Origin of the sequence: Curvibacter gracilis ATCC BAA-807, from assembly GCF_000518645.1 — a bacterium.
GTDB lineage: Bacteria > Pseudomonadota > Gammaproteobacteria > Burkholderiales > Burkholderiaceae_C > Curvibacter > Curvibacter gracilis.
In genome coordinates this window covers 1-55,401 of sequence record NZ_JADZ01000034.1, presented here as the reverse complement: position 1 = coordinate 55,401, position 55,401 = coordinate 1, and the positions used below count along the sequence as shown (strand labels likewise).

The 55,401-nt window shown below is 68.5% G+C and carries 53 protein-coding genes (1 of these 53 only partly in view); 17 read left to right on the top strand and 36 right to left on the bottom strand.

Translation table 11 applies throughout. The features are described 5' to 3' along the window. The 3 genes from L880_RS0121885 to L880_RS0121875 all read left to right on the top strand — a co-directional run. Positions 1 to 415 carry the final stretch of an NAD-dependent succinate-semialdehyde dehydrogenase gene (locus tag L880_RS0121885; protein ID WP_027477496.1) on the top strand. Its footprint begins 1,034 nt before the window's first position, so 415 of the gene's 1,449 nt are visible here — the last part of the coding sequence; its start codon lies beyond the left edge, outside the window; its stop codon occupies positions 413 to 415. 67 nt (positions 416 to 482) lie between these two features. Further along, positions 483 to 1,469: a Bug family tripartite tricarboxylate transporter substrate binding protein gene (locus L880_RS0121880; RefSeq protein ID WP_027477495.1), complete on the top strand. Its 987-nt coding sequence runs from the start codon at positions 483 to 485 to the stop codon at positions 1,467 to 1,469. Between the two features lie 64 nt (positions 1,470 to 1,533). Then, the gene (locus tag L880_RS0121875; RefSeq protein ID WP_027477494.1) at positions 1,534 to 1,881 is read left to right on the top strand and encodes a winged helix-turn-helix domain-containing protein; all 348 of its coding nucleotides are present in this window, start codon (positions 1,534 to 1,536) and stop codon (positions 1,879 to 1,881) included. A gap of 20 nt (positions 1,882 to 1,901) precedes the next feature. Here the strand turns inward: L880_RS0121875 and L880_RS0121870 are convergent, their stop codons facing one another. Further along, entirely contained in the window at positions 1,902 to 2,171 is a 270-nt protein-coding gene (locus tag L880_RS0121870; RefSeq protein WP_027477493.1) for a hypothetical protein, read from the bottom strand. A 262-nt stretch (positions 2,172 to 2,433) separates the two neighbouring features. On the opposite strand from L880_RS0121870, the gene L880_RS33120 reads away from it, so the two are divergent. Both L880_RS33120 and L880_RS0121860 read left to right on the top strand, forming a co-directional pair. Beyond that, the gene (locus L880_RS33120) at positions 2,434 to 3,804 is read left to right on the top strand and encodes a DUF2325 domain-containing protein (protein WP_157463021.1); all 1,371 of its coding nucleotides are present in this window, start codon (positions 2,434 to 2,436) and stop codon (positions 3,802 to 3,804) included. A gap of 94 nt (positions 3,805 to 3,898) precedes the next feature. Next, positions 3,899 to 4,681 carry a MipA/OmpV family protein gene (locus tag L880_RS0121860; RefSeq protein ID WP_169737793.1) on the top strand — a complete coding sequence of 261 codons (783 nt, stop codon included), beginning with the start codon at positions 3,899 to 3,901 and terminating at the stop codon, positions 4,679 to 4,681. 36 nt (positions 4,682 to 4,717) lie between these two features. Here the strand turns inward: L880_RS0121860 and L880_RS0121855 are convergent, their stop codons facing one another. From L880_RS0121855 to L880_RS0121815, 9 genes are all read right to left on the bottom strand, one after another. Next, entirely contained in the window at positions 4,718 to 6,199 is a 1,482-nt protein-coding gene (locus tag L880_RS0121855) for an NAD-dependent succinate-semialdehyde dehydrogenase (RefSeq protein WP_027477491.1), read from the bottom strand. Positions 6,200 to 6,243: 44 nt separating this feature from the next. Beyond that, on the bottom strand, positions 6,244 to 7,335 hold the full coding sequence (locus L880_RS0121850; protein ID WP_027477490.1) for a tartrate dehydrogenase: 1,092 nt from the start codon (positions 7,333 to 7,335) through the stop codon (positions 6,244 to 6,246). Further along, complete coding sequence (locus L880_RS0121845) at positions 7,332 to 8,975, bottom strand: ABC transporter ATP-binding protein (RefSeq protein WP_027477489.1); 1,644 nt, start codon at positions 8,973 to 8,975, stop codon at positions 7,332 to 7,334. The genes L880_RS0121850 and L880_RS0121845 overlap by 4 nt, the downstream gene beginning before the upstream one ends. Next, entirely contained in the window at positions 8,975 to 9,883 is a 909-nt protein-coding gene (locus tag L880_RS0121840) for an ABC transporter permease (RefSeq protein WP_027477488.1), read from the bottom strand. Before L880_RS0121840 ends, L880_RS0121845 begins: the two co-directional genes overlap by 1 nt. A gap of 12 nt (positions 9,884 to 9,895) precedes the next feature. Continuing rightward, on the bottom strand, positions 9,896 to 10,852 hold the full coding sequence (locus L880_RS0121835; RefSeq protein WP_027477487.1) for an ABC transporter permease: 957 nt from the start codon (positions 10,850 to 10,852) through the stop codon (positions 9,896 to 9,898). A 34-nt stretch (positions 10,853 to 10,886) separates the two neighbouring features. Then, complete coding sequence (locus L880_RS0121830) at positions 10,887 to 12,506, bottom strand: ABC transporter substrate-binding protein (protein ID WP_027477486.1); 1,620 nt, start codon at positions 12,504 to 12,506, stop codon at positions 10,887 to 10,889. Positions 12,507 to 12,588: 82 nt separating this feature from the next. Next, positions 12,589 to 13,878 (bottom strand): NAD(P)/FAD-dependent oxidoreductase, encoded by a 1,290-nt coding sequence (locus L880_RS0121825; protein WP_027477485.1) that lies wholly within the window; start codon positions 13,876 to 13,878, stop codon positions 12,589 to 12,591. A gap of 29 nt (positions 13,879 to 13,907) precedes the next feature. Continuing rightward, positions 13,908 to 14,573 (bottom strand): haloacid dehalogenase type II, encoded by a 666-nt coding sequence (locus L880_RS0121820; protein WP_027477484.1) that lies wholly within the window; start codon positions 14,571 to 14,573, stop codon positions 13,908 to 13,910. A gap of 208 nt (positions 14,574 to 14,781) precedes the next feature. Next, the gene (locus tag L880_RS0121815) at positions 14,782 to 16,263 is read right to left on the bottom strand and encodes an aldehyde dehydrogenase family protein (RefSeq protein ID WP_027477483.1); all 1,482 of its coding nucleotides are present in this window, start codon (positions 16,261 to 16,263) and stop codon (positions 14,782 to 14,784) included. Positions 16,264 to 16,506: 243 nt separating this feature from the next. On the opposite strand from L880_RS0121815, the gene L880_RS0121810 reads away from it, so the two are divergent. From L880_RS0121810 to L880_RS0121780, 7 genes are all read left to right on the top strand, one after another. Beyond that, positions 16,507 to 17,385, top strand: coding sequence for a GNAT family N-acetyltransferase (locus L880_RS0121810; RefSeq protein WP_027477482.1), 879 nt, complete (start codon positions 16,507 to 16,509; stop codon positions 17,383 to 17,385). Between the two features lie 16 nt (positions 17,386 to 17,401). Next, positions 17,402 to 18,340: a 2-hydroxyacid dehydrogenase gene (locus L880_RS0121805; protein WP_027477481.1), complete on the top strand. Its 939-nt coding sequence runs from the start codon at positions 17,402 to 17,404 to the stop codon at positions 18,338 to 18,340. A 179-nt stretch (positions 18,341 to 18,519) separates the two neighbouring features. Beyond that, positions 18,520 to 19,923, top strand: a complete 1,404-nt coding sequence (locus L880_RS0121800; RefSeq protein WP_027477480.1) for an aspartate aminotransferase family protein — start codon at positions 18,520 to 18,522, stop codon at positions 19,921 to 19,923. Between the two features lie 60 nt (positions 19,924 to 19,983). After that, positions 19,984 to 20,478 carry an Lrp/AsnC family transcriptional regulator gene (locus tag L880_RS0121795; protein WP_027477479.1) on the top strand — a complete coding sequence of 165 codons (495 nt, stop codon included), beginning with the start codon at positions 19,984 to 19,986 and terminating at the stop codon, positions 20,476 to 20,478. 42 nt (positions 20,479 to 20,520) lie between these two features. Beyond that, positions 20,521 to 20,898, top strand: a complete 378-nt coding sequence (locus tag L880_RS0121790) for a (2Fe-2S)-binding protein (protein ID WP_027477478.1) — start codon at positions 20,521 to 20,523, stop codon at positions 20,896 to 20,898. Further along, positions 20,895 to 22,283: an FAD/NAD(P)-dependent oxidoreductase gene (locus tag L880_RS0121785; protein ID WP_027477477.1), complete on the top strand. Its 1,389-nt coding sequence runs from the start codon at positions 20,895 to 20,897 to the stop codon at positions 22,281 to 22,283. The genes L880_RS0121790 and L880_RS0121785 overlap by 4 nt, the downstream gene beginning before the upstream one ends. After that, positions 22,280 to 23,437: an NAD(P)/FAD-dependent oxidoreductase gene (locus L880_RS0121780; RefSeq protein ID WP_027477476.1), complete on the top strand. Its 1,158-nt coding sequence runs from the start codon at positions 22,280 to 22,282 to the stop codon at positions 23,435 to 23,437. The genes L880_RS0121785 and L880_RS0121780 overlap by 4 nt, the downstream gene beginning before the upstream one ends. A 334-nt stretch (positions 23,438 to 23,771) precedes the next feature. Here the strand turns inward: L880_RS0121780 and L880_RS0121775 are convergent, their stop codons facing one another. The 8 genes from L880_RS0121775 to L880_RS36090 form a co-directional block, all read right to left on the bottom strand. After that, positions 23,772 to 24,032: a hypothetical protein gene (locus L880_RS0121775; RefSeq protein WP_342669190.1), complete on the bottom strand. Its 261-nt coding sequence runs from the start codon at positions 24,030 to 24,032 to the stop codon at positions 23,772 to 23,774. 2 nt (positions 24,033 to 24,034) lie between these two features. After that, positions 24,035 to 24,448, bottom strand: coding sequence for a hypothetical protein (locus L880_RS0121770; protein WP_027477474.1), 414 nt, complete (start codon positions 24,446 to 24,448; stop codon positions 24,035 to 24,037). 407 nt (positions 24,449 to 24,855) lie between these two features. Continuing rightward, positions 24,856 to 25,263: an SRPBCC family protein gene (locus L880_RS0121765; protein ID WP_027477473.1), complete on the bottom strand. Its 408-nt coding sequence runs from the start codon at positions 25,261 to 25,263 to the stop codon at positions 24,856 to 24,858. A gap of 115 nt (positions 25,264 to 25,378) precedes the next feature. Next, positions 25,379 to 25,861, bottom strand: coding sequence for a GreA/GreB family elongation factor (locus tag L880_RS0121760; RefSeq protein ID WP_027477472.1), 483 nt, complete (start codon positions 25,859 to 25,861; stop codon positions 25,379 to 25,381). Positions 25,862 to 26,219: 358 nt separating this feature from the next. Beyond that, on the bottom strand, positions 26,220 to 26,600 hold the full coding sequence (locus tag L880_RS0121750; protein ID WP_027477471.1) for a cupin domain-containing protein: 381 nt from the start codon (positions 26,598 to 26,600) through the stop codon (positions 26,220 to 26,222). Continuing rightward, complete coding sequence (locus L880_RS0121745) at positions 26,597 to 27,295, bottom strand: HAD-IA family hydrolase (protein WP_027477470.1); 699 nt, start codon at positions 27,293 to 27,295, stop codon at positions 26,597 to 26,599. The genes L880_RS0121750 and L880_RS0121745 overlap by 4 nt, the downstream gene beginning before the upstream one ends. A 262-nt stretch (positions 27,296 to 27,557) precedes the next feature. After that, a complete protein-coding gene (gene fliD / locus L880_RS0121740; RefSeq protein ID WP_027477469.1) occupies positions 27,558 to 28,274 on the bottom strand; it encodes a flagellar filament capping protein FliD in 717 nt (238 codons plus the stop codon). 104 nt (positions 28,275 to 28,378) lie between these two features. Further along, entirely contained in the window at positions 28,379 to 28,894 is a 516-nt protein-coding gene (locus L880_RS36090; RefSeq protein ID WP_051443505.1) for a DUF4405 domain-containing protein, read from the bottom strand. Positions 28,895 to 29,030: 136 nt separating this feature from the next. On the opposite strand from L880_RS36090, the gene L880_RS0121730 reads away from it, so the two are divergent. Then, positions 29,031 to 29,606: an Lcl C-terminal domain-containing protein gene (locus tag L880_RS0121730; protein WP_051443504.1), complete on the top strand. Its 576-nt coding sequence runs from the start codon at positions 29,031 to 29,033 to the stop codon at positions 29,604 to 29,606. Between the two features lie 41 nt (positions 29,607 to 29,647). On the opposite strand, the gene L880_RS36085 is transcribed toward L880_RS0121730, so the two are convergent. The 3 genes from L880_RS36085 to L880_RS0121715 form a co-directional block, all read right to left on the bottom strand. Beyond that, positions 29,648 to 30,034 (bottom strand): high-potential iron-sulfur protein, encoded by a 387-nt coding sequence (locus tag L880_RS36085; RefSeq protein WP_084461520.1) that lies wholly within the window; start codon positions 30,032 to 30,034, stop codon positions 29,648 to 29,650. Positions 30,035 to 30,109: 75 nt separating this feature from the next. Further along, positions 30,110 to 31,126, bottom strand: a complete 1,017-nt coding sequence (locus L880_RS0121720; protein ID WP_027477466.1) for a Bug family tripartite tricarboxylate transporter substrate binding protein — start codon at positions 31,124 to 31,126, stop codon at positions 30,110 to 30,112. A gap of 88 nt (positions 31,127 to 31,214) precedes the next feature. After that, entirely contained in the window at positions 31,215 to 32,291 is a 1,077-nt protein-coding gene (locus L880_RS0121715) for a tartrate dehydrogenase (RefSeq protein WP_027477465.1), read from the bottom strand. Positions 32,292 to 32,400: 109 nt separating this feature from the next. On the opposite strand from L880_RS0121715, the gene L880_RS0121710 reads away from it, so the two are divergent. Beyond that, positions 32,401 to 33,309 (top strand): LysR family transcriptional regulator, encoded by a 909-nt coding sequence (locus tag L880_RS0121710; RefSeq protein WP_027477464.1) that lies wholly within the window; start codon positions 32,401 to 32,403, stop codon positions 33,307 to 33,309. A 183-nt stretch (positions 33,310 to 33,492) separates the two neighbouring features. Further along, positions 33,493 to 37,257 carry an ATP-binding protein gene (locus L880_RS36685; RefSeq protein WP_027477463.1) on the top strand — a complete coding sequence of 1,255 codons (3,765 nt, stop codon included), beginning with the start codon at positions 33,493 to 33,495 and terminating at the stop codon, positions 37,255 to 37,257. A gap of 170 nt (positions 37,258 to 37,427) precedes the next feature. Here L880_RS36685 and L880_RS33110 read toward each other — a convergent pair whose 3' ends face one another. The 3 genes from L880_RS33110 to L880_RS0121690 all read right to left on the bottom strand — a co-directional run bounded on the left by L880_RS33110 (position 37,428) and on the right by L880_RS0121690 (position 40,394). Then, positions 37,428 to 38,264: a TorF family putative porin gene (locus tag L880_RS33110; RefSeq protein WP_043330214.1), complete on the bottom strand. Its 837-nt coding sequence runs from the start codon at positions 38,262 to 38,264 to the stop codon at positions 37,428 to 37,430. Between the two features lie 129 nt (positions 38,265 to 38,393). Further along, positions 38,394 to 38,780 carry a hypothetical protein gene (locus L880_RS0121695; RefSeq protein WP_027477462.1) on the bottom strand — a complete coding sequence of 129 codons (387 nt, stop codon included), beginning with the start codon at positions 38,778 to 38,780 and terminating at the stop codon, positions 38,394 to 38,396. Positions 38,781 to 38,918: 138 nt separating this feature from the next. Next, positions 38,919 to 40,394, bottom strand: a complete 1,476-nt coding sequence (locus L880_RS0121690) for an MFS transporter (protein WP_027477461.1) — start codon at positions 40,392 to 40,394, stop codon at positions 38,919 to 38,921. A gap of 118 nt (positions 40,395 to 40,512) precedes the next feature. Between L880_RS0121690 and L880_RS0121685 the strand changes: the two genes are divergently transcribed. Continuing rightward, the gene (locus L880_RS0121685) at positions 40,513 to 41,442 is read left to right on the top strand and encodes a LysR family transcriptional regulator (RefSeq protein ID WP_245615291.1); all 930 of its coding nucleotides are present in this window, start codon (positions 40,513 to 40,515) and stop codon (positions 41,440 to 41,442) included. A 4-nt stretch (positions 41,443 to 41,446) separates the two neighbouring features. On the opposite strand, the gene L880_RS0121680 is transcribed toward L880_RS0121685, so the two are convergent. From L880_RS0121680 to L880_RS0121620, 12 genes are all read right to left on the bottom strand, one after another. Next, positions 41,447 to 41,908 carry an Lrp/AsnC family transcriptional regulator gene (locus tag L880_RS0121680; protein WP_027477459.1) on the bottom strand — a complete coding sequence of 154 codons (462 nt, stop codon included), beginning with the start codon at positions 41,906 to 41,908 and terminating at the stop codon, positions 41,447 to 41,449. A gap of 6 nt (positions 41,909 to 41,914) precedes the next feature. After that, complete coding sequence (locus tag L880_RS0121675; protein WP_027477458.1) at positions 41,915 to 43,171, bottom strand: NAD(P)/FAD-dependent oxidoreductase; 1,257 nt, start codon at positions 43,169 to 43,171, stop codon at positions 41,915 to 41,917. A 111-nt stretch (positions 43,172 to 43,282) separates the two neighbouring features. Next, the gene (locus L880_RS33105; RefSeq protein ID WP_043330212.1) at positions 43,283 to 44,500 is read right to left on the bottom strand and encodes a saccharopine dehydrogenase family protein; all 1,218 of its coding nucleotides are present in this window, start codon (positions 44,498 to 44,500) and stop codon (positions 43,283 to 43,285) included. 215 nt (positions 44,501 to 44,715) lie between these two features. Then, positions 44,716 to 46,872, bottom strand: a complete 2,157-nt coding sequence (locus L880_RS0121660) for a xanthine dehydrogenase family protein molybdopterin-binding subunit (RefSeq protein ID WP_027477456.1) — start codon at positions 46,870 to 46,872, stop codon at positions 44,716 to 44,718. A gap of 16 nt (positions 46,873 to 46,888) precedes the next feature. Further along, complete coding sequence (locus L880_RS0121655) at positions 46,889 to 47,356, bottom strand: (2Fe-2S)-binding protein (protein ID WP_019578005.1); 468 nt, start codon at positions 47,354 to 47,356, stop codon at positions 46,889 to 46,891. Positions 47,357 to 47,526: 170 nt separating this feature from the next. Beyond that, on the bottom strand, positions 47,527 to 49,065 hold the full coding sequence (locus L880_RS0121650; protein ID WP_027477455.1) for a UxaA family hydrolase: 1,539 nt from the start codon (positions 49,063 to 49,065) through the stop codon (positions 47,527 to 47,529). 35 nt (positions 49,066 to 49,100) lie between these two features. Beyond that, a complete protein-coding gene (locus L880_RS0121645) occupies positions 49,101 to 50,252 on the bottom strand; it encodes a mannitol dehydrogenase family protein (RefSeq protein WP_027477454.1) in 1,152 nt (383 codons plus the stop codon). A 31-nt stretch (positions 50,253 to 50,283) separates the two neighbouring features. Further along, complete coding sequence (locus tag L880_RS0121640) at positions 50,284 to 51,294, bottom strand: zinc-binding alcohol dehydrogenase family protein (protein WP_027477453.1); 1,011 nt, start codon at positions 51,292 to 51,294, stop codon at positions 50,284 to 50,286. 81 nt (positions 51,295 to 51,375) lie between these two features. After that, complete coding sequence (locus L880_RS0121635; protein ID WP_027477452.1) at positions 51,376 to 52,149, bottom strand: transporter substrate-binding domain-containing protein; 774 nt, start codon at positions 52,147 to 52,149, stop codon at positions 51,376 to 51,378. A 36-nt stretch (positions 52,150 to 52,185) separates the two neighbouring features. Next, the gene (locus tag L880_RS0121630) at positions 52,186 to 52,914 is read right to left on the bottom strand and encodes an amino acid ABC transporter ATP-binding protein (protein WP_019578000.1); all 729 of its coding nucleotides are present in this window, start codon (positions 52,912 to 52,914) and stop codon (positions 52,186 to 52,188) included. Beyond that, positions 52,898 to 53,548, bottom strand: a complete 651-nt coding sequence (locus L880_RS0121625; RefSeq protein ID WP_027477451.1) for an amino acid ABC transporter permease — start codon at positions 53,546 to 53,548, stop codon at positions 52,898 to 52,900. The genes L880_RS0121630 and L880_RS0121625 overlap by 17 nt, the downstream gene beginning before the upstream one ends. Before the next feature lie 30 nt (positions 53,549 to 53,578). After that, a complete protein-coding gene (locus tag L880_RS0121620) occupies positions 53,579 to 54,262 on the bottom strand; it encodes an amino acid ABC transporter permease (RefSeq protein WP_027477450.1) in 684 nt (227 codons plus the stop codon). Between the two features lie 250 nt (positions 54,263 to 54,512). Here L880_RS0121620 and L880_RS0121615 point away from each other — a divergent pair, with 250 nt between their 5' ends. Next, the gene (locus tag L880_RS0121615) at positions 54,513 to 55,214 is read left to right on the top strand and encodes a FadR/GntR family transcriptional regulator (protein ID WP_027477449.1); all 702 of its coding nucleotides are present in this window, start codon (positions 54,513 to 54,515) and stop codon (positions 55,212 to 55,214) included. The last annotated feature ends 187 nt before the right edge of the window (positions 55,215 to 55,401 follow it).

Genomic DNA, 55,401 nt, shown 5'->3' with positions numbered 1-55,401 from the left:
GGCCGATGCCTTGGCAGGGGGCGCCCAGGTGCTGACCGGGGGCCGGCGCCATGCGCTGGGCCGCACCTTCTACGAGCCCACCATCCTGACCGGGGTGAGCCCGGCCATGCGCCTGGCGCAAGAGGAGATCTTTGGCCCGGTGGCCCCGCTGTTCCGCTTCCACACCGAGGCCGAAGCCCTGCAGATGGCCAACGACACCGAGTTCGGCCTGGCCGCCTATTTCTACACCCGCGACTCAGCCCGCACCTGGCGTGTGGGCGCCGCCCTGCAGTACGGCATGGTGGGCATCAACTCGGGCCTGATCTCCACCGCCGTGGCGCCCTTTGGCGGCGTCAAACAGTCGGGCTATGGCCGCGAAGGCGCGCGCCAGGGCCTGGAGGAGTACCTGCACACCAAGTACCAGTGCCTGGCCTGAGGCCGGCGGCTAGCGCCGCTTTCTGATTTTTCTGCTTCCAACCCCCCTTCAATACAAGAGAGACACCATGACAACAAGCCGGAGACTTTTCATCACCCTCGCGCTGGCCGGCGCCAGCCTGCTGGCCCTGGGCGCAGCCCAGGCCCAGCCCAGCAGCTACCCCAGCAAGCCGATCCGCTGGGTGGTGGGCTACCCCGCCGGCGGGGGCACCGATTTTCTGGCCCGCACCGTGGGCGCGCAGTTGTCGCGCCAGCTGGGCCAGCCCATCCTGGTGGACAACCGCCCCGGGGCCGGCGCCTCCATCGCGGCCGACAACGTGGCCCACTCGCCAGCGGACGGCTACACCATGCTGTCGGCCGACAACGGCGTGCTGGTATACAACCCCGTGCTCTACAAGAAGCTGCCCTATGTGGCCGACAAAGACTTCGGCACCGTGGGCATGATGGGCCGCTCGCCCCTGTTGATCGTGGCCTCGCCACAGGCTGGCCTGGCCGACGCCAAGGCCTTGCTGGCCGCGCTGCAGCGCAGCCCGGGCGAACTCAGCATCGCCACCGCCGGCCAGGGCAGCCCGCACCACTTGGCGCTGGAGCTGTTCCAGCGCGAGTTCGGCGTGAAGATGCTGCACGTGCCCTACAAAGGCGGCGCCCCGGCCCTGCAGGATGTCATGGGCAACCAGGTGCCGCTGATGATGCTGGACCTGCCCAGTGGCATCAGCGCCGTCAAGGCCGGCAAGGTGGTGCCCCTGCTGGCCCTGTCGGGCGAGCGCATCCCCCAGCTGCCGCAGTTGGTCACCGCGCGTGAGCTGGGCCACCCCGCGGTCGAGGCCTACACCTGGCAAGGCCTGGTGCTGCCCTCGGCCACCCCCAAAGAGATCAACGCGCGCCTGGGCACCGAGCTGCAAAAAGCCATGGCCGATGCCGGCGTGCGCCAGAAGCTGTTCGACGCCGGCTGGGAAGCCCGCCCGGCCGACGCCGCCGACATGAACCGCCTGATCGACAGCGAGCGCAAGAAGTGGCAGCCGCTGATCAAGGCGCTGGGCATCACGCTGGATTGAGCACGGCAGGCCTCTGGCCAGTGGGGGACACGGGCACGCCTGGCACATGGGTTAGGATATTTCCATGCCCCCCCAGATCCAGTTCAGACTCCGCATCCGCCGCAACGACGAGATTGCGGTGGGCCCAGGCAAGATCAGCCTGCTGGAGGCCATTGATCGCACCGGCTCAATCTCGGCGGCCGGGCGGGAGCTGGAGATGTCTTACCGCCGGGCCTGGATGCTGCTCGACGAGATCAACCGGTCTCTCAAAGAACCCGCCGTGAGCACCGCAGCGGGCGGCCGCCAGGGCGGCGGCACCACGCTCACGCCAGTGGGCCGTGAGCTGATCCAGCGCTACCGGCAGATCGAGGCCACGGCCGAACAGGCCGCCGCGGCCGAGCTGAAAAAGCTCATCAAACTGCTGGCGCCCTGAAGCGCCGCGTCCACAGCGCTTCACCAGCCCCTTGGCTGCAACCGCCGCAGCGCGGCCGCGATGTCCTGCATGTCGTGCGCCTGCAAGACAAAGGTGACACAGGAGGCGTCGGCCAAGGTCAGGGACAGCGCCATCTCCTGCGGATTGCCCAGCACCGGCTCCAGGGCCCATTCGCCCACCTCCAGCGCCGAGCGGGGCTCCGTGCCCTGGGTGACCGCAGCACGCACCCAGACCTGGCGCCAGGGCGGCCCTGGCACGCCAGGCGGGCGCGGCCCAGCAGTCGGCAGCAACACCCCTGGCAGGTGCCGATCGGTATCCCGGTCAAGGAGCCCGTCGCAGGAAGGGGCAAGGCCATGCACGCTGTGACTCCTTGAGAGCTGATGAACCGGCTTGCAGCGCCCCAGCAGGCGCCATCGCTATGTTTTCAAGTATATAGCCAACCCTTCAATCCAGTCGGGATTGCTGACTTTTTGACGGGTGGGATACGGCCATCGCTATAGTCACAAAGACATAGCGAATCGCGTCTGATCCGCCACACCCCGGGGCCACGGCATGATGCTCAACAAACCTCTTTTCTCTGCATTGACCCAGGCCAAGCCGGCCCTGGCAGGCCTGGCCCGGCGTGATGCCTACCTGCCCTGGGTGAGCCCAGGCGAAGAGGGGGGCCCAAGCCCCACGGCCTCTCAAACCGATGGGGCGCCGGTCCGCACACGGCGCAGCCGGCTCAAGGACCTGGCATCCACCATGTACTGCTCAGTCATCGGCACCTGTCTGGGGGTCGGTGAGTTGCGCCCTCTGGTGGCCCGCTTTCAAAACGTGGCGGCAGCCGGGCTGAGCGAGCTGGACATCCACCATGGCGCCGTCGAGCTGGCCGCACAGGCGGGCGAGGGAGCCAAGGCCATCAACAAGGCCCTGGACCAGCGCCACGCCCTGGCCATCCAACGCTTCGCCCCGCTGGAGACGGCGCCCGCGCTGGCCCAGGCCTGGCGCGAGGCCGTGCAGCAGGGCGACATCGCCGGCCCCTACTGGGCCTTGTTGACCCACCCCGCCGTGACCGAGGCGCTGCGCAAGCAGGCCTTTGGCGAGGTGCACATGCTGTCGCACCTGCAAGGGGTGAGCAGCCGCGCCGACCTGGCCCGCCTGCAGGCCCTGACGCTGGAAAACAGCAGCCTGCGCGAGCAACTGGCTCAGCAACAGGAGCGCCAGCAGGTGCAGCAACAAGCCCATCAGCACACCCTGCTGCGGCTGCAGGAGCAGCTCCAGGCCCTGCAACGGCAGGCCCTGCGCCCGGCGGTGCCCGCCAGCGCCGAGCTGAGCTTGCGCACGGAGGCACTGGCCCGGCAACTCGCCCGCCTGAGCCACGAGCGGGATCGCAGCGCCCAGGCCACGAGCAGCTTGCAAAGCCAATGCCAAGGGCTGCAGACCGAGGTGATGGCCCTGCGCCAGCAGGTGCACGACGAACAGCACCTGAACCAGGCCCTGCGGGCCGAGGCCGCCGCCCTGGAGGCGGCGCTGGCCAGTGCCTCACAGCAAGCCCATGGCCAACCCGACCCTGGGCTGCTGGAGGGGGCCGGGCAGCGCGTTCTGTACGTGGGCGGGCGCCCCAGTTCGAACGGGGCCATCCGCCGCCTGTGCGACGCTGCCGGCATCGAACTGCTGCTGCACGACGGCGGCCTGGAAGACCGCAAAGGCCTGTTGCCGGCGCTGGTTCCCGGCAGCGATCTGGTGCTGCTGCCGGTGGATTGCGTTGACCACGATTCGATGAACCGGCTCAAGAAGCTGTGCGCACGCCATGGGGTGCCGTTCCAGCCGCTGCGCACCGCCGGGGTGGCCAGCTTTCTGGCGGCTCTGGCCGCGCGCTCACCCAACCGGGCCGGCACCCAGGCGCCCCGCCCCCGCCCGATCTGCCTGCGGCACGGTTGAAGCCCAGCGCGCCTGGCCCGCAGCGCAACCGGGCTGGTTACACTGGCGCCCCCACAAGACCCGGCAGCTCAGTGCGCCGCCCTGCCCCATCACCATGCACGCAGCCCCCTCCACAAAAGCCCCTGCGTTGCTGGGCGCCCTGATGACTGCGCTGATGCTCACGTTGGCCGCATTCGCCCCCCACGCCGCGCACAGCGATGAGGTCTCCAAGGGGGCTGACCCCGAGGCCTTCAGCGGCGACATCGGCCTGGGCGTGCTGCATGGCGCCAGCGGCATCCTGGGCGTGCAGGCCCGGACCAGCGTCGTGCCCTACCTGAACTTCGAAAAGGGCCGGCTGTTTGGCCGCATCGATACCTTTGGCGTCAAGACCCTGCCCCTGGGCGCAGGCCACCTGGAGCTGCTGGGCCAGGTGCGCAGCGATGGCTACAAGGGCGGCGGCTGGTCGCCGCGCAAGGACCCGGTGCCCCTGGGGCTGGGCACGCTGCAGGTCACGCCGATCGGCGCCTTCGGCCTGAATGTGCTGCACGACTTCGGCGCCTCTGGCGGCACGCTGCTGCAGGCGCGCTACCTGGCCGAGCTGCCGCTGGGGCGCCTCACGCTGTACCCCGAGCTGGGCCTGGAGCGCCAATCTGCGGCCTACACCCGCTACTACCTGGGCACCACGGCAGCCGACGCCGCCGCAGCCGGCCGCGCCTACCAGCCCGGTGCGGCCCTGAACCCCTATGTGGGCGGTCTGATCGAGCTGCCCGTGAGCGGGCCCTGGGTGCTGAACCTGTACCTGCGCCGCGTGTTCGTGGACCGCACTCTGGCCAACAGCCCCCTTGCAGGGCACGGCCACCGGGACACGGCCCTGCTGGCGCTGACCTGGCGGTATTGAGGCCTGGGCCCGGGCGCGTGGGCCAGGGTGATCAGCTCAAGCCAGGTTGCCCTGGCACAGGTACTTCCAGTGCATGTACTCGCCCAGGCCGTGCACCGAGCCCTCGCGGCCGTAGCCGGAATCCTTGACACCGCCGAAGGGCGCGGCCTCGGCGGCCAGGGCGCCTTCATTGATGCCCACGATGCCCGACTCCAGCGCATCGGCCAGACGCCAGATGCGCTTCACATCGGCTGAGTAGAAATAGGCAGCCAGGCCGAAGGGTGTGGCATTGGCCTCGGCCAGCACCTCGGCCTCGGTCTCGAAGCGGGTGATGGGGGCCACGGGGCCAAAGGTCTCTTCACAGGCGCAGGCCATGTCGGGGCGCACGTCGACCAGCACGGTGGGGGCAAAGTAGTGCGGGCCGCTGCAGCGCTCGTTGCGCACCCGATGGCCCCCCACCACCGCGCGGGCCCCCCGGGCCAGCGCATCCTGCACGTGGCGTTCGATCTTGTCGACGGCACGGGCGTTGATCATGGGGCCGATCTGGGCCGCGGCGTCGGTGGCCGGGCCCAGCACCAGGGCGCCCACGCGCTCGGCCAACAGGGCCACAAAGCGGTCGTGCACGCCGGCCTGCACATACACCCGGTTGGGGCAGACACAGGTCTGGCCCCCGTTGCGGAACTTGGCCGCCATCAAGCCCTCCACCGCGGCGGGCAGGTCGGCATCGTCGAACACGATGAAGGGCGCGTTGCCGCCCAGTTCCAGCGACAGCTTCTTGAGCGTGTCGGCCGAGCGCCGGGCCAGGTGCTTGCCGACCGGGGTCGAGCCGGTGAAGGTGATCTTGCGCACGCGCGGGTCATCCAGCCACACATCGACCACCTCGGGGGTGCGCTCGCGCGAGGCGGTGACGATGTTCAGCACCCCGGGCGGCACCCCGGCCTGCTCGGCCAGGCGCACCAGGGCCAGCGAGGTCAGGGGCGTGTCTTCGGCCGGCTTGCACACCACGGTGCAGCCTGCCGCCAGGGCGGGGGCGATCTTGCGCGCAATCATGGCGGCCGGAAAGTTCCAGGGGGTGATGGCGGCGATCACGCCCACCGGCTCCTGCACGGCCAGCATGCGGCGGCCCGGCACTGGGGCCGGGATCACCTCGCCACCGGCACGGGTGGCCTCTTCGGCAAACCACTCGATGTAGCTGGCGGCGTACTGCACCTCGCCGCGGCCTTCGGCCAGCGGCTTGCCCTGCTCGCGGCTGATCAGGCGGCCCAGGTCGTCCTCGTGCGCCAGCACCAGGTCGTTCCAGCGCTTGAGGATCTGGGCACGGCGCTTGGCCGGCACCTGGCGCCAGCTGGCGAAGGCGGCGTGTGCGGCCTCCACCGCCTGGCGGGCATCTTCGGCACCGCCATCGGGTACTTCGGCAAACACCTGGTCGGTGGCAGGGTCGGTGACGGCCAGGCGGCGGCCATCGCGGGCCTCGCACCATTCGCCGCCCAGGTAATGGCGGGCGGGCAGCAGGTCGGTGCGTTGCAGTTCAAGGTTCAAGGTCATGGCTGTGAGATCGAAAAAAATCAGGACAGGCCGCCTCGTCAGGCCGAGGTGGCCACCAGGGCGGCGATGGCCTGCCCCAGTTCGGTGGTGCTGGCCGTGCCGCCCAGGTCGGGGGTGCGCGGACCCTCGCGCAGCACGGTCTCGATGGCGGTCAGGATGGCGTCGTGGGCGGCCCGGCCCATGCCTTCGCCCCGGGTCAGGAAGTCGAGCATCAGCGCGCCCGACCAGATCATGGCGATGGGGTTGGCGATGTTGCGCCCGTAGATGTCGGGGGCCGAGCCATGCACCGGCTCGAACAGCGAGGGAAAGCAGCGCTCGGGGTTGAGGTTGGCCGAGGGCGCCAGGCCGATGGTGCCGGTGGTGGCCGGTCCCAGATCAGACAGGATGTCGCCGAACAGGTTGGTGGCCGCCACCACGTCGAAGCGCCCGGGCTGCAACACGAAGCGGGCACTGAGGATGTCGATGTGCTGCTTGTCCAGCGTCACCTCAGGGTAGTCGGCGTGCACCGCATCGGCACGCCCATCCCACCAGGGCATGCTGATGGCGATGCCATTCGATTTGGTGGCCAGTGTCAGGTGCTGGCGCGGGCGCTGGCGGGCCAGCTCGAAGGCGTAGCGCAGCAGCCGGTCGGCCCCCTTGCGCGAGAACACCGACTCCTGCACCACCACCTCGCGTTCGGTGCCGGGGTACATGATGCCGCCCAGGGCGGTGTATTCGCCCTCGGTGTTCTCCCGCACCACCAGGTAATCGATGTCGCCGGGCCGGCGCCCGGCCAGGGGGCAGGGCACGCCTTCGAACAGGCGCACCGGGCGCAGGTTCACGTATTGGTCGAACTCACGCCGGAACTGCAGCAACGAACCCCACAGCGACACATGATCAGGCACCGTGGCCGGCCAACCGACGGCACCGAAGTAGATGGCGTCCATGCCCTTGAGCTGCGCCTTCCAGTCGTCGGGCATCATCTGGCCATGCTGCACGTAGTAATCGCAGCTGGCCCACTCGAAGGTGTGGCATTCGAGGGCAAAGCCAAAGCGTTCGGCCGCCGCCAGCACCACCCGCAGGCCCTCAGGCATCACCTCTTTGCCAATGCCGTCGCCGGCAATCAGGGCGATGCGGAACGTCGGTGTCATGCAAATCCTTTCAGGGGTTGGGGGGCCCGGGCCCCGGGGTCTTGTTCGTCGAGCCAACCCTGGCGCAGTTCAGGCACCGACCGGGCCAGCAATTCGTAATAGGGGTGGTGCGGCCCACGATCGAAATCGGCCCGGGCCACCTGGGCCAGTTGGCGCCCGTGCTGCATGACCAGGATCTCGTCGCACACCGCCCGCACGGTGTGCAGGTCGTGGCTGATGAACAGGTAGGACACCCCCAGGTCACGGCGCAGATCGGCCATCAGGTCGAGCACGGCAGCGCCCACCACGGTGTCCAGGGCCGAGGTCACCTCGTCGCACAGGATCAGGTCGGGGTCGGCCGCCAGCGCCCGGGCCAGGTTGACGCGCTGCTTCTGCCCGCCCGACAGGCCGCCGGGCAGGCGCCGGGCCACAGTGCGCGGCAGGCGCACCAGGTCCAGCAGTTCGCCGATGCGCTTTTGCAGGGCCGCACCACTGAGGCCCTTGTAGAACTGCAGCGGCCGCGCCAGGATGCGCTCGATGGTCTGCGCCGGGTTGAGCGCGGTGTCGGCCATCTGGAACACGATCTGGATGCGGCGCAGCTCCTCGCGCCCGCGCTGGGCCAGCGCGGGCTTGAGCTCGCTGTTGTCGAACAGCACCACCCCCGCGCAGGGCTCGATCAGGCCGGCCACGGCGCGTGCCAGCGTGGTCTTGCCCGAGCCCGATTCGCCGATCACGCCAATCGCCTGCCCGCGGTAGAGCTTGAAGTTGATGTCCTGCAGGATCAGCTTGGCGGGCTGGCCCTGGGCGTTCTTGGGGCCATAGCCTGCGCTCAGGCCACGCACGTCCAGCAGCAGCTCGCTCTGGCCGGCCTGGGGGCCGGCCTCGCGCGGGGCCGGGCGCGCCGCCGCCAGCAGGCTGCGGGTGTAGTCGCTGTCAGGCGTGGCCAGAATGCGGCCGGTGGGGTTGATCTCCTGCAGCTCGCCATGGCGCAACACCAGGATGTGGTCGGCCATCTGGGCCACCACGGCCAGGTCGTGGCTCACGTACACCGCGGTGGCGCGGCGTTCACGCACCACACGGCGGAAGGCGCGCAACACCTCGATCTGGGTGGTCACGTCCAGCGCGGTGGTGGGCTCGTCCAGGATCACCAGATCGGGGTCGGTGATCAGGGCCATGGCCGCCATCAGGCGCTGCAACTGGCCACCCGACACCTGGTGCGGGTAGCGCGAGCCGATGGTCTCGGGCTCGGGCAGGGCCAGCTCGCGGAACAGCTGTACCGCCTTGGCCTCGGCCTCAGCCCGGCCCAGGGTCTGGTGGATCAGGGCCGGCTCGACCACCTGGTCCATCAGGGTGCGCGAGGGGTTGAACGAGGCCGCGGCACTTTGCGCGATGTAGGCCACCCGGCGGCCGCGCAGCGCACGCTGCTCGGCCGGGCTCAGGCTGAGCACGTCCTGATCACCGATGCGCACACTGCCGCCACTGATCTGGCAGCCCGGCCGGGCATAGCCCATCAGGGCCAGCGCGGTGGTGGTCTTGCCCGAACCGGACTCGCCGATCAGGGCCAGCACCTCGCCGGGCTCGATGGCAAAGCTCAAAGGGTGGACCAGGGTCTGCTCACCGGCGGTGATGCACAGGCCCTGCACGGTCACTGAAGCGCCCATCAGCGTGCTCCCCGTTCACGGGCGGCACGCCCGGGCAAGTTGTCGATGACCAGGTTGACGGCAATCGTCAGGCTGGCAATGGCCAGGGCCGGGGCGATCACCGCGGCACCTGCGTTGTGCAGGGCACCGATGTTCTCGCGCACCAGCGAACCCCAGTCGGCGGCCGGGGGCTGGATGCCCAGGCCCAGAAAGCTGAGGCCCGCCAGCAGCAGCACCACGTAGACGAAGCGCAGGCCCAGATCGGCCAGCATCGGGCCGAGGATGTTGGGCAGGATCTCGTGCAGCATGATGTAGACCTTGCCCTCGCCACGGGTGCGGGCCACCGTCACGTAGTCCAGCTCGTTGATGTTCACCGCCAGAGAGCGGGCGATGCGGAAGGCCCCGGGCACGTAGATCACCGCGGCCGTGGCCACCAGCATGGCGGCCGATGAGCCGAAGCCGGCCACCATGATCAAGGCGAACATCTTGCTCGGGATGGCGGTGAGCGTGTCCAGCACGCGGCTGAGCAGCGCATCCACCGCACCGCCGCTGGCCGCGGCCAGCAGCGCCAGCAAGGTGCCGCAACTGCTGGCCAGCACGGTGGCCAGCAAGGCCAGGCCCACGGTGTAGCGGGCGCCATCGACCACCCGCACCAGCATGTCGCGGCCCAGGTAGTCGGTGCCCAGCCAATGGCTGGCGCTCATGGGGCCGAAGACCTCGGCCGAGCCCGAGCCCAGCAACTCGCGCGGCAGCAGGTGCGGCCCCAGCAGGGCGGCCAGCAGCCACCAGGCCAGCACGGCCAGGCCCAGCAGGCCCGAGAAGCGAAAACCCAGATGCCACTTGGGCCAGCGGCGCGATCGGGGGGCCGCATCAGACAGAGGCGATGCCGCCGGTGCGGCAGGGGGTACGGAGGCGGATTCAAAGGCCATGGAAGCACCCTTTCAACGGTGGCGCAGACGCGGGTTGGCGACGATGCCGCAGACATCGGCCAGGGTCACCAGCAGGAGGTAGCCTGAGCAGAAAATCATGGCGCAGGCCTGCACCAGGGGCATGTCACGCTGCGACACCCCATCGACCATCAGCTTGGCAATGCCGGGGTAGTTGAAGATGGTCTCGACGATGATCACCCCGCCCAACAGGTAAGACAGGCTGAGGGCCACCGCATTGGCGATCGGCCCCACGGCATTGGGCAGGGCATGCAGCAGCACCAGGCGGGCCGCCGAGGCCCCCTTGAGCCGGACCATCTCGATGTAAGGCGCATCCAGCTGGTCGATCACGGCGGCGCGGGTCATGCGCATCATCTGCGCGATGATCACGCAGCACAGGCTCAGCACCGGCATGGCAAAGGCACGCAGCATCTGGCCCAGGGATTCGATGTCACTCACATACGACAGCGCCGGCAGCCAGTGCAGCTTGACGGCAAACACCAGCACCGCCAGCGTGGCCACCAGGAACTCAGGCACCGACACCACCGCCACCGCACCGGTGGAGGCCACCCGGTCCAGCCAGGAGCCGCGCCACACCGCGCAGACGATGCCCAGAGTGAGTGCGATGGGCACCGAGAACAGCGCGGTCACCGCGGCCAGCAACAGCGAGTTGGGCAGGCGGCTGCCCACCAACTCGCCCACCGGTAGGCGGGTGGTGGACGAGGTGCCCAGATCGCCGCGCACCGCCCCCCACAGCCATTTGAAATAGCGCTCGGGGCCGGGCACGTCCAGACCCATCTGGGCCCGCAGCGCGGCCAGGGCCTCGGGGGTAGCCTCCTGGCCCAGTTGCTCCTGGGCTGCGTCGCCCGGCAGCACGGCGGTGATGGCAAACACCAGCACCGACACGGCCAGCAGCGACAGCAGCGACAGGGCCACGCGCCGGGCCAGAAGCTTGAGGATCAGGGCGTTCATGGCTGCGCCTCCAAAGACTGCGGACAGGCGCGACTCATGCGTCCAGCCAGACGTTCTCGGCAAAGGAGTAGCCCATCAGGCCGCCCAGGGGAATCGGCGACAAGCCCTTGAGCTTGCTGCTGTGGCCGTCGATGCTGGCCAGGAACAGCGGGATGCCAATGCCGGCCTCCTGATGGATCAGGGTCTGCATGTCGGCATACATCTGTTTGCGCTTGCCAAAGTCGGTCTCGGCGCGCGAAGCCAGCAGCAACTGGTCGAACTTGGGGTTCTTCCAGCGCGACTCGTTCCAGGCGGCATCCGATTGGAAGAACTGGGTCAGCAACACGTCGGCGCTGGGGCGCGGGTTGACATTGCCAAAACCCACCGGGCTGTTGAGCCAGTGGTTGGACCAGTAGTCATCGGCCGGCATGCGCTTGACCTCCAGCTCCAGCCCGATGCGCTGGCCGCTTTGCTGCAGCAGCAGCGCAGTCTCCACCGAGTACATGGCCGCCGGCGAAGCAACCACCGGCACCTTGCCCGTCACGCCCGACTTCTGCAGGTGGAACTTGGCCTTGTCCAGGTCGAAGGGGCGCTGTGGCAGGCCGGCAAAATGGAAGCGGTTGGTCGGATCGATGGGCTGGTCATTGGCCAGCACCGCATGGTCCAGCGCGATGGTCTTCTTCATCAGTTCGCGGTCGAACAGGTGCTTCATGGCCAGGGCAAAGTCGGGGTTGGTGCCCGGGCCCAGATCGCGGCGCATGATCAGGTCCGAATACTGGCCCGACTGGGTGGTGAAGATGCCATAGCCTGGCGTGCTCTTGACGCGGGCCACCGAGCGCGGATCCACCGAAGCGATCAGGTCCAGCCCGCCGGAGAGCAAGGCGTTGACACGGGCGCTTTCATCGCCGATGCCCACGAACTCGATCTCATCGAGGTAGGGCTTGCCGGGCTTCCAGTAGGCCTCGTTGCGCACCACCACCGAGCGCACGCCGGGCTTGAACTCCTTGAGCTTGAAGGGGCCGGTGCCGATGCCGGCATTGAAGTCGGTGGTGCCGTCCTTGACGATGTGGAAGTGGAAGGTGCCCAGGATGACGGGCAGGTCGGCGTTGGGGGCCGTCAGCACCACGGTCACCTCGTTGGGACCGGTGGCCTTCACGCTTTCGATCTGGTCGGCCAGGGCCTTGGCCTTGGAGGCGGTGGCCGGGTCCTTGTGGCGCATCACCGAGAACACCACGTCGGCCGGAGCCAGGGCCTTGCCGTCATGGAAGCTCACGCCCTTGCGCAGGGTGAAGACCCAGGTCTTGGCGTCTTTGGTGGCATACGACTCGGCCAGCGCGGGCTGGGGCGTCAGGCTGCCGTCGAGCACAAACAGGCCGTTGTACAGCATGTTGCCGCGCGAGTAGTCGGTCTGGTTGGACTGCTTGGCCGGGTCCAGGGTGTCAGAGGCGGCTGCCGTGGCGGCCGCCACGCGAATGCGCCCGCCGCGGCGTGGCGTCTGCGCATGGGCCGTCACGGCCATGCCGGCCAGGCTGCCCGCCAGGGTGGCTTGCATGCCGCCGGCCAGCAGCATGGACAGGACATCGCGCCGGCTGGCGCCGCGGCGCAACGAATCCATCACGCGAAGGCTTTCGCCGGGACCGACAAGTTGCTTGAACTGGTTGTGGCTGTCGCTCATGGTGCTGTGCTCCTGGAAGACGTGGGGGTTGAAGAACTCGATGTTGTGAATGGAAATCAGGGGCTCGGGGTCCTGGGCGGGCTCAGGCCAGCCTGTCCTTGAGCTGGTAATAGAGGCCCACTGCAGGCAAGAACCACGGTGGCCCGAAATGCCCGGGAATGGCGGGCCAGGAGCGCCCCAGCCAGGGGTTGGCCTGGGGCTCACCGCCCATCACGGCCGCCATGCGCTCGCCCATGTGCACGGCCATCTGGGTGCCGTGGCCGCTGTAGCCCATGGCGTAGAACAGGCCGTCACGCTCGCCGGCCTGGGGCAGGCGGTCTTGCGTCATGTCGACCAGACCACCCCAGCAATAATCGAGCCGCACCGAAGCCAGTTGCGGAAAGATCTGGGCCAGGCCGGCGCGCAGGATCTCGCCGCTTTGCCGGTCCTGCTGCGGGCTGGAGATGGCGAACTTGGCGCGCCCGCCAAAAACCAGCCGGTGGTCGGCTGTGAGCCGGAAGTAATGGTGGATGTTCGCAATCGTCACATAGGTGCGCCGCGCCGCCAGCAAGGCCTGGGCCCGCTCGGCCCCCAGGGGCTCGGTGACGACGATGAAGCTGCCCACGGGCACGATGCGCCGGCGCAGCCAGCCAAAGCTGCCGTAGCCGCCGTGGCGGCTGGCACCGGTGGCCAGCAACACCTGGTCGGCCTGCAGGCTGCCACGCGAGGTGTGCAGGCGGTGTTGCCGCCCCTTCAGGCGCTCCAGCCGCTGTACCTCGGTGCCGGTGTGGATCTGGGCCCCCTGGCGCTGGGCGGCCGCAGCCAGGCCCAGCGCAAACCGGCCCATGTGCATCTGGGCACTGCGCGGGTAGAGCAGGCCGCCTTGGAAGCGATCGCTCTGCACCTCGTCGCGGACCTCGGCCGCGCTCAGGATGCGCACCTCGGGGTCAACCCCGTCGGCCACCAGGCGCTGGGCACTGCGCTGCAGGGCCTCCATCTGGTTCGACCGGGTGGCCAGCTTGAGCTTGCCGTGGCGCAGAAAGTCGCAGTCGATGGCCTCGTCGCGCACCACCCGCGCCACCGTGTCCACCGCATCGTCGTAGGCGCGGTACCAGGCGCGGGCCTGTTCCACCCCCACCCGGGCCGCCACCTCGGCATAGTCGACGGCCAGGCCGTTGTTCACGTGGCCGCCATTGCGGCCCGAGGCTTCGGCGGCCACGCGTTCACCGGCCTCCAGCACGGCCACCCGGGCGCCGCGCCGCGCCAGGGCCAGTGCGGCCGACAGGCCGGTGAAGCCGCCGCCGACGATGGCCACATCGACCTGGGCCGGCAGCGCAGGCGCGGCCTCGCCCGAGGCGGGCGCCGAGTCGGTCCAATAGGATTCGAGCTTCATGGCTGGGTCCGTTCAGGCTGGGGTGCAGTTCACAGACCCACGACGCCCGGCAGGCCGCCGATGTCGGCAATCTCGACGTAGCGGTAGGCCGGGTTGCCCGGGCCATGGCCACGGTTGACGAACACCTTGTTGACGATGCCCAGGTCGTCGGCCGACATCAGGTCATAGCGCAGGCTGGACGACACGTGCAACACGTCTTCAGGGTTGCAGCCCAGCGAATCGAGCATGTACTCGAAGGCCGTCAGGCGCGGCTTGTAGGCCTGGGCCTGCTGGGCGGTGTACACGCGGTGGAACGGCGCACCCAGCATGGCCACGTTGTGCTGGATCTGCGCGTCGGCCGCGTTGGACAGGATCACCAACGGAATCTCATGGGCGATCTTCGACAGGCCGGCGGCCACATCGGCGTGGGGGCCCCAGGTGGGCACGGCGTCGTAGTACTGCTGCGCAATGCTGTCGAGGTACTGGATCTTCCACTTCTTGCACAGGCGCCGCACCGCGTTCTTGAGCACCACCTCATAAGGCTGCCAGGCGCCCAGCACCTCGTCGAAGCGGTAGGCCGTGAAGTCGGCCACGAAGGCCTCCATGCGGTCCGCCGGAATCTGCTCGGCGAACAGCTCACGGGTCATCTCGCCCATGCGGAAACGGGTGAGGGTGCCGTAGCAATCGAAGGTGATGTACTTGGGGCGCAGTGCCATGATTTCAGGTCCTTCAAGAAGCGGTCGGATGGCCTGCCCTGCAGGCGCTCCGGGATGTCTTTGCGACAGGTTGATGACGATTTGATTGAAGCATGCAGCGCCGCTGGCGGCGTATGGAAATGAGGCCCTGCAAACGCGCTTGCTGCGGTTTGAAGGGGGGGCTGCGGCATCCCATGCGGTGCGCACCGGTGCCGTGCAGCCATGCACCTCAGTGAGTCGCGGCCAGGTCGATGAGCACGCTTTTGAAGCGCAGATTCGCCTCCACCGCCTGGCGCCCCAGGTCCTTGCCGATGCCCGACTGGTGATAGCCCCCGGTGGGGATCACAAAGTCGCTGCTGCGGCCATAGCGGTTGATCCACACGGTGCCCGCGCTCAGCGCCCGCATGGCGCGCAAGGCCCGGCCGATGTCGGCGGTGTGCACCCCAGCAGCCAAGCCATAGTGCGGGTGGGCAGCCAGGGCCAGGCCCTCCTCTTCGTCGTCGAAGGTCTGCACGGTGAGCACGGGGCCGAAGATCTCCTCCTGCACCGCCGGGTTGCTGTCGTCCACCCCTTCGAGCAGGGTGGGCTGACAGTAGGCCCCGCCCGGGCCGCCGTCGAACAGGCCTCCACCACAACGCAGCTGGGCGCCGGCCGCGCGGGCCCGCTCGATGATGTCGACGATGCGTGCGGCCTGGGGCGCCGAGATGATCGGGGGCAAGGTGGCCTCGGGGTCCCAGGTGGCGCCGGGGCGCAACGCGGCAAAGCGTTGTGCGATGCGCTCGACCAGGGGCTCGGCCAGGCGCCGCTGCACGATCAGGCGCGAGCCCGCCACACACACCTGCCCGGCATTGCCGGTGATGGCCCCCGCGATCACGCCGGCCAGCCGGTCGATCCCCGGGGCATCGTCAAACACCAGCTGCGGGCTTTTGCCGCCCAGCTCCAGGGTCACGGGCTTGGGGCCGTTCAGGGCGCAACTGGCCATGATGGCGGCGCCGGTTCGGGTCGAGCCGGTGAAGGTCATCTTGGCGATGCGGGGGTGGCGCGTCAGCGCCTCGCCCGTGGTGCGGCCGTCGCCCTGCACCACATTGAACAGGCCTGGCGGCACACCGGCCTGCACCGCCAGCTCGGCCAGGCGCACCGCGGAATACGGGGTGAGCTCCGAGGGCTTGAGCACCACGGCATTGCCGGCCGCCAGCGCTGCGCCCACCTTCCAGGACATCATCACCAGCGGAAAATTCCAGGGCGTGATGGCGCCCACCACACCGTAGGGCTCGGCCACCACCATGCCCAGGTGATCGTGCTGGGTGGCCGCCACCTCGCCGCCCAGCTTGTCGGCGTATTCGGCAAAGAAGCGCAGTCCCTCAGCCGTGAAGGGCACATCCCAGGCCGTGGCATCACGCCAGGGGCGGGTCGAGCAGACCGATTCCAACGGGGCCAGCGTGGCCACCGACTGTTCGATCAGATCGGCCCAGCGGCGCAGCACCCGGGCGCGCTCGCGCGGGGCCCGGCGCGCCCAGTCGGTGTTGCGCCAGGCCTGCCAGGCGTTCTGCACCGCCTCATCGACCAGGGTCGCATCGGCCAGTGGCAGGTCGGCATGGACCTGGCCGTCCGAGGGGCGGCGGACCTGCAGCGCGGGTGGCCCGGCCACGAGGCGGCCACCGATGAAGTGGCCTGCCGGCACGGCCACGGTCTGGGGATTGAATGAAGACATGGAGCAACTTTCACAAAGCGGAAGAAAGGGTCGCGACAGCGACGGAATCAACGCTTCATGCTAGGGAACAAGGCTCAGCATTTGTGTTCGTAAGCGCGGCCTGGGCGGCAGCGAATTGCAAAACGCCCCCCCGCAACAGGGGAAGCTTGCAAGTTGAAAAAACGGCTCGCCAAGCCCTGGCGCGGCCGGGCCTTGTCGTTCAAGATCACTGCGAAATACACCGTTCGCAAGAGAGATTTCCCTATGCCATCCCAATTGCCCCACACCAGTGAAGACGATGGTGTGATCTTCCGCCCCATGACCGCCACCGACCTGGATGCGGCACAGGCTTTGTCAGCCCAGCTGCGCTGGCCACACCGCCCGGCCGACTGGGCCCAGGCGCTGGCCCACGGTCAGGGCCTGGTCGCCTTGCGCGATGGCGAGCTGGTCGGCACCGCCCTGTGCTGGTGCTGGGGCCCTGAGCACGCCACCATCGGCCTGGTGATCGTGGCACCGGCCTGCCAGGGCCGGCGCATCGGTCAGCGCCTGATGAGCCAGCTGCTGGAGTCACTGGGCGGCCGCACCGTGCTGCTGCACGCGACCGCCGAAGGTCGCGGCCTGTATGAGCGCCTGGGCTTTGTGCGCACCGGCGAGCTGCGCCAGCACCAGGGCATGGCCCAGCCCACGCCCCTGATCCCGCTGGCCCCCGGGGTGCGCCTGCGCCCTGCCGGTGTCAACGACCTGGCCCGGCTGCAAGCCCTGGATGCTGCCGCGCGCGGCATGCCACGCCCCGGCCTGATTGAAGACCTGCTGGCCGACGCCAAGGACTGCGTGGTGCTGGACGACGACGCACAGGCCATCGGCTTTGCGATGCTGCGCCGGTTTGGCCGCGGCCAGCACATCGGCCCGGTGGTGGCGCCCGATGCCGAGGGCGCCAAGGCGCTGATCGCCCACCTGGTGGGCCTCAATGCCGGTCATTTCACGCGCCTGGACATCGACTTCGACAGTGGCCTGGGCGAGTGGCTCGAAGAGCTGGGCCTGCCCCGCGTCGACGCCCCCACCACCATGGTGCGCGGCCGACTGGCGCCCAGCCCGCAAGGCGGCGTGCGCCTGTTCGGCGTCGTCACCCAGGCCCTTGGCTGAAACCGGAACCCCGCCCATGACCTCCAAGCCGATCTTTCTGTACAAATCCGACCCGGTTCGTGGCCGCCTGTGGGCCGAGGTGTTTCACCGCCAGGCCCCCCACATCGACTTCCGGATCTGGCCCGACATCGGCGACGCCGAGCGGGTGCGCTACCTGGCCGCCTGGGTGCCGCCGCCTGACCTGGCGCACCAGTTCCCCAATCTGGAGCTGCTGTTCTCGTCCGGCGCAGGGGTCGATCAGTTCGACTTCAGCGTGTTGCCGCCTGCCCTGCCGGTGGTGCGCATGGTGGAGCCCGGCATCGTGCAGGGCATGGTCGAGTATGTGACCCATGCGGTGCTCGACCTGCACCGCGACATGCCGCGCTACCGGCGCCAGCAACGTGAGCAGTGCTGGCAGCCGCTGCAGGTGCGCACGGCGGCCGAGCGCCGCGTCGGGGTGCTGGGCCTGGGCTCGCTGGGCACGGCGGTGCTGCAGCAGCTGCGCAGCCTGGGTTTCGACTGCGCAGGCTGGAGCCGCACCCCCCATGAGATCGAAGGCGTGCCCTGCCACGCCGGGCCCGAGGGCCTGCCGGCCTTTCTCGCACGCACCGAGATCCTGATCTGCCTGCTGCCCCTGACCGAGGCCACGCAAGGGCTGCTCAATGCTTCGCTGTTCGCTCAACTGCCCCCGGGGGCCAGCCTGGTGCAGGTGGGCCGGGGCCCGCAATTGGTCGAGGCCGATTTGCTGGCCGCGCTGGCCAGCGGGCAACTGGCCGAGGCCTGCCTGGACGTGACAGACCCCGAGCCGCTGCCTGCCGGGCACCCGTTCTGGACCCACCCCCACATCCGCCTGACGCCCCACATCGCCAGCATGACGCAACCCCTGAGCGCCGCCGAAGTGGTGCTGGACAACCTGCTGCGCCACGCCACCGGCGCGCCGCTGCTGGGCCTGGTGGACCGCCAGCGCGGCTACTGAGCCGAGGCCGTATCGGGGCCCCGCAGGATCTGCTGCCAGGCGCGCAACAACCGCAGCCTGCACCGCCGCAAGCCCCCAAAGCAGCATCACTGCAAGCCCGCTGCGGCCTAAGCTTTCAGGCATTGACGACCTGTTTTTCGATTGCCCCTCTGCCCCGAGAACCCATCACGGAAGCTGCCATGAACCAACGCTCTGACCTGCCCACCCTGGCCTCGCTCGATGCCATCGACCGCGCCCACCTGATCCACCCCGTGTCTGCCTGGCGCACCCATGAACAACGCGGCCCCACCGTGCTGAGCTCGGGCCAGGGCTCGTGGCTGACCGATGCCCGAGGCCACCGCCTGCTCGACGCCTTTGCCGGCCTGTGGTGTGTGAACGTGGGCTATGGCCAGGAGAGCGTGGTGCAGGCCGCGGCCGAGCAGATGCGCCGCCTGCCCTACGCCACGGGCTACTTCCACTTCAGCAGCGAGCCCGCGATCCTGCTGGCCGAGAAGCTGGTGCAGCTGACGCCCCCCTCGCTCAACCATGTCTACCTGACCCTGGGGGGCTCGGAGTCGGTCGATGCGGCGGTGCGCTTCATCGTGCAGTACTACAACGCCATCGGCCGCCCCGGCAAGAAGCACTTCATCGCGCTGGAGCGCGGCTACCACGGCTCCTCGTCCACCGGCGCCGGCCTGACCGCCCTGCCCGCCTTCCACCGAGGCTTCGATCTGCCCCTGCCCACGCAGCATTACATCGCCTCGCCCAACCCCTACCGCCAGGCCCCCGGCACCGATGACCAGGCCCTGATCGCCGCCTCGGTGGCGGCGCTGCGCGCCAAGGTGGCTGAGCTGGGTGCAGAGCAGGTGGCGGCCTTTTTCTGCGAGCCGATCCAGGGCTCGGGCGGGGTGATCGTGCCGCCCGTGGGCTGGCTGAAGGCCATGCGCGAGGCCGCCCGCGAGCTGGACATCCTGTTCGTGGTCGATGAGGTGATCACCGGCTTTGGCCGCACCGGCCCGATGTTCGCCTGCGAGGCCGAAGGTGTGGACCCCGACCTGATGACCATGGCCAAGGGCCTGACCTCGGGCTACGTGCCCATGGGCGCCACCCTGCTGAGCGACAAGGTGTATGCCGCGATCGCCGACGGCGCGCCAGCCGGTGCCGCCATCGGCCACGGGGCCACCTACTCGGCCCACCCGGTCAGCGCCGCCGTGGCGCTGGAGGTGCTGCGCCTGTACCAGGAAGGCGGCGTGCTGGCCAACGGCCAGCGCATGGCGCCGCATTTTGCGGCCGGCCTGGACAGCCTGCTGGAGCACCCGCTGGTGGGCGACTCGCGCCACCGCGGCCTGCTGGGTGCGCTGGAGCTGGTGAGCAACAAGCAGCGCAAGACCGGCTTTGCCGCGGAACTGGGCCTGCCCGATCGCATCGCCAGCACGGCCTACCGGCATGGCCTGGTGTTCCGCGCCTTTGGCGACAACATCCTGGGCTTTGCGCCCGCCCTGACCTTCAGTGAGGACGAGTTCGCCCAGCTGTTCGAGCGCCTGCGCAAGACCCTGGACGAGGTGCTTCAGGCACGGGAAGTGCGTGCAGCCCTGATCGACTGATTCAAAAGCCTTGGCCGGTCGCAGAATCAGCATCCCCGCAACCCGCACCCAGCACACGCCATGAACGAAGCCTTCAAGATTGATCGACTGGACCTGCGCATCCTGGCCCAGTTGCAGAAGAACGGGCGCATGACCAACGTCGACCTCGCCGACGCCGTGGGCCTGTCGCCCAGCCCCTGCCTGATCCGGGTCAAACGCCTGGAGCAGGCAGGCTACATCGCCGGCTACGGCGCCCACCTGCGGCTGGAGAAACTGGGCGACACCCTGACCGTGTTCACCGAGGTCACGCTGTCGGACCACCGACGCGAAGACTTCGCCCGCTTCGAGAGCGCCATCCGCGAGGTGGACGAGGTGCTGGAATGCCACCTGGTCAGCGGCGGCTACGACTACCTGCTGCGCTTTCTGACCCGGGGCGTGAACCACTACCAGGAGGTGGTCGAAGACCTGCTGGAACGCAACATCGGCATCGCGAAGTACTTCAGCTACATCGTCATCAAATCGCCCTTCATCAAGGCCCACAGCCCCATCGAACGGTTGTTTCCCCATCAGCGCTGACTGGCACGCCCACGCGCCCATGCGCCCTCATGCACTTGCACCATGACTGACCCCACGCTCCCCACGCCTCCAAGGCCCGGCCGCTTCGTGCGGCTGGCCGAAGCCGACCGCCCCACCCTGCACCTGCAGATCGATGGCCAGCCGGCCACGGCCCTGGCGGGGGACACCTTGCTGGTGGCCCTGCTGCAGCATGGGCGGCGGGTGCGCGACAGCGAGTTCGGCGGCACCCCGCGTGCCGGCTTCTGCCTGATGGGTGCCTGCCAGGACTGCTGGGTCTGGACCCCCGAAGGCCGGCGCCTGCGCGCCTGCTCCACCCCGGTCGAAGACGGTCTGCAGGTGCTGACTCGCCCCCCCGCACAGCACTGGCCGACCACCCTGGACCTGCAGCAATCGCTGGCCCGCCACGGAGGACAGCCATGAGTGCACCGCGCGTGATCGTGGTCGGCACCGGCCCCGCCGGTGTGCGGGCCGCCCAGGCCCTGGTGCAAGCCGGCCTGCGGCCGGTGGTGGTGGAAGAGAACGCCCGCGACGGCGGCCAGATCTACCGGCGCCAGCCCCTGGGCTTCAAACGCCCCTACGCCAAGCTTTACGGCAGCGAGGCGGCCAAGGCCCAGGCCCTGCACCGCGACTTCGAGGCCCTGCGCCCCCACCTTGAACTGCACACCGACACCCTGGCCTGGAACCTGACCGCCGGCGAGCTGCACGTGGTGCGCGAGGGCCAGCCCCAGACCCTGCCCTTCGATGCCCTGCTGGTGTGCAGCGGCGCCACCGACCGCCTGATGCCCGTGCCGGGCTGGGACCAGGCCGGCTGCTACAGCCTGGGGGCGGCGCAGATCGCCCTCAAGGCGCAGGCCTGCGCGATTGGCCGGCAGGTGGTGTTCATGGGCAGCGGCCCGCTGCTGTACCTGGTGGCCGCCCAATACCAACAGGCCGGGGCCCGCGTGGCCGCGGTGCTGGACACCGCACCGGCACGCAAAAGCTGGGCGGCGCTGCGCGGCCTGCTGGCGCGCCCGCGCCTGGCCTTGCGCGGCCTGGCCCTGATGCAAGGCCTGCGGCGCGCCGGGGTGCCCTTACTGCAGGGCGTGAGCCCGCTGCGCATCGAAGGCGATGCCGCGCTAGGCGTGCAGGCCGTGGTGGTCAAGGATGCGCGAGGCGCTTCGCACCGCTTTGAATGCGATGCCGTGGGCCTGGGCTGGCACCTGCGCGCCGAGGCCCAGCTGGCCGACCTGGGCGGCTGCCAGTTCGATTTCGAACCCCTGAGCCGGCAATGGCTGCCCCGCATCGACAGCGACGGGCGCAGCAGCCAGGCCGGCCTGTACCTGGCCGGCGATGGCGTGCGCATCCTGGGCGCCGATGGCGCCGAGGCCGCCGGCCGGTTGGCGGCCCTGGCGGCCCTGGCCGACCTGGGCCATGCCCAGGGGCAGGCGCTGCACGCCCACGAAGCCCCGGCCCTGCGCCAGACCCTGGCACGCATGGACCGCTTTCGCGCCGGGCTGGCCCAGGCCTTTCCGTGGCCGCATGCCCAGGCCGCCCGCCTGCCTGACGAGACCGTGGTGTGCCGCTGCGAGGGCGTCACCGCCGGCACCCTGCGCCAGTGCGTGAACGAACTCGAAAGCCATGAACTGAACCGGGCCAAGGCTTTCAGCCGGGTCGGCATGGGCCGCTGCCAGGGCCGCTTCTGCGGCCACGCCGCCGCCGAGGTGGTGGCCAGCCAGTGCGGCCTGCCCATCGAGCAGGTGGGGCGGCTGCGCTCGCAGGCCCCGGTGAAGCCCCTGATGATGAACACCCGCGAGGTGCAGCCATGAGCCGAGACGATTTGCAAGACAGCGACGTGCTGATCCTGGGCGGTGGCCTGATGGGCAGCACCACGGCGTTTTTTCTGCGTCAGCAGCACGGCCTGTCGGTCACCCTGCTGGAACGCGAGCTGGTGGGCCGCCAGGCCAGCGGCACCAACTTCGGCAACGTGCGCCGCCAGGGGCGCGAGCTGTTCCAGATGCCCCTGGCCAACCGTGCGCGTGCGGTGTGGGGCCGTGTCAAGGAGTTGCTGGGCGAAGACCTGGAGTTCGTGCCCTACGGGCACCTGCGGGTCTGCTACACCGAACGGCAGGCCGCCATCATCGAACAGCACGCCCACGATGTGCGGCCCCTGGGCCTGAACCTGGAGATCCTCAACGCCCGGCAATTGCAACAGCGCTGGGGTATTTTTTCGCCCGGCGTGGTGGCCGGCTCGTATTCACCCGAAGACGGGCACGCCAACCCGCGCCTGGCGGGCCCTGCGTTTGCGCGGGCGGCCCGCCGCGCCGGGGCCCGGATCGTCGAACACGCAGAGGTGGTGCAAATCGAGCGCGACGGCCAGGGCTTTGTGGCCCACACCGCCGACGGGCGCCGCTTCCGGGCGGCGCAGTTGCTGGTGGCCTGCGGGGCCTGGTCGAAGCGCCTGGCCGAGCAATTTGGCGAGCACGCCCCGCTGGACCCACGGGGGCCGCAGATGGGCGTGACCGAGCCCCTGCCCTATGCCATCGGGCCCTCGATCGGCCTGTCTTCGCCCATCGAGCACGAGGGCCTGTACTTCCGCCAGATCACCCGCGGCAACATCGTGTTTGGCGGCGGCCTGAAAGGCCCGGCCGACGCCGAGCGCGTGCGCGCCGCCTCACGGCCCGACAACATCCTGCGCCAGATGCGTGAACTGCGCCGCTTTGTGCCCGCCTTCGAGAACGTGCAACTGATCCGGGTGTGGAGCGGCATCGAGGGCTACACCCCCGACTGGCAGCCCGTGATGGGCCCCAGCGCCCGCGTGCCCGGCCTGCACTACGCCTTCGGCTTCAATGGCGAGGGCTTTGCCATCAGCCCGGGGGTGGGTGAAACCATGGCCGAGCTGATGGCCACCGGCCAGACCTCCATCGACCTGAGCCACTTCGCGATCGGGCGCTTTGCCGGGGACGTGGCCAAGGCGGCTTGAGAGACGGGCAATGGACGAAGCCCATTTTTGAGCTGGACAGTTTCATGCTGGGGTGGCTTACGCTGACGGGTGCAGGCCAGTCAGCCAATACCTTCCCATGGCCATCAGATGCAATCCACCTGGCAGTCCCGACTGGGTCGCGACATCGCCCTCTTCGTCTCGCCCCGTATGGAAAGGGCTGCTCAAGTGGGCGCGACAATGGCCGAGGAGCAGCAGCACATCGTCGCCGTCGACGACCGGGCTAAAGCAGAAGCCATCATTGTCAAACGACGAATAGCTTGGCAGGCATTGGGGCGATCAGGGCCCGTTGTGCGCAGCCGCCCAGGGCGGGGGGTTACGCCGCAGGCGGGGTGGCCAAACCCTTGGGGTTCACGCCCAACGCTTCCAGCTTTTTCGCATACGAGTCCCTGCGTTTGGCGGCCTTTGCCGCTGTCTCGGTGGCGGCTTGTATGGCCTTGGGCCCTTTATGGGCAGCCGCTTGGATCAGCCCGTACTTGTGTGCGGCATCTGCCTCGGCCCGCTTGAACGTGGCGATGAGTTCAGCGTGGGCAAGGGATGGATTCACAGCAACTCCCATCTCAATCGACGTCGTCATTCTTAAATTTTGACGTTGGTGCGAAGCAAGGCGGTTCTCAATTCGCGCGTGGCTTCTTTGGAAATATCCACCTTTTGAACCGCCAGGTCGAACGAAGAGCCTGGCTTGATGCTGGTGGGCAGTATCTTTTTGGCTGGAAGCTTGGCTGGGTAGGTGCCTTGACGTGGGCACATGCGAACGGAAAACCCGAATTCTTCGAGCACGCCTTTCGCATACAACTCTGCCAATTGTTGAAACGACACGTAGGTTGAGCGTTTCACGTCTTTGCGTCCTGGTTGGCTGACGTCGCGAACGAGTTCGAATTTTCCAAGTGAATCGCGCTGGGTATCGGTGAACGGATGCAGCAAGAAGGTCTGACGAACGCCATCCTTTTTGGACACCCAAATGTGCTCGACGGCGATATCGGTTAACAGCATGTTGTTTTTCCAGCTCCGAGAGTTGCAGCTTGCGTGACCACATCAGCCGACACATCGCAGACAGCAGATTTTGTTTTCAAAAGACGTCAACAGGGAGCCCAGTGCCCCCTGGGATGCAGGTTGATCGTGCGGGCAAAAATCACCCAGAGGGCGGGGACTTTAACTGAACGACCACCAGTGGTAGATGCCGATGGCACCGCGATGGCACGGCGATGGACCGCTTGGGGCCCAAAACGGCCTGGCAAAGGGGGGCCATCAAAAAGCCCGCTGCCAGCCTAAATCCGTCACGGCCCCAAGAGCCTCGCCCCCATCACCGATTGCCGTCGTTCAATGTACGCATCGGCCACGCCAGCGGCCGGTCGTGAAGCTTCTCAATCAATGACGGCGGGGGCGGATGCGGAGCCGAGTCATGCCTGGTTCTCTACATGGTGTTTGAAGTTGTTCAGAATCGCCTGCCATCCACCTTGCTGTTGTTCGATGGAATGGGTGTCTTCTGCATCGAATTCCACCTGGACTTTGACGCCTGGGGGTGTGGCGGTGAACTCGACCTTGGCCTGTCGGTCGCCGAACGAATATTCCAACAGTTGATGCGTCACCACCCGGGTGTAGGTTCCGGCGAAATCAAAACCGAAGCTGCCATCTTTGGCTTCCATCCGAGAGGAAAAAGCACCGCCTTCCCGAAGGTCCACGGTGGCCTTGGTGGTGTGCCAGTCATCTGAAGCCGAGTTCCACTGAACGATGTCTTCAGGTGTGGTGTAGGCGTGCCAAACGGCATCGATCGGGGCAGCGACCGTGGTTTCGACGAGAATTTTCATACGTGGCCTCCGTGGTGTTTCCAGGATCGGGAACTGCCGCGTATTTTGAAACAAACGCTTGAGAACCAGGTGGCGGCTTTCCAACCAATCCATGGCCTTGGCAGCGCAGCTCCGCTCAATCCACCCCCAACACCTCAAACACCTGCCGCACGGCCCCAAGCTGCATCGACACCTCATCACCCTCGCATTTGCCCAGCAGGGCCCGGCCCAACGGAGCTTCGCTGCTGATGACCTGAACGAGCTGGGTGCCGACGTGCAGCTTCATGCTGCCGCCATCGGGGCCGAGAAAGAGATGCTGCTGTTTGTCGTCGGAACCGACCAGGCAAACCAGCGCGCCCAGCTGTATGCCTTGGCTGGCGTCGTAGGGGCGTGGGCGGAACTGGCGCCATTGGGCCATCGCCTGGCGCAGGGCATCGGCCCGACGCGCCTGGCCGGTGGCCAGGTAGGCGGCTTCGAGGCCCAGGGTGTCGTATTTGTTTTCGGCGACGTTTTCTTCGTGAGTGGCCGTTTCGTGAGCCTCACGCAGGGCCTGTTCAACTTGCAGCAGGTCTTCGGCGAGGCGGCTCAGCACCTGCTGCTGCAGCAAAAATTTATCCATGGTGAAAGCGAGGCAGCGCGAGCAAGCAGGGGCGGGTCTTGATGATGAAGGGCGCCAACAGGCGTCGAAGCGTCGAGGCTTCTGCGGGGTGCCGGTTCGCTTCAGCAAGGGGCGGGGGTCGGTCTGTCGCCCGTCTCGGTGCATCGAGCGGCAGGCACAGACCGAATCCGGGCATCGTATCAGGCCCGGTTGGCGATGGCGCCAGCCATGCGGCTGACGCCCAGGGGCGACTTCACGCGTGCGCGCGATGCCCTGGAGGTGCTCCCGCAGCAGGAACAGCTTTCCAGCACCGGCCACCGAGTTGTTGCCGACGGGCTGCGGCGGCAGGTGCCTTGAGGCTGAATGGGGCCCGCAGGCCTCAGGCCGGCAGCGCCAGCACGACAAAGACCTTGCGCAAGGTTTCCTCGATGTGCCAAACGCCCGTGGTGTGGGCCGGGAAGAACAGCGTGTCGCCCGCCCGGATGGCCAGGGGCTCGCCACCGGTGGGGGTGAAGTTGCAGCGGCCACTCAGGATGTGCATGACCTCGGCGTTGGGCAACTGGCGCTCGAAGCGCCCGGGGCTGCACTCCCACACGCCGGTATTGCTGTCGCCGGCACCCGCCAGCGCGATGTCCAGGCCGCTGAAGCGGCAGGCGGGCTGGCTCAGAGGGCGGGCTGGCCCCCCTTGGTCGTGCAGTCCATCCAGCTTGGCAGTCTGCGACAGCACGGTGATGCCCTGACCTGGCACGGCGGCGCTCACAGCCCGGCCTCCACCGCATCGGCCAGCTCGGCCAGGGTGTGGAAGTGGTAGTCGGGCACGGTGTGCTCCGACTCGATGGTGCCGCCCGAATCCTTCAGGCCATGGCGCCGCTCGATCCAGCAGGTGGTGATGCCCAGGCGCTTGGAGACGCCGATGTCGTGGTACTGGCTTTGCGCCACGTGCAGGTTCTGCCCTTGCTGAAAGCCCCAGGCGCCCTCGAAGCGGCCGCGGGCGTAGGCGAAGTAGCGGGGATCGGGCTTTTCGCACAGGGCGTCGTCGCAGCTCAGCAGCATGTCGAAGGGCTCGTCCAGGGTGCGCGAAAAGTGGCGCAACGCCCAGGTCTGGGCATTGGTCATGGTGACCAGCTTGAAGTGGGCACGCAGTCGTTTCAAGGCCTCGACCGAGTCGGCAAACGCAGGCCATTCAGCCACCGAATCGCGAAAGCCCTGCGCCAGCGCATCGCTGTCGGGCAGGCCCAGGCCCGGAGCGATCTCGTGCCAGACGCGCACCAGGTCATCGGGGTACCAGGTGACGTCGGCACTCTTGCGCGCCTGCCGGTAGACGGCCAGAAAGGCATCGTCAGACACCGGGGTGCCGGGCACGGCGCGGTGCAGATAGTCCAGCATGCCACGCTCGAAATCGATCAACGTTCCAACGACGTCGAAGGTGAGCACTTTGAAATTGCGAAGGGCCATGAACAAACTCCTGGGCTGTGGGATTCAACGCTGGACCAGGGCCTCTTGCCCTGCTCCAGCACATGCCAGAAGCTTAAAAGCCGGCACCGGATCGCAGGCGTCGAAGCCCCACCCCAGCACAGCATCGAATTGCGAATTGAGCCGCCCCGGCAGTGGTTTCTATGGTGCGATGGGTGACGACCTGCCCAGCCGGGATATGGGGGCCCTCACGCTGCACAGCCTGAACGGCCCGTACACAGCCGGGCCGGCCCCAGCCCCGGCGTTATTGACCAGACGCCCGCTGGTAGACCGACAAGCCCGTGCTCTGCTGAAGGGTCAGCATGGCCTTTTGCTGCTGGGTGAGGGCGCTGCTGTGCTGGGTCAGCTTGGCCACACTGCTGCCGACGTTGCCGTCGCTGGCCAGTTCCTTGCCGGCGGCGGTCTGAACCTGCTGGCCCAGCTGGGCCAGCGCCGCCGCCACCCCTGCGGGGTCTTTGGCCAGTGCCGCGGCAAACTTGCTGGCGTCCTGCTTCAGGGTGCCGTCGGCTTGTACCGACAAGCCCAGCTTGCTCATGGCGTTCTGGTTGGCCACGCCCCCGGTCAAGGCGCCATCGAGGTCACGACCCACCCGCCCCGCCGCTTGCGCGGCCTGCGCCGAGCCGGGCACGGCGGCCGTGGTCTTGGCGGCCTTCACCGCCGCATTGAAGGCGTTGAAAAAGTCGCCCATGGCCTGGGTCACATCGGTGGCGGACGAAGTCGATGACAGCTTGGACAAAGCCTGCGCGGCGGTCTGGCTGCTGGCCAAGGCCGACTTGAGCTGGCCGAACGACGACAGTTGCGCCGTGGTGGCGGTGGCATCGGCCTGGATGCGGGTGGCCGTCTTGGACAGCGCTGCCGAGGCCGCGGCCAGGGCGCCCGTTGCTTGCGTGGCCTGAGACCCGGACCCCGTGGAGGCCGAAGAACCCAGGAGCGAGCTGAGGTAGGCGGTGTTGATGTTCATGACCCACCCGACACTAACTGCCGCAGCGGATCGAGAAAGCCGGATATCAGGGGAGATCTGCCCTCTTATCAGCCGTCATATCGGCCTTCACATCAGCCCTCATGTCAACGCGGCGCGCCTGCGCCACCTTGCGCCAGCGCCTTGAGCGCCACACCCAGGCGCTCGCGGTCCTTGCCCAGGGCACTGGCCAGCGTGGCCTCGTCGTCGGGCAGCGTGATGCCGGCCGCTGTCAGGGCCTGGCGGGCCTGCTCAGGCGTCTTGCCGTACAGGGGTGCCAGCAGGCGGATGGGCGCGCCCGACACGGCCTGGAGGGCCAGGCCCGGGGTGGAGGGGCCCTTCTTGGCGCCACCCGGCCAGGGCACGAAAGAGCCGGCCACCACCAGGGCGAACAGCGCCATCACCCACAGGGCCGGGCCCGGTTTGAAGTAGCGCTTGAAGCCCAGCCAGTTGGCCAGCGCATGCACCACCACAGCCGCCACCATGCCCCAGCCCACCCATTCGTGCAGGGTCTTCTGCAGGCTGTTGTCCCAGTGGAAGAACATCAGCAGGCCGGTGACCCCCATCAACACAAACACCCCGATGGTGAGGGGCGTGGCCCACTCCCGCGAAACCTTGATCATGAAACCATTCCTTGAACTGTCATGCAACTGGCCGCCCCTGCGGGGGACCTGTGCCAATTCATTGTGCCGAGCAAATGTGCAAGCCATTTGAAGAAACGCAAGCCGAGGCGCAAAGAGCCTGGGCACAATCCAAATCATGATCTCTGCCCTGCCCCGCTCATTGGTGTTTGTTCTGCTGCTCGGTGGGGCCGTTTGCGCCCTGGCCGCATCGCCCGAGCCTGCCGCGCTGCAGGCCCGTGATCCGAACAGCGACGAGGTGCAGGAAACAGCCTCTGGCCTGATCTGGGCGCGCTGCGCCGAGGGCATGCGCTGGAGCGGCAAGCATTGCCTGGACCGCCCTGTGCTGCTGACCCGGGCCGAGGCCATGCAACGCGCCAGCGAGCGCCAGCGCGACAGCGGCCTGGCCTGGCGCCTGCCCACGGCCAAGGAGTTGCAGCGCCTGGTCAGGCTCAACCGCCAGGACGAGGGCCTGGACCCCAAGCTGTTTCCGGATGCGCCCCTGGGCTGGCACTGGTCGTCCACCACGCGCACCAATGGCCAGAGCGTGAACGCCTACCGCTATGACAACATCGCCCGCGGGGTTTCGGGCGAATCGGTGAACCGGCTCAGCTTTCTGCAGGGCTGGTCGGTGGACCTGGGCACGGGCGAGATGAATGGCGAGGTGGCCAAGAAATCACAGCTGCCGGTGCGCCTGGTGCGCAACGGGCGCTGAGCGCCACGCCTCGCCACCCTCGCCACCCCTCGCCGGCGGCCTCAGCCGGCCTTGCGCTCCCAGGCATTGCACCAGCCCGCAGCCGCCACCTCCTTGCCATAGAACAAGGCACAGCCGCCCTGCGGCCGGCCCGCCTCGCCCGCGTAGAGCGAGCAGCTGGCACAGGTCTGCCCGGGTTTGTAACTGGGGTTCTTGGCCGGGTCTACCTTGGTCGCATCGGCCCGGTAGGCCAGGCCTTGGGCGCCTGGGTCGGATTCTTCGAGCAGGCCTGCAGCCATCTGGGCCTGGGCCCGGCGCGGGCTCAGGGCCCAGGCCCCCAGTGCCAGGGCGGGGGCGGACAGCAGCCACAGCCGGCGCGTGGGTACAGGCCTAACCAGGGTCGCGGGGTCGGAAAGCGAGGGGGCGTTGGAGCGGTGGGGGAGCGTCATGACGGCACTATAGAAGCCGTACAGATCACCCGTGTGGCACTCGGGATAGCGCCCCGGCTCGGCCGGCTGCCACGCTCACTCCATGACCACCTTGCCCACCCGGACCAACTCGGCAAAGCGCTCGGTCTCGGTCTTGAGGGTGCGGGCCATGTCCTCGGGTTTGTCGCCCACGGGCTGGGCGCCGATGTCGTCCATGCGCTTGATGAACTCGGGTGACTGGATCACCTTGACCATCTCGGTGTTGAGGCGCGCCACGATGTCGCGCGGCGTGCCCGCCGGCGCCAGCACGCCGAACCAGGTGCCGATGTTGAAGCCCTTGAGGCCGGCCTCGTCCAGCGTGGGCACCTCGGGCAGCGCGGGCGAGCGCGTGGCGGTGGTGACCGCCAGGGCACGCAGCTTGTGGCTGCGGATGTGCTGCAGTACCGGGGTGATGGTGTCGAAGGACATCAGGATCTGGCCGCCCAGCAAGTCGGTGGCCAGCGGGCCGCTGCCTTTGTAGGGGACGTGGGTCAGCGCCACGCCCGTGCTGTTCTGGAACTGGGTGCCGATCAGGTGCTGGGCCGTGCCATTGCCGTTGGAACCGTAGGTTCCCTTGTCGGGCTGGGCCTTGAGCAGGGCCACCAACTCGGCCACGTTGCGCACCGGCGTGCTGTTGTTGACCACCAGCACATTGGGCACCACCGCCACGGTGGTGATGGGCGCAAAGTCTTTCTGGAAGTCGTAGGGCAGCTTTTTGTAGACGCTGGTGGCAATGGTGTGGTGCACCGCCCCCATCAGCAGGGTGTAGCCATCGGGCTTGGATTTGGCCACGTAGTCGGCGCCGATGGTGGCGCCCGCCCCCGGGCGGTTGTCGATGATCACGGGCTGGCCCAGGCTTTTGCCCAGGGCGGTGCCCAGCGCGCGCGCCAGCACGTCGGTGGTGCCGCCCGGTGGGAAGGGCACCACCAGGGTCACCGGCTTGAAGGGCCAGGTCTGCTGGGCCTGCGCCCCGGTGAAGGGGGTGATGGCGGTGATGGCGGTGATCGCAGCCATGGCGGCTTGCAACACCCGCCGCCGGCTTGGCACGGCAGCCCCCAGTCTCTGTGAAGTCATGTCTGTCTCCTTGTATTTTTGAGGCCCCATGCGGCGGCCTGACCCGCCCTGCGGCAAGGCGCCAGGGCAGGCTCTCAGCTCGCTGGGTTCAGTGGGCGGGGGCGCCCAGGTGGGCGCACACCGCCTCGGTCACCTGGCGGGTGGTGGCCTGACCGCCCAGGTCGCCGGTGTGCAGGGCCGGGTTGGCGGTGACGGCCTCGATGGCGGCCATCAGACGGCGTGCCGCCTCGTGCTCGCCCAGGTGCTCCAGCAGCATGACCACCGACCAGAAGGTGCCGACCGGGTTGGCCAGGCCCTTGCCCATGATGTCGAAGGCCGAGCCATGGATGGGCTCGAACATCGAGGGGTAGCGGCGCTCGGGGTCGATGTTGCCGGTGGGCGCAATGCCCAGGCTGCCGGCCAGGGCGGCGGCCAGGTCGCTGAGGATGTCGGCATGCAGGTTGGTGGCGACCAGGGTATCGAGCGTGGCCGGGCGGTTCACCATGCGGGCAGTGGCGGCGTCGACGATCTCCTTGTCCCACTTCACATCGGGGAACTCGAGCGCCACCTGGGCGGCGATCTCGTCCCACATCACCATGGCGTGGCGCTGGGCATTGCTCTTGGTGACCACGGTCAGCAGCTTGCGGGGGCGCGACTGCGCCAGGCGGAAGGCAAAGCGCATGATGCGCTCCACGCCCACCCGGGTCATCATGGTCACATCGGTGGCGGCCTCGATCGGGTGGCCCTGGTGCACCCGCCCGCCCACGCCCGAGTACTCGCCCTCGGAGTTCTCGCGCACGATGACCCAGTTCAGGTCTTCGGGGCGGCAGCGCTTGAGCGGTGCATCGATGCCGGGCAGGATGCGGGTGGGCCGCACGTTGGCGTATTGGTCAAAGCCCTGGCAGATCTTCAGGCGCAGGCCCCACAAGGTGATGTGATCGGGGATGTCGGGGTCACCGGCCGAGCCGAACAGGATGGCGTCCTTGCGGCGCAGCGCCTCCAGGCCATCGGCGGGCATCATCACGCCGTGGCGGCGGTAGTGGTCGCCACCCCAGTCGAAGTTCTCGAACTCGAATCGAAAGCCCGTGCTGGAGGCCGCCAGGGCCTGCATCACCACCTGCCCTGCGGGCACCACTTCCTTGCCGATGCCGTCGCCCGGGATGGTTGCGATCGCGTAGGTCTTCATGGCTTGTTGTCTCCGACAGAAATTGAGTGCTGCCACTGTAGGCAGGCCCGGGCCCCGCGGCGCGCCGCTATAGTGAAACCACTGTTTACTTGAATTCAACAATCACGTCATGTCCGAGCTCATCCAACCCGCCGACCTGGGGTTTTTCTCGGTGCTGGCCAGTGCCGGCAGCCTGAGCGCGGCAGGCCGCGAGCTGGGCGTGACCACCCCGGCGGTGAGCAAGCACCTGGCCCAGATCGAGGCCCGCCTGGGGGTGCTGCTGGTCAACCGCAGCACGCGCCGCATGAGCCTGACGCCCGAGGGCGAGCTGTACCTGGCCCATGCGCGCCGCATCCTGGGCCAGATCGACGACATGGCCGAGCTGCTGGGCGTCTCGCGCGCCACCCCGAGCGGCCTGCTGCGCGTGAACGCCACCTTGGGCTTCGGGCGCAGCCACATCGCGCCCATCATCTCCCGCTTCGCCCGCGCCTACCCCAAGGTGGAGGTGCAGCTGCAGCTGTCGGTGAACCCACCGCCCCTGAGCGACGACAGCTACGACGTCTGCATCCGCTTCGGTGCCCCGCCCGATGCGCGTGTGATCGCCCAGCGCATCGCCCCCAACCGGCGCCTGCTGTGCGCAGCCCCGGCCTACCTGAAGCAGTTCGGCACCCCCAAGGTGCCCAACGACCTGATCAGACACAACTGCATCGGCATCCGCCAGGGCGAAGAGGCCTATGGCCTGTGGCGCCTGAGCCCGCTGCGGGGGCGGCAAGGTCGCGCCGAAGCGATCAAGACCCGTGGCACCCTGAGCACCAACGACGGTGAGATCGCCGTCAACTGGGCGCTGGATGGGCACGGCATCCTGATGCGGGCCGAGTGGGACATCGAGCGCTACCTGAAGAGCGGCCGCCTGGTGCAGGTGCTGCCGGGCTATGGCACGCCGGACGCTGACATCTACGCGGTGTACCCGCAGCGCCACCAATCGGCCAGCCGGGTGCGGGCTTTTGTGGAGTTCCTGAAGCAGTCGCTGGCCCGGTGAGGTTTTCGGGGCCGAACACCCGGCCCGCTTGTGTCTTTTGGTAACAAAATTCCGAGCACTTCAAGAGTGGATTGACCGTCCATCTAGAATCATTTTTTAACAATCAGTCAAGCATCGGCCCCTGCGGCGGCTTGTTGAACGGTGACATTTTTCACATCAAGTGCTGGCGGGGCAGGCCTGTCTTTGCGTTTTTTCGGTCCGTTCGAGGTTCGCCTCAACGAGGGGCCGGCGCTCGCTTTCCCCTATGACAAGGTGCGCGCCCTGCTGGCCTACCTGGCACTGGAGCCAGGCGAGCACACGCGTGAGGCCCTGGCCCAGTTGCTGTGGCCCGACCTGCAAGCCGAGCAGGCCCGGGCCAACCTGCGCCGCTGCGTGTTCGATCTGCGCCGCTGCCTGGGCCCGGCCGGGGGCGAATGGGTCAGTGGCGGCCCGCGCGCCCTGCGCCTGAGCGGCCCGGCGTCGATGGCATTTGATGTGCCGGCGTTCGAACGCAGCCCGACGGTGGTGTTGATCAGCCCGGAAGAACTGGCACAACGACTGGAGCAGCGCCTGGCGCTGTACCGTGGCCCGCTGCTGAGCGGACTGAGCCTGCCCGATGCGCCGGAGTTCGAGGCTTGGCTGCAGGCGCGCCGCGATGCGCTGCACCGGCAGGCCCTGGCCTTGCTGGAAGAGTTGATCACCCACCACGAACAGCGCCACGAAACCGCGCGGGCCCTGCAGCATGCCCGGCGTGCCATCGAGCTGGAGCCCTGGCGCGAATCACTGCAACGCAGCTGCATGCGGCTGCTGGCCCGCCACAGCCCCGAGGCGGCCCTGGCCCACTTTGACACCTTCGAGCGCCAGCTGGAACAGGAGCTGGGCGTGCGCCCCAGCCCGCAGACGCTGCAGCTGGCCGACCAGATACAGCGCCAATGCCAGGCCCCCACCGGCACGGAGCGGCCGCCCAGGCTGGAGCGCCGCCGCCTGGTGGCCCTGGTGGCCGAGCTGGACCTGATCAACCCCGGCGAAGACGCCCCCACCCTGCTTCAGCAGGCCTTGGCCGGTGCGGTGGCCAGCCTGCAGACCCGAGGTGCCCACGTGGCCCTGGCCGAACGGGCCGAACTGCTGGCCTACTTTGGCCACCCTGTGGCACGCGAGCAGGCGCCGCGCGAGGCCGCCGAGGCCGCGCTCGACCTGGCCGCGGCGCTGCAGCCTTTTGCCGCGCTGAGCTGGCGGGTGGGCCTGCATGCCGGCTGGAGCCATGACAGCAGTGAGGCCAACCGGCCCGATGAGACCGGCACCCTGGCCCGCGAAGCCCGCCGGCTGGCCTGGCAGGCCCCTGCCCGAGGCCTGGTGCTGGGGCAAAGCCTGCACCGGCGCCTGCACGGCCATTACCAGCTGAGCCTGGGCGAAGGCCCGGACAAGGCCTCGCACGCGCTGCTGCTGGCCCGACAGCCCGCACCCCAGGCCCGCAACGAGACCGAGCCCCACCCACCCCGGCTGCTGGGCAGGCAGAGCGAACTGGCGCAGCTGGGCGCGCTGTGGCACCAGGTGGCCCAGAGCGGCCAGGCCGCCGGCCTGCTGCTGCGTGCCGAACCCGGCCTGGGCAAATCACGCCTGGCGGCCACCCTGGCCCGCCAGGTGCAGTACGAAGGCGCCACCGTGCTCACGCTGCGCTGCCAGGCCGAATCGGCCCACACCCCGTATTTCGCGCTGCTCGAAAGCGTGCCCCACTGGCTGGGGCTGGACACTGACGGCACCACGGTGAGCGAGCCCCGCCTGGGCACGGCCTTGGCTGCGCTGGGCCTGAACCAGCCAGACCACCTCGGGCGCCTGCTCGGGCTGTTGGACAACCGGCCCCTGCCCCAGGACGGGGCGGGCCAGGACGACCCCCACCCCGCCGAGCGCAAACGCCACGAGCAGGCCCTGTTGTGCGAGTTGATGGCCCGCCTGGGGCGGGGCCAGGCGCTGTTGCTGTGGGTGGAAGACCTGCATTGGGCCGACCCGGCCACCCTGGAAACCCTGGCCCGCCTGCTGGGCCAGGGGGGTCCCGTGCTGCTGCTGGCCACCTCGCGCCAAGCCCTGCCACCCGCCCTGGCCCACAGCGGCATGGGCGAGCTGAGCCTGGGCCCGCTGTCCACCCATGCCGCCCGTGAACTGGCGCAAACCCTGGCCGAACCCCAGGCCCTCAGCGAAGCCTGGCAGGCCGCCATCGTGAGCCGGGCCGATGGCGTACCCCTGTTTGTGGAAGAGCTGACCCGCGCCTGGCTGGCGGGCCTGAGTGAACAGGTGCCCGACTCGCTGTGGGATGTGCTGGCCGCCCGGCTCGACAGCCTGGGCCCGGCCAAACGCATCGCCCAGTTGGCAGCGGCCATCGGGCGCGACTTCAGCGACAGCCTGCTGCTGGCCCTGGGTGAGCCCGCCGAGCAAGTGGCGGCCGGCCTGGAGGCCTTGCTGCGCTCCGGCCTGCTGCGCCGCCAGCGCAGCGGGGCCTACCATTTCAAGCATGCACTGGTGCGCGATGCGGCCTACCAGTCGCTGCCGCAGGCCGAGCGCCGGGCCATCCACGCCCGGCTGGCCCAGGTGCTGCGCACCCACTTTGCCGAGCGCCTGCAGGCCCACCCCGAAATCCTGGCCCACCACCTGAGCGAGGCCACCGACCCGGGCGCCGCCCAGGCCTGGCTGGCGGCGGGCCGCCAGGCGGCCGCCCGTTCGGCCCATGCCGAGGCCTTGCACGACTTCCAGGCCGGGCTGGCGGCCTTGCAGGCCCTGCCGCCCACCGAAGCCTACCGGGTGCGCACCGAACTGGACCTGCAGGTGGCCCTGGGCACCCTGCTGGTGGCCACCGAAGGCTATGGATCTGAGGCCGCCAAGACCTGCTTCATGCAGGCCTGGGCCCTGAGCGCCCTGGCCCCGCCCGAGCAGGACCGCTTCCCCCTGATGTGGGGCCTGTGGATGGTGGGCCGCAGCAGCGCCGACGAGCACCCACTGGAGTTTGCCGACCGCCTGCGCGACCAGGCCGGCGCCAGCCCGGACGCCGCCACCCAGTTGGCCGTGGCCTATGCCTATGGCAACAACACCTTGTGGCTGGGCGAACTGGTGCAGGCCCAGGCGCACCTGGAGGCCGCCGTGGCCCTGAGCCGCCAGGTGTCGGGCAGCACCCTGGTGCGCCGCTTTGGCGAAGACATCGGCGTGGCCGCGCGCGCCCTGCTGAGCTGGGTCTGCTGGCTGCAGGGCCGGCTGGAGGCCGCCCGCGCCCTGGCGCAGGAGAACGTGCAATATGCACGCCGACTCGACCACGCCCACAGCCTGGGCTACGCGCTGGGTTGCGCCGCGGTGCTGCACCGCCACCTCGGTGACCTGGAGGGGGCTGCGGCGCTCAGCCACGAGTTGCTGGCCCACGGCCAACGCCACCAGCTGCTGCTGTGGCAGGCCGGCGGCGCCACGGTGCTGGGCTGGACCCTGGCCACCCAGGGCGACGACCGCGGCCTGGACACCCTGCACCAGGGCGTGGCCGGGGCCCGGCAGGCGTTTCGCATCATCGAGCTGACCTTCATGCACATCCTGGCCGATGCCTTGCTGCGCCTGGGGCGCAGCGAAGAGGCCCTGGCCGTGACCCGGGATGCGCTGACACGCGCCCAGGCCAACCACGACCTGCACCTGGTGGCCGACTTTCTGCGGCTGCAAGGCGATGCGCTGCTGCTGCAGCCGCACCCCAGCCACGCCAGCGAGGCCGCCGGTCTGTACCAGCAAGGCTGGCAACAGGCCCAGGCCCAGGGCGCCTACCTGCTGGCCTTGCGCTGCGCCACCGCGCTGGCCCGGCTGTGGCAAGGCACCGACCGACAGGCCGAGGCCCAGGCCGGACTGAGCCAGGCGCTGGCCCGGGTCGACGCGCCGCCCCACTGGCCCGATGTGCAGGCCGCCAGGCAGGCCTTGAACCCGCAACCCAGCCTGGAACCGGCGAGCTGAACTGAACGGATCGAGCGGCGCAAGCCGCCAAGGCCCCGGGGCAGGACGCCGCTGCCCCCGGCAGTTGCGCGTGCGTGAATCTGGCGACCTGCGACAGCCTGCCCGGAACCCAAGGGCCACCGCGCCTCAGACCCGAAGCGCAGCGCCAAATGACGACGTGATGTCGACGTTCAGAAGGTCTTGCCCAGCGAGAGCACGACGCTGGGGCGGCCCAGCTTTCTGGCGTCGCCGCCCGCCGAATTGCCAGCCTGGTAATAAGCGGTGGCTGCGTTGCTGCCCACCAGCGCAGCCCCGAGGTTCAGGCCGTGCCAGTCCTTGGCGAGGCCGATTTTGTAGTCGGTGTAGGACAGCTCGCCGTAATGGCGCACCGAGGTGTGCCCCAGGTGCAGACCCAGGGTGAGTTGGTCGCCCAGATCCAGGTTGTAGTTGAGGTCGAGGTAGGTGCTGCCACGCGAGCCACCGCGGTTGGGCAGGGCGCTCCAGTAGGCATAGGCGGCGGTGTCACCCTTGAGGCCGAAATAGTCGCTCACGGCATACGAGAGCTTGGCGCTGAAAGGGCCATGGCTGAGGCCGGCATACAGCTCGGTGTTGTCATAGGCGTTGGCGGTGGGCTGGGCCGGCGCACTGTTCATGCGCGCGCTGGGGTAGAGGTAGTGCAGCAGACCCAGGTCGGCGCCCCATTCGGGCGCCAGATCAAAGCGGTAACCGCCATAGAGGTCGACCTCCAGGCTGGCCCCGTTGTTGTAGCTGTTGGACGACACGCTGGAGTTCCAGTTGCCCAGGTACCAGCCGCTGGCATGGGTGTAGTCAAAGCCCCCTTGCACGGCCGGCTGGCCCCAGCTTTGGGAAATGCCCCGGAAACGGTAGTCCGACACCAGGCTCAGGTTGCCGGTGAGGGTGGGTGCCGAAGCTTGGGCCGCAGCGGGTTCGCCGCTGGCCTGCGCCAGGGCGGCGCTGCAAAACAGGGTGAGCGCCAGAGGCGCCAGAACGTGGCTTGTCTTGATCATCGAAGGGGTGCCATCCGGTGATGGCGATGGAGGTTGTGCACGGCTAGGGGTCATCGGCAGGCGGCCGCGCAAACGCCTGGTGGCTGCAGTGCAAGCACTGAGCACGCTCTGGCACCGGGGGCAGAGCCCTCAGCGGTGCCGGGCCAAGGGAGGATTGAGCGGCGGGTTAAGCGGCGGGTTAAGCGGAGGATTGAGCGAGCCCCAGTCGCAACTGGGCACCGCGCGCTGAAGGCAGCGCCGCAAGGCGGCCGCCTGCCCGGCCGGGTGGCTGATGTGCAGCTGCACGCGGGCATCGGCGGGCCAGGGCAGGCAGCATTCGATGCGACTGTTCGGGCAGGTGGCCACGGCCTGGTGCGCCTGGGCCGCCTCGCAGGCCGCCACGGTGACGCGCATTCTTTCCAACGCGCGGGGGGCCGGGGCAGCCGGTGGGCGATGCCCGGCAGCCGCCGTGCGCGGGCCGGCAGTCAGCGGGCGGGCCATGCGCAAGGGTGACAACAGAAAAGCGAACAGGCTCATGCGTGTGTTCCGACGTGCCGCGGGGGCTTGGCACTCGGGGATGAGCTTAAAAAAGGGCGCGTAAAAATGCCGATGAAGCTGGCAGGCCGGGCGCAAAAATGTCGTAAATGCCCGGGTTGCGCGCCCTGCCCTACCGGCTCAGCGGAACACGCGCTGCAGCAGCACGGCCAGGGCCAGCGGCAGGGACAGAAAGGCCAGCAGCAGGAAGACGCAGGCCGCCGGCTGGGCCACCGGCGTGCCCAGCCAGGCCCCCAGGCCCTGCACAGCGCCCGCCAGGCCGGCCAGGTGGCCTTCACCCAGCTGGTGCAGCAAACCCGTGAGCAGCGCCACGCTGAAAGACAGGCTGAGCTGACGCACGATGTTCTTGACCTGGTAGCCGTGCGAGAACACCGCCGGGGGCAGCTCCAGAAACGTGCCCTGGGCCACCGGGCCGATGAACAAGGGCAGCGACAGGCCGCTCAACACCGTGCCCAGACACAGCGCCAGCACGCTCCAGGCCGGGCCCTGGCTACCCCCCTGCACCTGGGACAGCAGCAGGCAGGCCAATGCCTGCAGCAGCACCCCCGACAGCATGAAGCCCTGGTGGCGTGGCCAGCGCCGGGCCACAAAGATGTGAGCCAAGGCCATGCCGACGCTGCTGCACAGCCCCAGCGATGTCCACAGGGCCGTGGCCAGCAAGGAAAAGCCCAGCTCCTGGTGCAGCATCCAGGGCAGGAGCAAGCCCATGGCGCCGGCCAAGAAGTAGCCCAGGGCATAGAACACCAGGCCCACCAGGTAACGCTGTTGCACCAGGCCGCGGTAGTTGATCAGGGGGCGCTCGCGCCCCCATTGGCGCCAGGCAAACAGGCTGAGCACCCCCGTGGACACCCCGGCCACGGCCAGCCAGCGCCCAGACAGCGCACCCGCCTGCTGCACCGGGATCTGCTGAATCACCCACTGCAGGCCGCACACCCCGGCCAGCACGACCAGCAGCCAGCCCCAATGCTCTTGCGAGCGCTCATGGGGCGCGCTGCGCTGGGCCGGCAGGCAGCCCCGGGCCGACCAGCCGACCAGCGCGGCCCAGACCAGCCCGAACCAGAACAGCGCGCGCCAGCCCCCCAGTCCCAGCAGGGCTGCGGCCAGCAGGGGCGCCAGCGCGGTGCCGCCCAGCAGGGCACAGACAAAGGTCAGCAGGCCCTGGAAGCGCCGCTCGGGCGGCAGCTCGTTGATCAGCATGCGCCCGGCCACGAAGAAGGTGGAGCCCCCCAGGCCCTGCAGCAGTCGCCCCAGGGCCAGTTGCAGCACGCTGCCATCGGCCGGGCTGGTGGCACAGACCCCCGAGCCCAGACCGAAGACGAGCAGGGACAGGGCGACAAAGCGGCGGTAGCCCAGGCGCTCGACCAGCCATTGGTGCTTGTAGAGCATGAAGACGGCTGCGGCGCCGTAGGCGGCATACACCAGCGCAAAGGCCGAGGCCGACACCCCGGCCCCGGCCATGATGGGCCCGGCGCCGAACAGCACCAGGCCGTTCTCGAGAAACTCCACGCTGGTGACGGCGGCCAGCGCCAGCAGCTGCGCCGCGGTGGAGGGGCGCTCACGGGGGGCCTGGAAGGCAGGGACAGACACAACAGACATGGGCGACAGACTCGGGCAAAAAGCGGAGAAACAGAGGGCTGGACAACAGTGCCCAGGGCGGAGTTTGCCCAGACCTGCACAATCAGGCCAATCGATTGTTCTGATGCACAACATCAACATGGCTGATTTTGATCACACCGCCCTGCGTCGCCTGGACCTGAACCTGTTGGTGGCCCTGGATGCCCTGGTGGCCGAGCGCAGCGTGACCCGCGCCGCGGCCCGCCTGTGCGTGGGCCAGCCGGCCATGAGCCACGCCCTGGCGCGCCTGCGCGAGTGGCTGGGCGACGACATCCTGTACCGCGAAGGGGCCGCCATGGTGCCCACCGCCCGGGCCCAGGCCCTGGCGCCGCGGGTGCGCCAATGGCTGGCCGAGGCCCAGGCGATGACGCTGAGTGAGACGGCCTTTGACCCGCAGCGCGTGCAGGAGCGTTTTGACCTGTGCCTGAACGACCCGCTGGAGGCCCTGCTGCTGCCCGGCCTGGTGGCGGCATTGCGGCAAAAAGCCCCGGGCCTGAGCCTGTCGGTGCGGCCGGTGCCGGCCTGGCAACAGCTGGAGCAACTGGACGCGGGCGAGATCCGCATGGCGCTGGGGCATTTCCCCCGGCTGCGCAGCGTGCACGAGCCGGTGCTGCTGTTCCGCTCGGGCTTTGGCTGCGTGTACAACCCTGCGCTGCTGAAGGTGCCGGCCCGGCCCCGGCCCGCCGATCTGGCCCGGCTGCCCCACATCCACACCAGCTACGCGGGTGATGGCCCGGGCCTGGTGGACAAGGTGTTTCAGCAGCAGGGGCTGAAACGGCAGGTGGTGGCGCACACGGCCAACCCGCTGTCGATCCCCTTCGTGGTCAAGCAAAGCCCGCTGGTGGCGGTGCTGCCCGACATGCTGACGCGGCTGTTCGGCAGCCACGCCGATCTGCGGATCGTGCCCCTGCCCTGGCGCGCCCTGGTGCTGCCGATCTCGATGGTGACGCACCGGCGTGACGCCTCCGACCCGCTGGTGCGCTTTGTGACCCAGGAGCTGCTGGCGGTGACGCGCGCGGTGTTTGCCTGAGGTGTCAGCCGGGGCCTGGCACCGTGCTGCGCCGGTCGATCTTGCGGCTGAGGATGAGCGAGGTGTGCGTCTGGTGGATGCCCTCGATCTGGCCCAGTTGGTCCAGCAGGCGGTCCAGCTGCTCCGGGGTGGCGCAACGCAACAAGGCCAGGTAGTCGAAGGCGCCGCTGACGGCGCACAGCTCTTCCACTTCGGGCAGGCGCTCCAGCGCCTGCACCACGGCGGTGGCCTGCTTGGCATTGGCGCTGAGGCCGCACCAGGCGCGCACGGCGGCCTGCTCCAGCGGCTGGCCCAGGCGCACGCCGTAGCCGGCCACCACGCCCTCGCGCTCCAGGCGGGCGATGCGGGCGGCCACGGTGGTGCGGGCGATCTTGAGCTTGCGGGCCAGGTTGGCCACGGGCTCGCGGGCATTGGCCTGCAACAGGCTCAGCAGGTGGCGGTCGGTGTCGTCGAGTTTGACGTCCATGGTGCATCAGCGCACGAAGCGCTCCGGACGGAATGGTGCGGCCGGCACCGGGGGGGCCTCGCCATCCATCAAGGCACCCAGCAGCAAAGCGGTGCCGGGCCCGGTGCTGAAGCCGATGTGCTGGTGGCCGAAGGCCAGCCACAGGCCGGGCTGACCGGGTGCCGCACCGATCGCGGGGCGGCTGTCGGGCAAGGTGGGGCGCCGGCCCAGCCAGGGCTGGGCTTCCAGGCGCTGCGCCAGCGCGAAGGCCTGGCGGGCTGCGGTTTCGGCCAGGTCCAGTTGGGTGAGATTGGGCGGGGCGTCGAGCTCGGTCAGCTCGACCCCGGTGCTCAGGCGCAGGCCCTGGGCCATGGGGGAGAGCACATAGCCGCCCGCGCTGTCGTACACCGGCCGGCTCAGGCTGGCCTCGCCCTCGGCCGCGTAGTGCATGTGGTAGCCGCGCTCGAAGGCCATGGGCACCGACAGACCCAGGTGCTGCTGCAGAAAGCCTTTGCTCCAGGGGCCCAGCGCCAGCACCACGCGCTGGGCGAGCAGCGGGCCGGCCTCGCCCAGATCGAGCTGCCAGGCCCCGTCGGGGCCCGTGCGGGCCAGGCCCTGCACCGGGGCCTGCAGCAGGCGCCCGCCGCGGGCGCTGAACAGGCGGGCATAGCTTTCGGTCACCGCGCCGGGGCTGTCGACCGAGGCGGCATCGCGCACCCACAGGGCACGGGGGAACAGGGGGCGCAGGTGCGGCTCCAGCGCGTGCAAGGCAGCGGCATCCAGGGGCTCGGTCTGCACACCGAACTGGGCCAGGGTATCGCGCCCGAATTGCCCGGCATCGAAGGCCGCCTGGCTGCGGTACAGAAAGATCCAGCCGTTCTCGCGCAGGCGATGGCTTTGCCCGGCTTCGGCCAGCCATTGGCGGTGCGCGGGCTGGCTGAGGCGGATCAGCGCATCGAGGGCGGCGGCGGTCTGCTGGAACGGGGCCTGGCGGGCCCGGGCCAGAAAGCCCAGCCCCCAGACGGGATGGCGTGCCAGGAAGGCGGGGTTGTAGCGGAACTGGGCCGTGCGGTTCTTCAGCAGGGTGGGCAGGCTGGCCCACAGCCCGGGGTTGTTGAAGGGGATCAGCGAGCTGCGCGCCAACACGCCCGCATTGCCGTAGGAGGTTTCCCGCCCGGGGCCCAGGCGGTCGACCAGGGTGACCTGGTGGCCACGCCGTTGAAGCTCCAGAGCGCAAGACACGCCCACCATGCCAGCGCCCAGAACGGCCACCGTGCTGCTCATTGAAAAAACCCTTTTGTTGGTCTGTGCGGGCCACAAAGGCCCCAGGCCGCGCCGCAGTGCGCCGCCGACGCGGCTCAGTATGCCATCGCAAAAGTTCTGATCGGCGCAGATTCAGGCATGGACGGCAAGCACCTTGGCCGAAGGCCGCTCCGACACCCCCACTGCGGAACCCGCTGCGGACCCAAGCACCGATGCAACATCCGGGCCAGGCCCGACCTGCTCACGCAAGCCCGCGTAGTGGTGCCCGACCCGGGTGGCCAGCAGGGCCTGCAGGGGCACCTGCTCCTGGCTGACAAAGCCCGCGCTGGGCAACTGGCCGCGTTGCAGCAACTCCAGCACGCCGACCACGCCGGCAGCGGTGCTGAGCTCGATGGCGGTGCGCTGGCGGCCCCGCAGGGGGCCGCCCAGCACCCGGGCGAGGCGGGTCTGCTGCTCCAGACGCCCCTGGCGCAGGCCGGTGGCCGAGGCATGCACGATGACCACATCGTCGCGGCTGTGCGGCACGGCGTGGTCCAGCACCTGGCGCAGCAGATCGCGCTGCTCGACCAGGCGCAGGTCGTGCAGCAGAAAGTCCATGGCGTCGCGGTGGCCCGGGTAGCGCAGGGTCTTGTAGCTGAGGTTGCGCACCCGGCCGTGCAGGGTTTCGCACAGGGTGCCCAGCCCGCCCGAGGTGTTGAAGGCTTCGTAGGTGTCGCCATCAAGCAGCAATTGCTCCAGCCCCTCCAGCGGCTGGGTGATGACGCGCTGGCCTTGCACGATGGCCTCGCAAGGCTGGCAGTACTCGTTGATGACGCCGTCGATGCTCCAGGTGAAGTTGTAGCGCAGGCGGTTGGTGGCGTGGCGGGTGAGCGCGCCCACGCGCAGGTTCAGGTCGAACAGCTCGTCGAAGCCACCCGCCAGCTGCATGCCCAGCATGCCGATCACGCCCGGGGCCAGGCCGCACTGGGGCATGAGCAGGCTGCGGGCGCCCACCGCCAACTGGCGGATGGCCTGCGTGGCGGCCACGTCTTCGGTCAGGTCGAAATAGTGAACACCCAGCCGGGCCGCCTGGGGCGCGACGGTCTGGGCCAGAAAGTAGGGCAAGGCATTGATCACCACCGGGTGCTGCGCCAGGGCCGCGGCCAGGGCGGCTGGGTTGCGCACATCCAGCTGCAGGTGCTGCACCAGGGCATCGTCGGGCTGGGTGGCAGGCTGAATAGCGGGGTGCTGGTCGGCCAGGGTGACAGGGATTTGGTGGGCCTCGGCCACCATGTCGGCGATGGTGCTGCCGACCTTGCCGGCCCCGAGGACCAGGACGCTGCGCAGAGGGGTGTGGAGGATATGGGACATGGCGGACTCGCTCTCAAAGGGGTGGATCGATGAGAAAAAGTCTAGGGGGGGTGCGACACCGTTGCCAGAGCACAAAGCGCCCGGTACCCCGGGGTGGACTGTCGTTCTGACGAGGCGATCCGTCGAAACGACCGTCGTGCAAATGACCGCCGTGCAGAAGGCCCCAAGGTTCAGCCCCGACCTGGGCTGAACCTTGGGACAGAGGCCCAGGCCTGTCAGGCCTGCTTGAGCGCCTCGGCCGTGATGGGCAGGCGGCGGATGCGCTTGCCGGTCAAGGCTGCCACCGCGTTGGCGATGGCGGGGCCGACCACCGCCGTGGCGGGCTCGCCGATGCCGCCGGGCTTCTCCTGGCTTTGCACTAGCACGATGTCGACCTTGGGGGCCTCGAACATGCGCACCGGCTGGAAGGTGTTGTAGTTGGTCTGTTGCACGCGCCCGGCCTCGAGGGTGATCTGGTGCTTGAGGGCCGCGCCCATGCCGAACACCACGCTGGACTGGATCTGGGCCTCGACCGTGTCGGGGTTGACCATGTGCCCCGGATCGACCGCCACGGTGACCCGGTGCACATGCACCTCGCCCGCGTCGTTGAGGCTGACCTCGGCCACCTGGGCCATGTAGGTGTCGTAACCCTCCATCAGGGCGATGCCGCGCGCCCGGCCCTTGGCCAGGGGCTGGCCCCAGCCGGCCTTCTCGGCGGCCAGCTTGAGCACGTTGGCAAAGCGGGGCTTGCCCTCGAGCAGGCTGAGGCGGTAGCGGTAGGGGTCTTGCCCGGCGGCCAGGGCCAGCTCGTCGATGAAGCTTTCGTTGGCGAAGGCGTTCATGTTGTGGCTGACGGCGCGCCAGTAGCCCACGCGCAGACCGGCATCGTGGATGACCAGGTCGTGCTGGGTGTTGGGGATGTTGTAGCCCGGCACCGAGGCTTCGGCCATGAAGGGGTCGAGCGTGTTGGCGGGCAGGCCGAAGGCGCGCTGGGTGACCGACTGCGAAGCCACCTTGAAGTGCATGGCCACGGGCTTGCCGCTGGCGTCCAGGCCCGCCTTGAGCTGGTTGACGGCCACGGGGCGGTAGAAGTCGTGGGTGAAGTCGTCCTCCCGCGTCCAGACCAGCTTGACCGGCTTGTTGACGGCCTTGGAGATCTGCGCCGCCTGCACGATGAAGTCGAGCTCGAGCCGGCGGCCGAAGCCCCCGCCCAGGTAGGTGGTCTTGAGGGTGATGGCCTCGGGCTTGACGCCCAGCGCGGCCGCCACGGCCCCCTGCGCGCCTTGCTGGAACTGGGTTGGGCCCACCAGCAGGATGGTGTCGCCATTGACATGGGCCGTGAAGTTCATGGGCTCGAGCGGCACGTGGGCCTGCAGGGGCTGCACGTACTCGGCCTCGACCACCTTGGCAGCGCCTTTGAGGGCGGCGGCCACATCGCCCTGGGGCTTGGCGATCTCGATGGGTTTGGCGCTGGCAGCGGCAGCGCGGGTGCTGTTGATCATGCCCTCGCTGCTGAGCTGGGCGCCGGCACCTTCGTCCCATTGGATGGTGACCGTGTCGCGCGCCTTTTTGGCCTGCCACCAGCTGGCGGCCACCACGGCCACGCCGTCGGGGATCTGCACCACATCGATGACGCCGGGCATGCTCTTGGCCTTGGCGGCATCAAAGCTGACCACCTTGCCGCCGATCACCGGGCACTGGGCCAGCGAGGCATAGACCATGCCGGGCAGCTTGACGTCGATGCCGAACTCGGCGGTGCCATTGACCTTGGCGGGGGTGTCGATGCGCTTGGTGCGCTTGCCCACCAGCACGAAGTCTTTCGGGTCTTTGAGGGCGGGCTTGTCGGGCACGGGCAGCTTGGCGGCAGCTTCGGCCAGTTGGCCGTAGCTGGCCTTTTTGCCGCCCGGGCCGGTGACCATGCCTTGGTCGGCCTTGAGGCTGGCCACGTCCACCCCCCATTGATTGGCGGCGGCCTGCAGCAGCATCTGGCGCACCTGGGCGCCGGCCACGCGCAGCTTGTCCCAGCCATCGCGCACCGAGGTGGAACCGCCGGTGATCTGGGCGCCCAGCAGGGCGTTGACATAGACGGCAGCGGGCGGTGCCGCCACCACCTGCACTTGCTTGAGGCCGACGTTGAGTTCTTCGGCAATCAGCATGGACATGGAGGTGTAGACGCCCTGCCCCATCTCGGAGCGGGCCACCATCAGGGTGATGCGGTTGTCATCGGCGATGTGCACCCAGGCGTTCGGGGTGTGCACGGTGCCGGCCGCCTGGGCGGCGCCCGCGCCCAGCAGGGGCAGGCTGACGCCCATGATCAGGCCCCCGGTGGCGGCGGTGGAGGTCTTGAGGAAGGCCCGGCGGGAGGTGTTGGCGACGGTTGGGGTGTTGTTCATGTGGGTCTCCCGGGGGTCAGGCCTTGTTGCGCATCATGGCGCCGGCATCCTTGATGGCGGCGCGCATGCGGTTGTAGGTGCCGCAGCGGCACAGGTTGCCACTCATGGCCGCGTCGATGTCGGCATCGCTGGGGTTGTTGTTGCGTGCCAGCAGGGCCGCCGCACTCATGAGCTGGCCCGACTGGCAGTAGCCGCACTGCGGCACCTCGTGCTTGATCCAGGCCACCTGCAGCGGGTGGTTGGCGGTTTTGGCCAGGCCTTCGACGGTGGCCACGTTCTTGCCGGCCACGGCGCTCAGCGGGGTCTGACAGGAGCGGGCAGGCTGGCCATTGACGTGCACGGTGCAGGCGCCGCACAGGGCGGCGCCGCAGCCGAATTTGGTGCCGGTCAGGCCCAGCTCGTCACGGATCACCCACAGCAAGGGGGTGTCGGTCTCGGCCTGGGCCGTGACCGGCTTGCCGTTGATCTTGAATTGAACGCTCATCGTGGGGCTCCATCTGGGTGTTGTTATGGCCGATGAGGTTAGAGCGCCCCCCCAAGGGGCCTATGGGGGTAAGCCCTGAAACAATTGGATACCGCCCCAGGTTTTCTCAAATTGCGACAGACGCGCGTCCATGCGAACAAACGCGCAGTCCACACGCCGTGAGCCCCCCACTACATCACCGCCCCCAACTGCCAGGGCAGGAACTCGTTGTCGCCCAGGCCGTTGTCCTCGCTTTTGCTGCGTTGGCCCGAGGCGGTGGCCAGCATGAGGGCAAACAGCTGCTGGCCCGCTTCGAGCACGGTCTGGCGGCCGTCGACCACACCGCCGCAGTCAAAGTCCATGTCGAGCACCATGCGCTGGAACATGGGGGTGTTGGAGGCCAGCTTGAGCGAGGGCGTGGGCTTGCAGCCGTAGGTGCTGCCACGCCCGGTGGTGAAGCAGATCAGGTTGGCGCCGCCCGCCACCTGGCCGGTGGCCGAGACCGGGTCGTAGCCCGGGGTGTCCATGAACACCAAGCCCTGGGCCTGCACGGGCTGGGCGTATTCGAGCACCTCCATGAGGCCGGTGGAGCCGGCCTTGGCCACCGCGCCGAGCGATTTTTCAAGGATGGTGGTGATGCCGCCGGCCTTGTTGCCGGGGGAGGGGTTGTTGTTGAGGTCGCCACCGTGCAGCGCGGCATAGCGCTCCCACCAGGCCACGCGCTGCATCAGGCGCTGGGCCACCTCGGGGCTGGCGGCACGGTGGGTGAGCAGATGCTCGGCGCCATAGATCTCGGGGGTTTCGGACAGGATGGCGCGCCCGCCGTGGCGTACCAGCAGATCGACCGCCGCCCCCAGCACCGGGTTGGCGCTGATGCCCGAGTAGCCGTCCGAGCCGCCGCACTGCAGGCCGACCGTGAGATGCGACAGCGGCACACGTTGGCGCCGGGCCTGGTTGGCCTGCTGCAGCATGGTGTGCAGCAGGGCCTTGCCGGCGGCAATGGTCTCGCGGGTGCCGCCTTCGTCCTGGATGGTGAGGCTGGCCAGCAGGCCTGCGGGGCGGGCCGCCAGCTCGCTGACCAGGGGGGCGATCTGGTTGACCTCGCAGCCCAGGCCGATCACCAGCACGCCGGCAAAGTTGGGGTGGTTGGCGTAGCCGCGCAAGGTGCGTTGCAACAGGGCCAGGCCTTCGCCATCGCCCATGCCGCAGCCGCTGCCATGGGTGATGGCGACCACACCATCGACATGCGGGTAGGCGGCCAGGGCCTCGCCCTTGAAGGCGTCGGCAATGTGACGGCACACGGTGGCCGAGCAGTTGACGCTGGCGATCACGCCCAGGTAGTTGCGCGTGCCCACGCGGCCATCGGGGCGGAGGTAGCCGTCAAAGCCCAGGGCCTGCTCGGCCGGCACGGTGGGCACGTAGCCCTGGCCGGGCTGCTGGGTGCCCTCGCTGCCGGCCATGGCCAGGTTGTGCACATGCACGTGCTGGCCCGGCGCGATGTCGGCACTGGCCAGGCCGATGCGCTGCCCATATTTGTAGACCGGCTGGCCCTTGGCGATGGGCTGCAAGGCCACCTTGTGGCCGGAGGCAATGGGCTCGCGCACGAGCACGGCCGGGCCGGCGCCCAGCGCCAGGGCCTGCCCAGGCACCAGGGCCTGGCGGGCCACGGCGACGTTGTCGAGGGCGGACAGTTGCAGGGCGGGCGCTGGGGTGTGGGGTTCGGTGGTCATGGAAGGGCGCAGAGTGGGGGCGGTTTGGGGGCGCGTCAATTCGGGGTGGCCAGTGCGGCCTGCAGACGCGGCTGCAGCAAGCCAGGGGCACGCTGGGCCGCCAGCGCCACGATGGGGGCGAGGCGGCGTTGCTTCTTGGCCGCGTGGTTCTGGGCGATGTCGGCGATGCGGTGCTCCAGAAAGGGGTTTTCGAAGCGCTCGCGCACATCGCGCAGGTAGGCCTCGGCCTGGGGGCCTTCACCCAGGGCCTGGAACACAGGCAGGATCTCGTCGCGCCACAAGGCCTCGAGCTCAGTGCGCAGGGCGGCATCGGCCATGGCCTGGCGCACGGTCTCGGCTGCAGGGCGCTGGTCGAGCAGCCAGCGCTCGGCCAGAAAGGTGTGGCCGGCGTTGAGCAGGAACAGCTTGAGCCGCTCGTGCGCCGCCAGGTCGTCGGTGAGCACGATGGCCGGGTGCCGGCAGGGCAGCTGCAGGCCGGCCTGGCGCTCGACCACCCACACGGCATAGGGCTCGGCCACGGCGCCGACGGGCTCGATGGCCTCGGAGACGATGCGATCGACCAGGGAGTTGGCCCAGACCAGCCCGCTGGGGCTGCCCTGCAGCCACTGTTGCAGGCCCTCGGGCAGGCCCCATTGGCGGGCCAGTTGGCCGACCAGGTCGCGCAGCACCTCGCCATTGCGTTCCACCAGCTCGCAAGGCAGCAAGGTGAGCGTTTTGTTGGGGGTCTGTTGCCAGCGCCCGTGCAGCAGCACAAGCAGTTTGGCCGGGAAGCTTTGCGGAGCGGGGCTGCCTGCGGCCAGCAGCGCGGGGCCATCCTGCGCGCTCAGCCCATAGCCCTGGTCGCCGGTGTTGGAGACGATCACTTTCACATCGCCCTGGGCCACGGCCTGGCGCAAGGCGGGCCAGTGGGTGCTGGCGTGCCAGGCGTCGCGCACGGCCAGGCAATGCTGGAGGCGGTCGACCCGTTGGCCACCGGCCAGCCCCCGCACGCGCACCGGGTAGCCTTTGCCGTCGGCCAACGCGGCGATGCGCGCCGCCCCATCGGCGCGGTCGGTGGTCTGCACGACGGTGATGCCGCCCAGGGCGTCCCCCGCGCCTGGGGCGCCGGCCAGGGCTTCGGCAATGAACAGGTCGACGTGGGCCTGCAGAAAACGGCTGGTGCCGAACTGGAGAATGGGCTGGACCATGGCGTGTAGGGTGGCGTGTACGGCTTGGGGCTCAGATTTCGACGATGGCCTTGACCACGCCCTGCTTGGGGTCGAGCAAGGTGGCAAAGGCGGCCGGCACATCGGCCAGGGCCATGCGGTGGGTGTTGAGGGCGGCGGTGGGCACCTGGCCGGCGCGCATGGCGCTCAACACGGTCTCGAAGTCTTCGGTGGTGGCGTTGCGGCTGCCCAGCAAGGTGGTTTCGCGCTTGTGGAACTCGGGGTCGGAAAAGCTGATGGTGTCGCGCACCACCGAGATCAGCACGTATTGGCCCCCATGGGCCACAAAGCCGAAGCCGCGCTCGATGGCCCGGGCGTTGCCGGTGGCATCGAACACCAGGTCAAAGAACTCGTTTTGGGTGGCGGCGGCCAGTTGGGCCTCATCGCCCTCCCCCAAGGCCACGGTGCGCGCCACGCCCAGCTCGCGCTGGCAGAAGTCGAGCCGGTCGTGGCGGCCGTCGAGGGCGGTGACTTCGGCGCCGCGCAGGCGGGCGAAGATCATGGCGGCCATGCCGATGGGCCCGGCCCCGACCACCAGCACGCGTTGGCCGGCTTGCACCCGGCCCCGGCGCACCGCATGGGCGCCGATGGCCAGGAACTCGATCATGGCGGCCTGATCGAGCGTGACGCCCTCGGCCTTGTGCACAAAGGCTTCGGGCAGCGACAGATACTCGGTGAAGGCGCCGTCGCGGTGCACGCCCAGCACCTGGATGTTGACGCAGCAGTTGGTCTTGCCCTGCCGGCAGGCCACGCACTGCCCGCAAGACAGGTAGGGCATCACATACACCACATCGCCCACGGCCAGGCGGCCGCCGGGCACGGCCTCTTCGACCACCCCGGACAGTTCATGCCCCATGACACGGGGGTACTGCAAGAAGGGCTGGTTGCCGGTGAAGATGTGCAGGTCGGTGCCGCACACCCCCACGCGCTTGACGCGCACCAGCACCTCGCCCTCGCCGCGGCTGGGGCGGTCGCGCTCCAGGGCGCGCAGGGTTCCAGGGGTTTCACAAATGACGGTCAGCATGGCGGGATCTCGATGTCGGGTGGATGTGGGTGGAATGCGGGATGCAAACGGCGTGGGTGTGGCAACAGGGGCGGGGGCGCCTCAGCCGCCGTGGTACTTTTTGTAGATGGCGCCCAGCTTGCCGTTGTCGGTGTTGCGCTTGATCCAGTCGTTGAGCCAGGCCTTGAGTTCGGGCTCGTTCTTGCGCAGGCCGATGCCCAGGGGCACGGTCTGCATCACGAACTTGATGGCCAGGTCTTTCTGGGGGGCCTTGGCCAGCACGGTGTTCACGATGGCGGGCGAGGTGGCGATGATGTCGGCCTGGCCACTGACGGTGGCGGTGACCAGGGTGGCATCGTCGTCGTAGCGCACCATCTGGGCGCCCTTGGCGGCCTGGGTGGCCACCTTGTCGTTGTTGGAGCCCCGGGTGGTGGCCACGCGCTTGCCGTTGAGGTCGTCAAAGCCCTTGATGTCGGCGCCCTTGGGGCCTGCCACCACCGCCTGGATCTGGGCATAGGGCACCGAGAAGTCGATGACCTTTTCACGCTCGGGGGTGACGGACAGCGAGGCGATCACGATGTCGGCCTTGCCGGTCTGCAGGAAGGGGATGCGGTTGGGGCTGGTGGTCTGCACCATTTCGAGGGCCACGCCCAGGTCCTGGGCCAGCAGTTGGGCGGTCTCGACGTCGGAGCCCACGGGCTTCAGGGCATCGTCCACGAAGCCATAAGGGGGCGAGCCCGTGTCCTGCGCGATGCGGATCTTCTTGGCCTCGCGGATGTCCTTGAGCAGATCGGCATGGGCCGGTGCCTGGCCCAGGGCCAGCAACGCAGCCGAGGCCAGCAGGGTTTGCAACAAGAGGGAACGACGGGCTTTCATGGGTTTGTCTCCTTGGGATGAATGGGGGAAGGCAGTTCAGAGGCCGTTGCCGACGAAATCGCGCAACTCGGTGGTGGCGGGCGCATCGAGGATGGAGGCCGGCCCGTGCTCCCACACGCGGCCGCGGTGCATGAAGATGACCTCGTCGGCCACCTTGCGGGCGAAGGCCATCTCGTGGGTGACCAGGATCATGGTCATGCCGTCGGCGGCCAGGCGCTCCATCACACGCAGCACCTCTCCGGTGAGTTGCGGGTCGAGGGCCGAGGTCACCTCGTCAAACAACATGAGCTGGGGCGACATGGCCAGCGAGCGGGCGATGGCCACCCGCTGCTGCTGCCCACCCGAGAGCTGCGAGGGGTAGTGATCGGCCTTGTCGGCCAGGCCCACCTGGTTGAGCACGGCCATGGCGGTGTCGCGGGCCTGGGGCTTGCGGGCCTTTTGCACCAGGCGCGGGGCCAGCATGATGTTCTGCAGCACCGTGAGGTGGGGGAACAGGTTGTAGCTCTGGAACACGATGCCCACATCGCGCCGCAGCTGGTGCAGGTCCAGCCCCGGACCGGTCACGTCGTGACCACAGACCTTGATGTGACCACTGTCCACCGTCTCAAGCCGGTCGATGCAGCGCAAGGCCGTGCTCTTGCCGGAGCCGCTTTGCCCGATGATGGCCACCACCGAGCCCTTTCGCACGGTGAAGGACACGCCTTCAAGCACACGCGTGCTGCCAAAGCACTTGGAGATGTTGTCGATCTCAACGATGGGCGACATGGAATTTCCTCTCGAGGCGACGGCTCAGCACCGACAGCGGATAGCACAGGACGAAATAGAGCGCGGCAACGATCACGAAGATGACGAAGGGCTCGAAGGTGGAGTTGTTGATGATCTGGCCGGCCCGGGCCAGCTCGACAAAGCCGATGGCCGAGGCCAGCGAGGTGTTCTTGACGATCTGCACCATGAAGCCCACGGTGGGCGGGGTGGCGATCTTGATGGCCTGTGGCAGGATCACATGCCAGACCCGCTGATGCCAGCGCAATGCCAGGCATTCGGCGGCCTCGGCCTGGGTGCGTGGGACCGACTCGATGCAACCGCGCCAGATCTCGCCCAGGTAGGCCGACACGTAGATCGACAACGCCAGGGCCGCTGCCGCCAACGGGGCCACATCCAGGCCCAGTGCCGGCAGGCCGAAGTAGGCCAGCGGCAACAGCACCAGGAGCGGCGTGCCCTGGATCAGCTTGATGTAGAGCGACACCAGCAAGCGCGACCAACGCGGGCCATAAGAGCTGCCCAGCGCCACGGCAAAGCCCAGCAGACCGCCGCCGACAAAGGCCAGCAAGGACAGGCCCACGGTCCACAACAAACCATCGAACAGAAAGCGCAGGTGCGCTGCATTGAGAAAGCCCATGTCGTGCTCCGTGACTGGTTCCGTGAAAGGTCAGAGGGGGGTGCCAAGGCGGCGACGGCGTGGGAAAGCGAGGCGGGCCAGCAACCAGAACAGCCCCCGCATCAGCAGCGACATCAACAGGTAAGCCACGGCCACGATCAGGTAGGTCTCCACCGAGCGGTAGGTGTCCGACTGAATGCGGTTGGCCACAGCGGTCAGCTCTTCGGCCGAGATCTGGGAGCAGATCGAAGAGGCCAGCATCAACAGCACATACTGGCTGGTGAGCGCCGGGTACACCCGTTCGATGGCGGGGGGCAACACCACGTGCAGCAGGGTTTGCCAACGGCTCAAGCCGATGCATTCGGCGGCTTCCAACTGGCCTTTTGGAATCGACTCAATGCCGGCGCGCACGATCTCGCTGGTGTAAGCACCGACATTGACGACCAAGGCCACCGTGGCGGCGGTAAAGGCACCCACCGGCCAGCCCAGCGACGAAAGGCCGAAATAGACGATGAAGACCTGGACCAGCAATGGCGTGTTGCGGATCACCTCGATGTAGGCTCCTGCGCAGCGGGCCATCCAACGGGTTCCCTTGGTGTTGGCGATCGCGCACAGAACCCCCAGCAGGAAACCGAAGAAGGTGGAAGCCAGCGACAGCGTCAGGGTGGTCCACGCACCGGCCAGCAGGTCTGGCGCGTAGGCCAGCGGGGCAGAGAAATCGAAAGCGTAGTTCAAGGTGGTGTTGGCGGTGCTGAGGAGCAGCACCGGCCTTTCTTTTTTGGTAAGGCCAATTTGAATACAAAATCAAAATTGGCCTTACCGGGTTAACCCTGAAATAACAAACAACTGCGCATGGATACCCGATATTGCTCACATTTCGACGCGAGTAGCGCCGTGAATGGCCTTTACACTCCCATATCAGCCCAAGTGGCCTGACCACATCAGGGGCCCAACTGGACAGACCAAATTCCACATGAACATGCCCATGAACGACCTGGAGAAGAGCCTGGAACCCCGGCGCCTGTATCAGCAGATTGCAGACCGAGTGCGCGTGCTGATCCAAAGTGGCGACTTCCGCGAAGGAAGCCGCTTGCCACCTGAGAGAGACCTGGCGCAGCAGTTGGGGGTGTCACGGCCTTCGCTTCGCGAAGCCTTGATCGCGCTCGAGATCGAAGGCAGTGTGGAGATCCGCATGGGCTCGGGCGTCTATGTTTGCGCCCGCGCGTTGCGGCGCCCTGCCCTGTCCATTCCGATGGGTGAGAGCCCTGCGGAATTGATGCAGGCCCGAGGCGTGGTGGAAGGCTCGGTGATTGTGCTGGCCTGTGTGAATGCGACCCCAGAAGGGCTCGCGCGCGTGCGCGAAAGCATCGAGGGCATGCGGGCCGACATCGCTGCAGGCCGGGATGTGTTGGCACATGATCGCGAGTTTCATGTGCGCATTGCCGAGATGGCCGGTAATTCAGTGCTGACCGCCTTGATCAGCACCCTGTTCGATGAAAGGCAGCGCCCCTTGGCCAGCCACATGCGAAATCGCCTGGAAAGCCAGCCCACCTGGAGTGCCGCACTGGCGGAGCATGAACAAATCTACCGCTGCCTGGTGAACCGCGACCCCTTGATGGCGGAGTCAGCCATGCGAACGCACATTCGATCTGCAGCAGAACGTTGGGTGATTCCAGACGCGGCATGAGTCCGTGATCAGGCGAGCGCCATGTCTGGATTGGCGCCAAGACGGGGTGAGTGCCTGGAAGATCAGCCGATCCTGCGTACTCAGCACGGCGCGCGGGTTGCGAAGTCAGCAGGGGCAGCTCAAATTGGGCAGCGTGGGCAGGTTGGCGGATGAGCGTATTGCATTTTCGATTCCGCAAAGACAAAAC

Excerpts from the sequence above, each read along its gene's own strand:
- L880_RS0121680 (WP_027477459.1), bottom strand. The coding sequence starts at position 41,908 with ATGGACGTCAAACTCGACGACACCGACCGCCACCTGCTGAGCCTGTTG.
- L880_RS0121760 (WP_027477472.1), bottom strand. The coding sequence starts at position 25,861 with ATGGATAAATTTTTGCTGCAGCAGCAGGTGCTGAGCCGCCTCGCCGAA.
- L880_RS0121880 (WP_027477495.1), top strand. The coding sequence starts at position 483 with ATGACAACAAGCCGGAGACTTTTCATCACCCTCGCGCTGGCCGGCGCC.
- L880_RS0121655 (WP_019578005.1), bottom strand. The coding sequence starts at position 47,356 with ATGAGCGTTCAATTCAAGATCAACGGCAAGCCGGTCACGGCCCAGGCC.
- L880_RS0121875 (WP_027477494.1), top strand. The coding sequence starts at position 1,534 with ATGCCCCCCCAGATCCAGTTCAGACTCCGCATCCGCCGCAACGACGAG.
- L880_RS0121730 (WP_051443504.1), top strand. The coding sequence starts at position 29,031 with ATGATCTCTGCCCTGCCCCGCTCATTGGTGTTTGTTCTGCTGCTCGGT.
- L880_RS0121715 (WP_027477465.1), bottom strand. The coding sequence starts at position 32,291 with ATGAAGACCTACGCGATCGCAACCATCCCGGGCGACGGCATCGGCAAG.
- L880_RS0121690 (WP_027477461.1), bottom strand. The coding sequence starts at position 40,394 with ATGTCTGTTGTGTCTGTCCCTGCCTTCCAGGCCCCCCGTGAGCGCCCC.
- L880_RS0121835 (WP_027477487.1), bottom strand. The coding sequence starts at position 10,852 with ATGAACGCCCTGATCCTCAAGCTTCTGGCCCGGCGCGTGGCCCTGTCG.
- L880_RS0121830 (WP_027477486.1), bottom strand. The coding sequence starts at position 12,506 with ATGAGCGACAGCCACAACCAGTTCAAGCAACTTGTCGGTCCCGGCGAA.
- L880_RS33120 (WP_157463021.1), top strand. The coding sequence starts at position 2,434 with ATGATGCTCAACAAACCTCTTTTCTCTGCATTGACCCAGGCCAAGCCG.
- L880_RS0121815 (WP_027477483.1), bottom strand. The coding sequence starts at position 16,263 with ATGTCTTCATTCAATCCCCAGACCGTGGCCGTGCCGGCAGGCCACTTC.
- L880_RS0121800 (WP_027477480.1), top strand. The coding sequence starts at position 18,520 with ATGAACCAACGCTCTGACCTGCCCACCCTGGCCTCGCTCGATGCCATC.
- L880_RS0121780 (WP_027477476.1), top strand. The coding sequence starts at position 22,280 with ATGAGCCGAGACGATTTGCAAGACAGCGACGTGCTGATCCTGGGCGGT.
- L880_RS0121845 (WP_027477489.1), bottom strand. The coding sequence starts at position 8,975 with ATGGGCGCTTCAGTGACCGTGCAGGGCCTGTGCATCACCGCCGGTGAG.
- L880_RS0121650 (WP_027477455.1), bottom strand. The coding sequence starts at position 49,065 with ATGACCACCGAACCCCACACCCCAGCGCCCGCCCTGCAACTGTCCGCC.
- L880_RS0121660 (WP_027477456.1), bottom strand. The coding sequence starts at position 46,872 with ATGAACAACACCCCAACCGTCGCCAACACCTCCCGCCGGGCCTTCCTC.
- L880_RS36085 (WP_084461520.1), bottom strand. The coding sequence starts at position 30,034 with ATGACGCTCCCCCACCGCTCCAACGCCCCCTCGCTTTCCGACCCCGCG.
- L880_RS0121645 (WP_027477454.1), bottom strand. The coding sequence starts at position 50,252 with ATGGTCCAGCCCATTCTCCAGTTCGGCACCAGCCGTTTTCTGCAGGCC.
- L880_RS0121805 (WP_027477481.1), top strand. The coding sequence starts at position 17,402 with ATGACCTCCAAGCCGATCTTTCTGTACAAATCCGACCCGGTTCGTGGC.
- L880_RS0121840 (WP_027477488.1), bottom strand. The coding sequence starts at position 9,883 with ATGGCCTTTGAATCCGCCTCCGTACCCCCTGCCGCACCGGCGGCATCG.
- L880_RS0121720 (WP_027477466.1), bottom strand. The coding sequence starts at position 31,126 with ATGACTTCACAGAGACTGGGGGCTGCCGTGCCAAGCCGGCGGCGGGTG.
- fliD (WP_027477469.1), bottom strand. The coding sequence starts at position 28,274 with ATGAACATCAACACCGCCTACCTCAGCTCGCTCCTGGGTTCTTCGGCC.
- L880_RS0121785 (WP_027477477.1), top strand. The coding sequence starts at position 20,895 with ATGAGTGCACCGCGCGTGATCGTGGTCGGCACCGGCCCCGCCGGTGTG.
- L880_RS0121810 (WP_027477482.1), top strand. The coding sequence starts at position 16,507 with ATGCCATCCCAATTGCCCCACACCAGTGAAGACGATGGTGTGATCTTC.
- L880_RS0121850 (WP_027477490.1), bottom strand. The coding sequence starts at position 7,335 with ATGACACCGACGTTCCGCATCGCCCTGATTGCCGGCGACGGCATTGGC.
- L880_RS0121745 (WP_027477470.1), bottom strand. The coding sequence starts at position 27,295 with ATGGCCCTTCGCAATTTCAAAGTGCTCACCTTCGACGTCGTTGGAACG.
- L880_RS33105 (WP_043330212.1), bottom strand. The coding sequence starts at position 44,500 with ATGTCCCATATCCTCCACACCCCTCTGCGCAGCGTCCTGGTCCTCGGG.
- L880_RS0121710 (WP_027477464.1), top strand. The coding sequence starts at position 32,401 with ATGTCCGAGCTCATCCAACCCGCCGACCTGGGGTTTTTCTCGGTGCTG.
- L880_RS0121635 (WP_027477452.1), bottom strand. The coding sequence starts at position 52,149 with ATGAAAGCCCGTCGTTCCCTCTTGTTGCAAACCCTGCTGGCCTCGGCT.
- L880_RS0121615 (WP_027477449.1), top strand. The coding sequence starts at position 54,513 with ATGAACGACCTGGAGAAGAGCCTGGAACCCCGGCGCCTGTATCAGCAG.
- L880_RS0121765 (WP_027477473.1), bottom strand. The coding sequence starts at position 25,263 with ATGAAAATTCTCGTCGAAACCACGGTCGCTGCCCCGATCGATGCCGTT.
- L880_RS0121630 (WP_019578000.1), bottom strand. The coding sequence starts at position 52,914 with ATGTCGCCCATCGTTGAGATCGACAACATCTCCAAGTGCTTTGGCAGC.
- L880_RS33110 (WP_043330214.1), bottom strand. The coding sequence starts at position 38,264 with ATGATCAAGACAAGCCACGTTCTGGCGCCTCTGGCGCTCACCCTGTTT.
- L880_RS0121770 (WP_027477474.1), bottom strand. The coding sequence starts at position 24,448 with ATGCTGTTAACCGATATCGCCGTCGAGCACATTTGGGTGTCCAAAAAG.
- L880_RS0121695 (WP_027477462.1), bottom strand. The coding sequence starts at position 38,780 with ATGAGCCTGTTCGCTTTTCTGTTGTCACCCTTGCGCATGGCCCGCCCG.
- L880_RS0121625 (WP_027477451.1), bottom strand. The coding sequence starts at position 53,548 with ATGGGCTTTCTCAATGCAGCGCACCTGCGCTTTCTGTTCGATGGTTTG.
- L880_RS0121675 (WP_027477458.1), bottom strand. The coding sequence starts at position 43,171 with ATGAGCAGCACGGTGGCCGTTCTGGGCGCTGGCATGGTGGGCGTGTCT.
- L880_RS0121640 (WP_027477453.1), bottom strand. The coding sequence starts at position 51,294 with ATGCTGACCGTCATTTGTGAAACCCCTGGAACCCTGCGCGCCCTGGAG.
- L880_RS0121825 (WP_027477485.1), bottom strand. The coding sequence starts at position 13,878 with ATGAAGCTCGAATCCTATTGGACCGACTCGGCGCCCGCCTCGGGCGAG.
- L880_RS0121820 (WP_027477484.1), bottom strand. The coding sequence starts at position 14,573 with ATGGCACTGCGCCCCAAGTACATCACCTTCGATTGCTACGGCACCCTC.
- L880_RS0121775 (WP_342669190.1), bottom strand. The coding sequence starts at position 24,032 with ATGACGACGTCGATTGAGATGGGAGTTGCTGTGAATCCATCCCTTGCC.
- L880_RS0121795 (WP_027477479.1), top strand. The coding sequence starts at position 19,984 with ATGAACGAAGCCTTCAAGATTGATCGACTGGACCTGCGCATCCTGGCC.
- L880_RS0121685 (WP_245615291.1), top strand. The coding sequence starts at position 40,513 with ATGGCTGATTTTGATCACACCGCCCTGCGTCGCCTGGACCTGAACCTG.
- L880_RS0121860 (WP_169737793.1), top strand. The coding sequence starts at position 3,899 with ATGCACGCAGCCCCCTCCACAAAAGCCCCTGCGTTGCTGGGCGCCCTG.
- L880_RS0121790 (WP_027477478.1), top strand. The coding sequence starts at position 20,521 with ATGACTGACCCCACGCTCCCCACGCCTCCAAGGCCCGGCCGCTTCGTG.
- L880_RS36090 (WP_051443505.1), bottom strand. The coding sequence starts at position 28,894 with ATGATCAAGGTTTCGCGGGAGTGGGCCACGCCCCTCACCATCGGGGTG.